Here is a 55,515-nt window from a genome sequence, read left to right as displayed (position 1 = left end):
TCTTCCCGCCGCCGGAAGGCACCATCAGTCCGTGGGGCTTGCCGCTGGTGAACACGATCTTGCTGGTCAGCTCCAGCGTGACCATCACCATTGCCCATCACGCGTTGCGTAAAGGTCATCGTGGTGCGCTGAAATTGTGGCTGGCGCTCACCGTGCTACTGGGTTGGGCGTTCCTGGGCTTCCAGGCCGAGGAGTACATGCATGCCTATAAGGAGCTGGGCCTGACCCTGGGTTCGGGGGTGTATGGAGCAACTTTCTTCATGCTCACAGGCTTTCATGGCGCTCACGTGACCATCGGCACGCTGATTCTGTTTGTGATGCTGATGCGCATCTTGCGTGGGCATTTCAATGCTGAGCACCAGTTCGGCTTCGAGGCGGCCAGTTGGTATTGGCATTTCGTGGATGTGGTGTGGATCGGCCTTTTTTTCTTCGTTTATGTGCTGTGAGGTGCCTTACCACGGTGCATGAGAAACCAGCTGGCCGCTGAAAAAGCCCCAGGCGATCAAGCCCACGGTGATTGCGGCCAGGACGACACGCACGGTCAGGGCAGTGACGAGGCGGTTGGAGTGGCCCTCGTCCTTGACCAGAAAGAACAAGCCACTGAATAGGCTCACGACAGTCGCTATCAGCATCAGGGCAATGGCGGCTTTGAGCATGGTCTGGCTCCAGGGCGTTTATAGGGAGGGGCGATGAAAACCAGTATAGCCAGTGCCATCGCGCGCTTTCGCCCCGGTATCGCTCCCACGTTGGTGGTGCTGGTGTTGCTGCCGTTGATGGTGGGCCTGGGGTTCTGGCAGTTGGCTCGCGGACATGAAAAACAGCTGCTGGTGGACCGGTATGCCGAGTGGCGTGTGGCCGACCCGATCAGCGGCGCGCAACTCGGTGACATGGCCGATCCCGCCTTCCACCGCGTGCGCTTGCGTGGTCAGTTCGACGGCGAACATAGCGTGCTGCTCGACAACCGCATGCGTGACGGCCGTGCGGGGGTGGAACTGCTGCAGCCGTTTCACGACCAGGCCAGCGGCCTGTGGTTGCTGCTCAATCGTGGTTGGCTGCCCTGGCCGGACCGACGCACGCCGCCGGTCTTCACGACACCTGAACACCCTGTGAATCTGGACGCCTGGGTGTACGTCGCCCCTGGCGAAACCTTCCAGTTGCAGGCCGACCCGGCAACTCGGCAATGGCCGCGCCTGCTCACCGCCCTGCACCCCGCAGCGTTGTGGGCCGAGTTGGGCCGTAGCGGGTTCGCCTACGAGCTGCGCGCCGAGCCCGGCCCTGGTACGTACGACACCACCTGGGCAGTGGTCGCCATGGGCCCGGAAAAACACTTGGGATATGCCGTGCAGTGGTTCGCCATGGCACTGGCGTTGCTGGCGCTTTACCTCTACCTCGGATGGCACAACAAGAAGGAGAAGTCCCATGGGAGCGGCCATGAATCCACCCAGCATGTCTGAGGCCCCTGCCCGGCGCAAAGGCCGCTGGCAGCTGATTTTGATCCTGATGATGGTCATCGGGCCAATGGTGCTGGCTACCTTCATGTACAAGTTGCAGTTCTGGGTGCCGGACAGTCGCAGCTACCACGGTGAAATGATCGGCAACGGCCAGACCCGCGCCGACATCGGCGTGCAGGCGGACGAAGAGCGCTGGCAACTGCTGGTCACCGCGCCCACCCCCTGCGCCGACGATTGCCGGCAACTGGTGTACCTGGCGCGCCAGCTGCAAATCAGCCTGGGCCGCGATGCTTCCCGGGCCAGCCACGCACTGGCCAGTGCCCAGCCGGTGAGCGCTGAGTACGAGGCCAGGCTCAAGGCCGAGTACCCGCAACTGCAGCGCTACGCGCTGGACCTGTCGACCTTCACCAAAGACGCTGCCGCACCGGGTGAGGCGCAACTGTGGATCGTCGATCCTCACGGCAACCTGGTGTTGCGCTACGACGCCAAGGTCAAGGGCAAGGACCTGCTCAACGACCTGCGCCTGCTGCTGAAACTGTCGAACATCGGATAAGGGCATCGTCATGGCCAAACCTGGATTTCGCCTCGCGTTGTTTGCCACCTTGCTGGCGCTGCTGGTCGTGCTGTTGGGTGCCTACACCCGCCTGACCCACGCCGGCCTGGGTTGCCCGGACTGGCCCGGTTGCTACGGCTTTATCAGCGTGCCCAAGACCGAAGCCCAGTTGGCCCATGCCGAGCTGCATTTTCCCGACTCGCCGGTGGAGGCGGACAAAGGCTGGGCCGAAATGACTCATCGCTACTTTGCCGGCACCTTGGGCGTACTGATCGTGCTGTTGGCGGCGCGTTCGTGGAGCCATCGGCGTGACCCCGGCCAGCCGGTAAAATTGCCGCTGTTCTTGCTGACGGTGGTGTTCGCCCAAGCGGCATTCGGTATGTGGACAGTGACATTGAAGCTGTGGCCGCAGGTGGTCACCGGCCATCTGCTGGGCGGCTTTGCGACCCTGAGCCTGCTGTTCCTGCTGACCCTGCGCTTGTCCGGCGTGTTGCCCGCGTTGATCGTGCCCAAGCGCCTGCAATATTGGGCAACGGCAGGGTTGGTGCTGGTGATAGGGCAGATTGCGCTGGGCGGCTGGGTCAGTTCCAACTATGCGGCGGTGGCCTGTATCGACCTGCCGACGTGCCACGGCCAGTGGTGGCCGGCGGCGGACTTTGCCAATGGTTTTCACCTGGCCCAGCACATCGGTCCCAACTACCTGGGCGGGCAGCTTGATAGCGATGCGCGCACGGCCATCCACCTGACCCACCGTATCGGCGCGGTTATCGTCGCGGTGGTGTTATTCGGCCTGGTCTGGCAGTTGCGCGCCGTGGGTATGACCCGGCTGGCGGGCTTGCTGCTGATCGCCCTGGCGGCGCAAATCGGCCTGGGCCTGAGCAATGTGTATTTCCATCTGCCGTTGCCGGTGGCCGTCGCGCATAACGCAGGGGGCGCGGCGTTGTTGCTGACGCTGGTGCTGGTCAATTACCACGCGCGTACCAGCCTGGTCCAGGTGCGCAATCAGTTGCCGTTCGGTTGGCGCTTCATTGCGCGCAAACAGGTGGCGGGCCTCATTACGCTCAAGGGAGAAATGCCATGGCGGCCTTGATCGGCGCACGTCACGATCAGGCGATCTGGCGTGACTACCTGGAGCTGACCAAGCCTAAGGTAGTGGTGCTGATGCTCATCACGTCTCTGGTGGGCATGTTCCTCGCCACCCGGGCGGGTGTGCCATGGACGGTGCTGGTGTTCGGTAACCTGGGCATTGCCCTGTGTGCCGGTGGCGCGGCGGCGGTCAACCATGTGGTTGATCGACGGATCGATGCGGTGATGGCGCGCACCCACAAAAGGCCATTAGCCGAGGGGCGGGTCTCTCCAGTGGCCGCGTTGGCCTTTGCATTGTTTCTGGCGGTTGCTGGCCTGGTTCTGTTGCTGGTGTTTACCAACCCACTGGCGGCGTGGCTGACGTTGGCCTCGTTGCTCGGTTACGCGGTGATCTACACCGGTTTTCTCAAGCGTGCGACCCCGCAAAACATTGTTATCGGCGGCCTGGCCGGTGCAGCTCCGCCGCTGCTGGGCTGGGTTGCCGTCACCGGGCACGTCAGCGCCGAACCGCTGTTGCTGGTGTTGATTATCTTCGCCTGGACCCCGCCACACTTCTGGGCCCTGGCCATTCACCGCAAGGAGGAATACGCCAAGGCCGATATCCCGATGCTGCCGGTTACCCACGGCGAGCATTACACCAAGGTGCATATCTTGCTCTATACCTTTGCCTTGCTGGCGGTGAGCTTGATGCCGTTTGTGATTCACATGAGCGGCCTGCTGTACCTGGCCTGTGCGCTGGTATTGGGCGGGCGCTTTCTGCAATGGGCCTGGGTGCTGTACCGTGGCAGCAAGCCGCACGCGGCGATCAGCACCTTCAAGTACTCTATCGGGTACCTGTTTTTGCTGTTTATCGCCCTGCTCGTAGACCACTACTTACTGTTGAACCTATGACCCGAACTCAAAAAACCGTGTTTATCCTGGTGGCCATCGTCGCGTTGATCATGGGCCTGACCGTCAATAAAGTGCTTTCGGGCAAGGGTCAGGGTGATCCTACCGCGCTGATCGACGCCGGCATCATCTTGCTGCCCCAGAGTCGCCAGTTGCCGCCGGTGACCATGACCAATCAGGACGGCCAGCCCGTGCTGGTCAACGAATTGAAAGGCAAGTGGAGCCTGCTGTTCTTCGGCTACACCTTCTGCCCGGACATCTGCCCGACGACGCTTGCGCAGCTGCGTCAGATCAAGAGCGAACTGCCCAAGGAGGCGCTGGACAAGCTGCAGGTGATCCTGGTCAGTGTCGATCCGAACCGCGATACGCCGACCCAGCTCAAACAGTACCTGGGCTATTTCGACCCGCAGTTCCAAGGTTTGACCGGCGCAAATGTCGAGGAGGTGCAGAAGGTCTCGAATGCCGTGAGCATTCCGTTCATTCCGGCTGATACCAGCAAGCCAAACTACACCGTCGACCACAGCGGCAACCTGGCGCTGATCGGGCCGGATGGAACGCAGCGTGGGTTTATTCGCGCGCCGTTGAACAACCAGAAGTTGGTGGCGCAGTTGCCGGTTTTGCTACAGCGCAAATGAAGCGGGACGCAGAGCGTCCCGGGCTGCTTTCCCACGCGGAGCGTGGGAACGATCACTAGGTTGGATCAGAACGCCGGCAGAATCGCGCCCTTGTACTTCTCCAGAATGAACGCTTTCACTTCAGGCGTGTGCAGGGCTGCCACCAGCTTCTTCACCGCATCCGAGTCCTTGTTGTCTTCACGGGTCACCAGGATGTTCACGTAAGGCGAGTCGTTGCCTTCGATCACCAGCGCATCCTTGGAAGGGTCCAGCTTGGCTTCCAGGGCGTAGTTGGTGTTGATCAGCGCCAGGTCGACCTGGGTCAGCACGCGCGGCAAGGTGGCGGCTTCCAGTTCGCGGAATTTCAGGTGCTTGGGGTTGGCGGTGATGTCCTTGATGGTCGACAGGATGTTGGCCGGGTCCTTCAGGGTGATCAGGTTGTGCTTGGCCAGCAGCAACAGTGCGCGGCCGCCGTTGGTGGCGTCGTTCGGGATTACCACGTTGGCACCGTCCGGCAGGTCTTCCAGCTTTTTGTACTTGCTGGAGTAGGCGCCCAGGGGTTCCAGGTGCACCGCGCCGACGCTCACCAGGTGAGTGCCCTTGGCCTTGTTGAACTCGTCCAGGTACGGCTGGTGCTGGAAGAAGTTGGCATCCAGGCGCTTTTCAGCCACTTGTACGTTCGGCTGTACATAGTCGGTGAAGACCTTGACGTTCAGGTCCACGCCTTCCTTGGCCAGGGCCGGCTTCACGAATTCGAGGATCTCTGCGTGTGGCACCGGCGATGCGGCGACCGTGAGGGTCTCGGCAGCATGGGCGGAAAACGCGGCAACGGCGGCGAAAGCAACCAGTAGTTTTTTCATCCAGCAAGCTCCTTGTTCGGGCATGTGCCGGCAGGGCCGGCAATGGCCGTTATTTTCGAGAAAAGTGCACCACCAGCTTGTCGCCGACGGTTTGCAGAATTTGCACCAGGATCAACAGCAGCACCACGGTGACCACCATCACATCGGTCTGGAAACGCTGGTAGCCGAAGCGGATCGCCAGGTCACCCAAACCACCGGCGCCGACCACGCCGGCCATGGCGGTGTAGGAAACCAGTGTAATTGCTGTCACCGTAATTGCCGCGAAAATGCCGGGGCGTGCTTCGGGCAGCAACGCGTTGGTGATGATCTGGCGGGTGCTGGCGCCCATGGATTGGGTGGCTTCGATGATGCCGCGGTCCACTTCACGCAAGGCGGTTTCCACCAGGCGTGCGAAGAACGGCGTAGCACCTACCACCAGTGGCGGAATCGCGCCGGCCACACCCAGCGAAGTGCCGGTGATCAGGACCGTGAACGGGATCATCACGATCAGCAGGATGATGAATGGCAACGAGCGCAGGATGTTCACGATCAGCGACAGCAACGCGTACAGGCCCTTCTGTTCGAACAGTTGGCGCGGGCTGCACAGGAACAGCAGCACGCCCAGCGGCAGGCCGAGCAGTACGGTGAAGAACAGCGAGCCGAACAGCATGGTCATGGTGTCGCCGGTGGCGAGCCAGATTTCGGACCAGTCGATATTGGCGAAGAAACTCAACAGGACTTCCATTAGCGCAGAACCTCCATGTGGACGTCTGCCGCAGTAAAGCGGGCGAAAGCGGCTTCCATGTCCCCGCCGGTAACGGCGAGGGTCAGTTGGCCATAGGGAATATCTTTGATGCGGTCGATACGACCGGCAAGGATGCTGTAGTCCACACCGGTTTCACGAGCGACGGTGCCCAGCAGCGGCGCGTAGGTCGCTTCGCCCTGGAACGTCAGGCGAATGATTCGACCCGGTACATGGGCAAAGTCATCCCGTTGCTCGCTTTCATCGATCTGATCGGCTTCCTGCACGAAACGCTTGGTGGTCGGGTGCTGAGGGTGCAGGAACACTTCGGCGACCGAGCCTTGCTCGACGATCACACCGGCGTCCATCACGGCCACCTGGTCGCAGACGCGGCGGATCACGTCCATTTCATGGGTGATCAGCACGATGGTCAGCTTCAGCTCGCGGTTGATCTCGGCCAGCAGTTGCAGCACCGAAGCGGTGGTCTGTGGGTCGAGGGCACTGGTGGCTTCGTCGCACAGCAGGATTTTCGGTTTGGTCGCCAAGGCACGGGCGATGCCGACGCGTTGCTTCTGGCCGCCGGACAACTGCGCCGGGTACTTCCTGGCGTGGTCCGACAGGCCGACGCGGGCGAGCAGTTCGGCCACGCGCAGGTCGATGTCCTTGCGTGACAATTCGCCGGCCAGGGTCAGCGGCAGCGCCACGTTGTCGGCGACGGTCTTGGAGGCCAGCAGGTTGAAGTGCTGGAAGATCATCCCGACTTGCTGGCGGAAACGACGCAGGCCGTTGGCATCCAGCGCGGTGACTTCTTCACCGTCGACAGTAATTTGGCCGCCGCTGGGTTGCTCCAGGCGGTTGATCAGGCGAAGCAGTGTGCTTTTACCCGCCCCGGAGTGGCCAATCAGGCCGAATACCTGGCCGTTTTCGACGCGCAGGTTGGTGGGGTGCAGGGCGGGGATTTCCTTACCGGCGACGCGGTAGGTTTTATGGACGTTATGAAACTCGATCACGTAGCGAACCTTGTGGGGCGCATGGAAAAGGGAGCAGCGGTTAGCCGGGCGCGCATTTTAGCCTGTCCGTATAGCGTTTCTTAGCATTTATTTCGCATTCAACCAGCGATTTGGCAATAACGCGATCAAAGGTCATAAAAAAGGAACGGTGCATAAAGGGATCAGTCACTACTTAGGCAATTCGAAATCCCCAGGTGCCGTGCCTGGGGGTTGTTCTAGAAGAGCCGGGGATCGCTCTGGCCACTTAAGAAGGAGTTTTTGCCCGATGAGTACTAAAAAGCCAGTCACCCCGCCAAAGAGTGAACTTGCGGGGACCGACACCCTGGACCGTGGCAATACCAACGCCAAGCTGCAAGCGCTGGAGGAGTTTCGCTCCGATGCTACCGGCCAGGCCCTGCGCACCAACCAGGGTGTGAAGATTGCCGACAACCAGAACACCCTGAAAGTTGGCGCCCGTGGCCCCTCGTTGCTGGAAGACTTCATCATGCGTGAAAAGATCACGCATTTTGACCATGAACGCATCCCGGAGCGCATCGTGCATGCCCGGGGTACCGCGGCCCATGGTTATTTCCAGACTTATGAGAACCACTCGGCGCTGAGCAAGGCCGGGTTTTTGCGCAATCCTGAGCATAAAACCCCGGTATTTGTGCGCTTCTCCACTGTGCAAGGCCCTCGGGGTTCGGGCGACACCGTGCGCGATGTGCGCGGCTTCGCCGTGAAGTTCTTTACCGACGAAGGCAACTTCGATTTGGTTGGCAACAACATGCCGGTATTTTTCATACAGGACGCCATCAAGTTTCCTGACTTCGTACACGCGGTGAAGCCTGAGCCGCACAACGAGATTCCTACCGGTGGCTCGGCTCACGATACATTCTGGGATTTCGTTTCGCTGCAGCCGGAGTCGGCGCACATGGTGCTGTGGGCCATGTCCGACCGCGCCATCCCGAAAAGCCTACGCGCCATGCAGGGGTTTGGCGTTCATACTTTCCGCATGATCAACACCGAAGGTCAATCGAGCTTTGTGAAGTTCCACTGGCACCCGAAAGTCGGCACCTGCTCGCTGGTGTGGGACGAGGCGCAAAAGCTTGCCGGTAAAGATACCGATTACCACCGTCGCGACCTGTGGGAAGCGATTGAGAGTGGCGACTACCCGGAATGGGAATTGGGCGTGCAGATCGTAGCCGAAGAGGACGAGCACAAGTTTGACTTCGACCTGCTCGACCCGACCAAGATCATCCCCGAAGAACTGGTGCCGGTGACACCGCTGGGCAAGATGGTGCTCAACCGCAACCCGGACAACTTCTTTGCCGAAGTCGAGCAGGTCGCCTTTTGCCCAGGCCATATCGTGCCGGGTATCGACTTCACCAATGATCCGTTGCTGCAAGGCCGTCTGTTTTCTTACACGGATACTCAGATCAGCCGACTCGGTGGCCCGAACTTTCACGAATTGCCGATCAATCGTCCGGTCGTGCCTTTCCATAACGGCCAGCGCGATGCCCAACACCGTACGGTGATCGACAAGGGGCGTGCCGCATACGAACCGAATTCGATTGACGGAGGTTGGCCGAAAGAAACGCCTCCGGCTGCCGAGAATGGTGGTTTCGAAAGCTATTACGAGCGCGTCGACGCCAACAAGGTACGTGAGCGCAGCGAGTCGTTTGGTGACCACTTCTCGCAAGCCACGCTGTTTTTCAACAGCATGAGCCATCACGAGAAAGAGCACATCATCGCGGCCTACAGCTTCGAGTTGGGCAAGGTGGAGCGCGAGTTTATCCGCGCTCGCCAGGTGAATGAGATCCTGGCCAATATCGACCTGGAACTGGCCAAGCGCGTTGCACAGAACCTGGGCTTGCCGGCGCCGACCAAAGGTACGGTGCCGCCACGTAAGGCGTCGTTGAAAGTGTCGCCGGCCTTGAGCCAGGTGAACCTGCTGTCGGGCGATATCAAGACGCGAAAAGTCGCGATTCTGGCGGCTAACGGTGTGGATGGTGCGGCGATTGCGGCGTTGAAGGCAGCGCTGGAAGCCGAAGGTGCGCACGCCAAGTTGCTGGGGCCGACTTCAGCACCGGTGAAGACCGCAGATGGCAAGAGCCTGGCGGTAGATGCGTCGATGGAAGGCATGCCGTCCATTGCGTTTGATGCGGTGTTTGTACCGGGCGGTAAGGAGTCGATCAAGGCGCTGAGCGGGGATGGCGTGGCGTTGCACTACCTGTTGGAAGCGTACAAGCACCTGAAGGCGATTGCCGTTGCCGGTGATGCCAAACCCTTGCTGGAGCTGCTCAAGCTTGAGGTGGACGCGGGGTTGATCGTGGGTGCGGATGCAAAAGCGTTCAAGGCGTTTTTTGCCGCGATTGCCCAGCATCGGGTGTGGGAGCGTGAGCCGAAGGCCAAGGCTATTCCGGCTTAAGTGATCGCAGAACGCTATCGGGAGCAAGCCCCCTCCCACACTTGAATGATGAAGTTTTCAAGTGTGGGAGGGGGCTTGCTCCCGATGCTTTTACTGGGTTTTGCGCGGAATCAGCACAACCTGCGCCGGGATCTTTTTCAGAATCTGCCGGTGGATCTTCAGGTCATATCCCGAATCAATTCGCTTCACCCGTTTGCTCAGCAAGGTGGACAGCCATGGGTAGTCCTGGGTGCGCGGCACTTGAATGCTCACGTCGCACTGGTAATTCACCACGTCGGTGGCAATCGCATCCAGTTGATGGCGAAGTTCTTCTATGTCGGTGAGGTTCAGCGCCACGGTCGTGCTTTCGGCTGCCGGGTCGATGACTTTGGCGACAGGCTTGGTTTCGGCGGCTTTCAACGCGGCTTCGGCTTTATCCAGCTCGGCTTTGCGGGCGTGGCTGATGGCGTTGTTGACGCCGCCGGTCAGCGCAGGCGCCTTGGGCATCAATGCGCGTGCACGGCTCAGCGCCGTGGCGGCGGCGTTGACGTCACCCTTTTGCAAGACGATCTGGCTGCGTTGCAGGTAGGCTTCGGCCAGCTGGCGTTGGTAAGTTTCCAGGGCCGGGTCGTCAGGCGACTGGGCCTGCAATGCGGCGAGTTGATCTTCAGCGGTGGCCAGCTCGCTGCTGGCCAGGTTTTGCTCCAGTTGCGCGATGGCCACGGCACGCGCATCCGGGGCTGCGGGAGCGGCCGGCGGTGTGCTTTGGCAGGCGCCCAGCAGCAGGGAAAATGCGGCAAGGAGCAGATAACGGGCGTTGAACGGCTTCATTCCTGCGACTCTCTAATTGCGCAAAAAGCGAGCAAGTCTACACCCCTCGACGGGGCAGGACAAAACTCAGCAGAAACAGGGCGGCCGCCGTTACCACAATCGACGGTCCTGCGGGCGTGTCCTTGAACCAGGACAGCGCCAGGCCCCCGCACACTGCCAGCATCCCCAGCAGGCTGGCGCCGATGGCCATCTGCTCGGGGGAGCGGGCATGGCGCTGGGCGGCTGCGGCGGGAATGATCAGCAGCGACGTGATCAACAATACGCCGACTATCTTCATCGCAACAGCAATCACCACCGCGATCAACAGCATCAGGGCCATGCGCAGGGCTGGCACCGGCAAACCTTCCACCGTGGCCAGTTCTTCATGCACTGTGATCGCCAGTAACGGGCGCCACAGGGTTACCAGCAAAACCAGTACGACGGCGCTGCCGCCGAGTATCCAGGCAAGGTCGCCGGGGCTGATCGCCAGCAGATCGCCAAACAGGTAGGCCATCAGGTCGATGCGTACTTCGTGCATGAAGCTCAGTACCACCAGGCCCAGGGATAGGGTGCTTGGCGCCAGGATGCCCAGTAGCGTGTCGGAGGCCAGTGGCTGGCGTTGTTGCAGCGTCACCAGCAGGACCGCCAGCAGCAGGCAGCCCACGGTGACGGCGAGGGTCGGGCTCACATCCAGCAAAAAGCCCAAGGCGACGCCCAGCAGGGCGGCGTGGGACAGGGTGTCGCCGAAATAGGCCATGCGCCGCCAGACCACGAACGAGCCCAATGGGCCCGCCACCAATGCCAAAGCCAAGCCTGCCAGCAGGGCGTAGAGCAGAAAATCAGCCATGCTTGCAGCTATCTCCATGAACGTGGGTATGAGGTTTGGCCGGATCAGTCACGACGGCGCCATGCAAATCATGGGCATGATCGTGATGGTGGTGGTAGATCGCCAGGCTCTGCGCGTTCTTGCCGAACAACTCGACGAAGGCCGGGTCACCGCTGACCTGTTCCGGGTGGCCGGAGCAGCACACATGGCGGTTGAGGCACACCACTTGGTCGGTGGTGCTCATCACCAGGTGCAGGTCGTGGGAGACCATCAGCACGCCGCAGCCATGGCGGTCGCGCAGGCGGGTGATCAGGCTGTACAGCTCGGCCTGGCCTGCGACGTCGACGCCTTGTACAGGTTCGTCCAGTACCAGCAGTTCGGGCTCGCGCAACAGGGCGCGGGCCAGCAAGACGCGCTGCATTTCGCCGCCGGAGATGCTTTGCACCGGGCTGTCGATGACCTGCTCGGCGCCGACCTCCTTGAGCGCGGCCAGCGCGCGGGTACGGTCGACACCGGGCACCAGGCGCAGAAAGCGCAGTACCGACAGGGGCAGCGTCGGATCGACGTGCAGCTTCTGCGGCATGTAGCCGACACGCAGCTTGGGTTTGCGCCATACACGGCCGCTGTCGGGCTTGAGCAAACCGAGCACGGCACGCACCAGGGTGGTCTTGCCCGCGCCATTGGGGCCGATCAGCGTGACGATCTGCCCGGGCTCGACGCTCAGCGGGATGTTATCCAGTACGTTTTGCCCGGCGAACGTGACCGTGACCTGTTCCAGGCGGATTAACGCGTTGCTCATCAAGCCCCCTGGCAACCCGAGCAGAGCCCGACCACTTCGACCGTTTGCCCTTCAACCTTGAAGCCGACGTCGGCGGAGCTCTGGATGATGGCATCGCTGATGCTTTTCTGTTCAAGCTCGATGGCGGCGTGGCACTCCCGGCAGATCAGGAACTGGCCTTGATGCGCGTGCTCCGGATGGCTGCAGCCGACAAAGGCGTTGAGGGAGGCGATGCGATGCACCAAGCCGTTTTCCAGCAGGAAGTCCAGCGCGCGGTATACGGTCGGCGGCGCGGCGCGGCGGCCGTCCTGCTCGCTGAGCACGCCAAGAATGTCGTAGGCGCCCAGCGGCTTGTGGCTTTGCCACACCAGTTCCAGTACCCGACGGCGCAATGCGGTCAGGCGCAGGCCCTTCTGCGTACACAGGGTGTCGGCTTCCGACAGCGCGGTATGCACGCAGTGGGAGTGGTCGTGGGGACGGCTGGCAAGCGGTGTTTTAGGCATGAGCGGCGACAGACATTTGATAGAGACGTTATTATGTTACCCGTTCCTACGCCATCGAGTGGTCATCGTGTTCCGACTTTTTCCCGTTTTTGTCGTATTTGTCACCAGTTTGTTCGTTACCGCAGCCGCTCAGGCTGAGGTCAAGGTGTTGACCAGCATCAAGCCGTTGCAGCTGATTGCCGCTGCCGTGCAGGATGGCGTGGCGATCCCGGAGGTCTTGTTGCCACCTGGCGCGTCGCCGCATAACTATGCCTTGCGCCCATCCGACGTACGGCGCGTGCAGTCGGTGGACCTGCTGTATTGGATCGGCCCGGACATGGAGAGCTTCCTGCCGCGTGTGCTCAAGGGGCGTAGCCTGCCGACCGTCGCGGTACAGGATCTTCCAGGCATGAAGCTGCGTCGTTTCGCCGAAGATAGCCACTCCCACGCTGACGAAGCCGACGAACATGACCACGATCATCGCCCGGGCAGCCTGGATGCGCACCTGTGGCTATCGACGGTCAACGCGCGCGTGATCGCGGCACGCATGGCTGCTGATCTCAGCGCTGCCGACCCGGCCAATGCCGCGCGTTATCAGAGTAACGTGAAGGCTTTCGATGAGCGTCTGGATGCGTTGGACGCACGGTTGAAGGCTCGCCTGGCGACCATCGGCGACAAACCCTACTTCGTGTTCCATGAAGCTTTTGATTACTTCGAAGACGCCTATGGGCTCAAGCACACCGGTGTGTTCAGCGTGGCTGCCGAAGTACAGCCGGGTGCCCAGCACGTCGCGGCGATGCGCACGCGCCTGCAGGAAGTGGGCAAGACATGTGTGTTCAGTGAACCGCCATTGCGTCCGCGTTTGGCTGAGACGCTGGTGGCCGGCCTGCCGGTGAAGTTGGCGGAGCTGGATGCATTGGGCGGCTACACACCGGCCACGGCTCAAGGGTACGAGCAGGTGCTGGAGAAGCTGGGCAACGATTTGGCCGGGTGCCTGGAGTCGCTCTGACGGTTGACGCAAAACCCATGTGGGAGCTGGCTTGCTCCCACATTTTTGACCGAGTGGGTCCTTTAAAGGGCGAACGGCAGTTGGATCGTGACCTGCTGGCGCTGCGCCAAACGGTGCTCGAACTCGGCGGGGTCGTGAATCAGCACATCCTGCCCGGCAAACGACTCAGCGGCGATCAGCCGTGACAGCCAGAACCGCACACAAGCCACCCGTAACATCGTCGGCCACAATTCGGCCTCCTTCGCAGTGAACGGCCGCAGGCTCGCGTAGGCGCCCAGCAGTGCGCGGGCACGCGGCCCATCAATCACGCCTTGCGCATCCGAGCACCAGTCATTCAGGGCGATCGCCACGTCGTACAGCATCGGGCCGGAGCAGGCGTTGTAGAAGTCGATCAATCCTGTGAGATGCGTGCCTTCAAACATCGCATTGTCGCGGAACAGGTCGGCATGCACGTTGGCGCGTGGCAAGGCCAGGATCTCGGCCTTGTGGGCGTCGATCTCGGTCAATGCCGCTTGCAGTAAACGTTGCTGCGCTTCGTTCAAGTGCGAAATCAGCTGTGCCCCTTCACTGAGCATCCACTCCAGCCCGCGATCGGTCTTGCGTTCCAGCACCTTCTCGCCTTGGGTGGCCAGGTGCAGGTGGCCCAGCAAGTCACCGACCTGGGCGCAATGCTGGGCGTTGGCGTCCTTGATGTGCTTGCCGGCCAGGCGCGGTTGCAGCAGCGCCGGTTTGCCGGCCAGCGTGCGCAGGGCGACGCCGTCGGTGGTGCGCAGCGCATAGGGCACTGGCAGGTCAGCGTCGTGGAGCACGTCGAGCAACTCGATGAAGAACGGCATCTCCGCGACGGGGCCGCGCTCAACCAGGGTCAGGACGAATTCGCCCTGTTCCAGGCTGATAAAGAAATTGGTGTTTTCGCTGCCAGCGGCAATCCCCTGGAAATCAAGCAGGCGGCCGAGCCCATAAGGGGCGAGAAAGGTTTCCAGCTCGGGCCGAGCCAGGGGGGTAAACACAGACATGGTTAAAACTGCCAGTACGGGCGCCGCGATGTGCGGCGCCAATTGAAGTTAAGAAATCATTTCCATTCGAAGATCTTCCATGACGGGATCAGCATATCCGGCTGGTCAGAGCGGATGAAGTTCGCGTCGGTTCCGTCCGCGCGCACCAGGAAATACGGTGGGGCACCCTTTACAGTGACCTTGATTGCGTACAGGAAACCGTTTTGGCGGTACTCCTGGATGGTTCTGTCGCCTTCCGTGCGAATGGTAACTTCCGGATCGCCCGAAGGGGCGCTGTCTGCCGCCATGGCAGCCATCGGAGCGAGTGCAATCAAGCCAGTGAGGAGCAGGCGATTGAATGTACGCATGATAACCTTGTCCCTTTGTCGTCATTGGTCCGGCTATTCTAGCGCCTGACCCGCCGAAAAGGTTGATCCTGCTCATGAGCCAAGCCCCCCTCGTCCTGGTGGACGGTTCTTCTTATCTGTATCGCGCTTTCCATGCGCTGCCACCGCTCACCACTTCCAAAGGCCTGCCGACCGGTGCGGTCAAGGGCGTGTTGAACATGCTCAAAAGCCTGCGCAAGCAGTACCCGGACAGCCCTTTCGCCGTGGTGTTTGACGCCAAGGGTGGGACTTTTCGCGATGACATGTACGCCGAATACAAGGCCAATCGCCCGAGCATGCCCGATGACATGCGCCTGCAGATCGAGCCGCTGCACCAGAGCGTGATTGCCCTGGGCTTCCCGCTGTTGTGCGTCGAAGGCGTCGAGGCCGATGATGTGATCGGTACCCTGGCCCGCAGTAGCGCTGCGGCCAACCGACCGGTGGTGATTTCCACCGGTGACAAAGACATGGCGCAGCTGGTCGATGGGCACATTACCTTGGTCAATACCATGACCGGTAGTTCGATGGACATCGAAGGCGTAAAGGAGAAATTTGGCGTCGCTCCGGAGCAGATCATCGACTATCTGGCGTTGATGGGGGATTCGTCTGACAACATTCCGGGCGTTCCGGGTATTGGTCCGAAGACCGCTTCCGGCTTGCTGGTGGGCGTGAATGGTGGGATCAAAGAGCTGTATGAGCAGTTGGATATCGTGCCGACCCTGCCGATCCGTGGGGCCAAGACCCTGCCGGCCAAGTTGGAAGAGCATAAGGAGATGGCGTTCCTTTCTTACCAACTGGCGACGATCAAGTGTGATGTGCCGCTGCACGTCGGCCTGGAAGACCTGCACCTGATCGAACCGGATCGTGAAAAGCTGCTGGAGCTGTACACGCTGCTGGAGTTCAAGAGCTGGTTCGACGAGATCCAGCGTGATGCCAAGCGCGTGGAACTCAACACGGCGCCCGTTGCTGAAGCCGTTGTGGAGGCGGTGGTGGTTGCGCCTGTCGAGGCGCGTTACACCACAATCCTTGACCAGGCGACCTTCGATGTCTGGCTGAAGAAGCTCAATGACGCGAAGTTGTTCGCGTTCGATACCGAAACCACCGGCATCGACGCCCAGCAGGCGCAGTTGGTCGGGGTTTCATTCGCGATGCAGCCCCATGAAGCTGCGTACATTCCGTTGACGCACTCCTACATCGGCGCGCCGCCGCAGCTGGATCGCGACAGCGTGTTGCTCGCGTTAAAACCATTGCTGGAGGATCCGACCAAGCTCAAGGTCGGCCAGCACGCCAAGTTCGACATGAACATCCTGGCCAACTGCGCCATCGGCGGCGACCCGGCGCAGGGCATTACCGTACGTGGTATCGCCTTCGACACCATGCTCGAATCCTATGTGCTCAACTCCACGGCAACCCGGCACGACATGGACAGCCTGGCCAAGAAGTACCTGGACTACGACACCGTCAGTTTCCAGGACATCGCCGGCAAGGGCGCCAAGCAGCTGACATTCGACCAGATCCCGCTTGAACAAGCCGGTCCTTACGCGGCGGAAGATGCCGATGTGACCTTGCGTCTGCATCAGGCGCTGCATGCGCAACTGGCGGCCATTCCAAGCCTGGCCGGCGTATTGACCGACATCGAGATTCCACTGGTGCCGGTGTTGGCGCGGATCGAGCGTCAGGGGGCCTTGGTGGATAAGGATCTGCTGGGCGTTCAGAGCATCGAGCTGGGCAACAAGATGGTCGAGCTGGAGCGTCAGGCGTTCGAGATCGCCGGTGAGGCGTTCAATCTGGGCTCGCCCAAGCAGCTAGGGGCGATTCTCTACGAGAAACTGGGCCTGCCGGTACTGAAGAAGACCGGCAAAGGCCAGGCGTCGACTGCTGAAGAAGTACTGGCCAAGCTGGCCGAAGATGACTTCCTGTTGCCCAAGGTGCTGATGCAGTACCGCAGCATGAGCAAGCTCAAAAGCACCTATACCGACCGGCTGCCGGAGCAGATCAACCCACGCACCGGGCGCATTCACACGTCTTATCACCAGGCGGTGGCGGCAACCGGGCGTTTGTCTTCCAGCGATCCGAACCTGCAGAACATACCGGTGCGCACCGCCGAAGGGCGGCGGATTCGCCAGGCATTTGTCGCGCCCAAGGGCTACAAACTGCTGGCGGCGGATTATTCCCAGATCGAATTGCGGATCATGGCGCACCTGTCCAAGGACGAGGGCCTGATGAACGCCTTCCGCAACAACCTGGACGTGCATACGGCGACGGCCGCCGAGGTGTTCAAGGTCGAGTTGGCCGAGGTCACGTCCGACCAGCGTCGCAGTGCCAAGGCGATCAACTTTGGCCTGATCTATGGGATGGGGGCGCAGAAGCTCGGCAAGGATATTGGAGTCGATACCAAGACCGCCAAGGCCTACATCGATGTGTACTTCGCACGTTACCCGGGCGTTCGCGAATATATGGAGCGCACCCGCGCCCAGGCTGCCGACCAGGGCTATGTAGAAACCTTCTTCGGGCGCCGGCTGTATTTGCCCGACATCAACTCCAATAAACCCCAGGACCGCGCAGCCGCCGAGCGCACGGCGATCAACGCGCCGATGCAAGGCACCGCGGCGGACATCATCAAGAAAGCCATGGTACGGGTGGATGACTGGCTGACGGAGTCGGGTCTGGATGCCAAGGTTATCCTCCAGGTGCACGACGAACTGGTGCTTGAGGTGCGTGAAGACCTGGTGGCGCAAGTCAGCGAAAAGATCCGCGAACACATGAGTGCGGCGGCGCAATTGGATGTGCCGTTGGTGGTGGATGTGGGAGTGGGCAATAACTGGGACGAGGCGCACTGATTTGGCGGCTCTGCCATCACCAACCGTGATGGCAGGGCGCTTTAGATCAGAAATCGATACTGGTTATTTCCAATAGTTTTTTGGATCTGCCGGAACTTAACCCGTGAACTGCCACTCAGAGTTACTGAATGGGTGGTGAAGCCCTTCAATGCTCCTATGTTGTGTTAAGTGTTGGCAGATATCTGGACCCCGCCCTAGCGGTCCGGAACTTGAACCCCGAACTTCCCCTCCCCATACGAAGTCCGGGGTTTTTTTTGCCCGCAGAAAAGTTATTCCGCGATTTCAGCGCCCTTGTCCGCCAATTCCATCCAGCCGGCCAGCACGGTGTAAGCCTCTTCCAGGCCCATGCGCTTGGGTGCCGAGAACAGTTGGATGGTGATCGCATCACCCCAACCTTTGCGGATTTCCGATTGGACCTTGAGCAGCGTGTTCTTGGCTGCGCCGTAGGTCAACTTGTCGGCCTTGGTCAGCAGGATATGCATCGGCATGCCGCTGGCTACGGCCCAGTCGAGCATCAACAAGTCGAAGTCGGTCATTGGATGACGGATGTCCATCATCAGGATCAAGCCCTTCAAACTCTCGCGGCCACCCAGGTAAGCCTCCAGGTGACGCTGCCAGTGCAGCTTCAGCGGGATAGGTACTTTTGCGTAACCGTAGCCCGGCAGGTCGACCAGACGCCGATCATCGTCTAGCTTGAAGAAATTGAGCAGCTGCGTGCGGCCCGGGGTTTTCGAGGTGCGCGCCAGGCTGGCATGGGTCAGGGTGTTCAGTGCGCTGGATTTGCCGGCGTTGGAACGACCGGCAAAGGCGACTTCAAAACCTTCGTCATCGGGGCATTGGTCAACTTTGGCGGCGCTGAGCATGAACGTGGACTGTTGGCACAGACCGAGGATGGGATTCTTGAGTTGCATGAGATTTCCGATGTGGGCGGTGCCGAGAAAGGGTGCGGCAAGCGGTGTCGTTTCCGTTTCAGTAGCGCCAGTATATAATGCCGCAGATTTTGTGTGTGCTTTGTCCCAGCGAAGGATGAAGTTCACGGGAGCGAAAGACCTTCATTGCGCATTAGAACGCAAAACGCTCTCAAACCCTGAAAAGGTCGATGTATGACCCGCAGGTTGCTCGCTTTTGGTGTCCTGATTCCGCTTTATGGCGCTCAGGCTACACAGGAACCGGAAGCGGTGTACAACCGAGTTTGCGTGGCTTGCCATGCCGGCCAACTGCCCAACGCCCCTGAACGGGGTGATCAGGCAGCGTGGGCGCCCAGACTGGCGCAGGGCATGGATACGCTGGTGCAACACGTAACCCAGGGTTTCAAGGCAATGCCGCCGCGTGGTTTGTGCATGGACTGCAGTACTGAGGATTACCAGGCCGTCATTGAATTGATGGCGAGTAAACCCGGTAGATAACTCTTAAACCCTTAGCCGTAGTTGGATTAGCTGATGAACAAACTGATCGTGAGTCTGCTGTTGACCTTGGGCATCACCGGTGTTGCCCATGCTGCAGGCGACGCTACAGCGGGCCAGGCGAAAGCCGCCGTGTGTGGTGCTTGCCATGGACCGGATGGCAACAGCCCGGCGCCGAACTTCCCCAAACTGGCCGGCCAGGGTGAGCGTTACCTGACCAAGCAGATGCACGACATCAAGGATGGCAAGCGCACGGTGCTGGAAATGACCGGCTTGCTGACCAACCTCAGTGATCAGGACCTGGCAGATATCGCAGCGTATTTTGCCAGCCAGAAAGGCAGTGTGGGAGCTGCCGATCCGAAACTGGTCGAAAAAGGCCAGGCATTATTCCAAGGTGGCAAGCTCGCTGAAGACCAGCCTATTGGCGGCATGCCCGCCTGCAAGGCGTGCCACATCCCGGACGGCGGTGGTCTCGCCGCTGCAGGCTTCCCTCATCTGAGTGGCCAGCACGCCCAATACACCGCCAAGCAATTGAAGGACTTCCGCGAGAAAGTTCGTTATATCGATGGCGATGCGGGTAACAAAATGATGAGCGACATTGCTGCCAAGCTTTCGGATAAAGATATCGACGCAGTGTCCAGCTACATCCAAGGGCTGCACTGACAGGGCCGGCGACGTTAACGCTCGATTAATCCATCGATGCAAGCATAAAAAGGGTGGCTTAGGCCGCCCTTTTTTGTGGCCGCTGCCGTTACACTAACGAAATCATGTCCGCGTAGACCTGTCATAACAAAGGTCGCGTGAGGCGACTTTATTTGTCCAGGAGTAAAGCATGCGTAATCTGATCCTCAGCGCCGCTCTCGTTACCGCCAGCCTCTTCGGCATGACGGCACAAGCTGCCGATGTGCCGCTTGAAGCCGGTAAAACCTATGTTGAATTGACTAACCCTGTACCGGTTTCGGTGCCTGGCAAGATCGAAGTCGTGGAGCTGTTCTGGTACGGTTGCCCGCATTGCTACGCTTTTGAGCCAACCATCAACCCTTGGGTTGAAAAACTTCCGTCCGACGTGAACTTCAAGCGCATCCCGGCCATGTTCGGCGGCCCATGGGATGCCCACGGCCAATTGTTCCTGACCCTGGAAGCCATGGGTGTTGAGCACAAGGTCCATAACGCCGTATTCGACGCGATCCAGAAACAAGGCAAGCGCCTGACCAAGCCGGAAGAAATGGCCGACTTCGTCGCCACCCAGGGTGTCGACAAGGACAAGTTCCTCGCCACCTTCAACTCTTTCGCTATCCAGGGCCAGATCAAGCAGGCCAAGGAACTCGCGCAGAAGTATGGCGTGCAAGGCGTACCGACCATGATCGTCAACGGTAAATACCGTTTCGACCTCGGCACTGCCGGTGGTCCGGAAGCTGTTCTCAACGTTGCAGACCAATTGATCGCCAAAGAGCGCGCCGCCAAGTAAGGGGGCTCACCATGCGCCGCCGGGGTACCGAACGTGTCGTAGGCCTGCATGAGCCGCGGGTCAACGAGCATCATCTGGAGTCCACAGGCTTGCCGGCTGACAGTCGCTTGCGCCTGCTCAGCTTCAATATTCAGGTGGGCATCAGTACCGAGAAGTACCGCCACTACCTTACCCGTGGCTGGCAGCATCTGCTGCCGCATAACGGGCGGGCCGGCAACCTGCAAAAAATCGGCAACCTGCTCAACGACTTCGATCTGGTCGCGTTGCAGGAAGTCGATGGCGGCAGCATTCGCTCCGGCTACATCAATCAGGTGGAGCACCTGGCTCAGTTGGGGGCCTTCCCCTACTGGTATCAGCAACTCAATCGCAACCTCGGGCGCCTGGCACAGCACAGTAATGGTGTGCTCAGCCGCCTGAAGCCAACTGCCATCGAAGACCATCCATTGCCAGGCCCCAAAGGGCGCGGGGCGATTCTGGTGCGCTTCGGCGAAGGCCCCGAAGCCCTGGTGGTGGTGATGATGCACCTGGCGCTCGGAGGGCGTACGCGCAACCTCCAGCTTGCCTACGTGCGTGAGCTGATTGGCAACTACAAGCATCAGGTGCTGATGGGTGACATGAACACCCATGCCAATGACCTGTTGCAGAATTCCCCGTTGCGTGACCTTGGGTTACTGGCGCCGCAAGTCGAAGCCACGTTCCCCAGTTGGCGCCCGCAACGCTGTCTGGATCATATCCTGCTGAGCCCGACCCTCACGCTCGAAAGGGTGCAGGTTTTGGCGCAGCCCATCTCCGACCACCTGCCGGTCGCGGTCGAGATTCGTCTGCCGGGTTCGCTCACGGCTGATGCATTGCCCGCGTTGAGCCCAGGCACCAGCGGACCCCTTGCATGAGCGACGACGCCCAGCGCTGGAAAGAGAAATACCTCAAGAGCATCGAGCAACAAGACAAGCTCGAACGCCGCTGGGCTGCCCGCCTCGACCTGCTGCGCCGTGGGCTGGTACGCAGCACGCTGGCCGCTGAAGGAACGGATCGCGCAGTCGATCAATGCATGAAGGAAATGCGCGACATCGTGCGCAGCGACGACATGGATGCCGCCCTCGCCGCCTTGCTGCCGCGTCTGGAAAAAGCCGTGCTGGATTCGGAGCAGCGCCGCGAAACCCGGGTTGACCAGATCAGCACTGCGCTCACGGCCCTGGTCGCGCAGTTGCAGAAGTTACCGCTGCCCCGTGAAGTGGCCCGCCCGCTGAAAACCTTCGCCAAGCAACTCGATGGTCGTGTCGGGCAGGCGCGGGAGATACCGTTGCTCCTGAGTGAGCTCAGTAGCCTGCAAGGGCAGGCACTGGACAACCTTGAGCCGGACAGCGAAAGCCCCCGTTCAGGGCTGGGCCTGCTGCAGCGCCTGTTCGGCAGTAAAGATGCTGCAACCGAAGCCGGCGAACCGGTTCCTACAGCTACGCCGCAGCCGGTGGCGCCAAAGTCTGCGCCCGAGCCTCAGGAGCCGGCGCAGTCCGAGGTGCTGGCCGAAGCGTTGCGGGCATTCGAGCCAGCGCCATCAGCGCCGGCGGCGTCGCCGCCTGAACCCGGTGTGCCCGTTGCGCAGGCCCAGGTCGCCAGCGAAACGTTTGTCTTCGAAGCCCCTGCGCAGTCGGTGGCCGCTGCCCCACCTGTCGAAGCCCCTGACGTTGAGGAGCCGGAGCCAACTCTGGAGGCGCCGGCATCCGAGAGTGCGCTCGCCGCTTTTATCGAAGCGCCCGAGGTGCAGGTCGACAGGGTGGAGGCGACGACCATCGGCAGCCTGTCGCTCCCGCCTGTGCTGGACAGCGCCGAACCCGACCCTGATGCGTTGCAAGCGGACGGCGTCTACGCCCTGCCCGACTCGCCCGAGCCGTCCTACAGCTCGGTCGCCAAACATATCGAAAGCACTTTGCTCGGCTTGTTGGAAGACCTCGACCTGCCCGAACGCCACCGGCCCCAGGCCGAGGCCATGCGCGAGCGTCTGGCCAATGGTTTGAACTGGTACGAGCTGCTTCCGATCCTGGATGACCTGGCGGTGTTGATGCTGGCGATCACCGACAGCGGCCAGCATGAGTTCGAGGCTTATCTCAAGCAGCTCAACGAGCGTCTCGAAGCGTTTCAAGGCCATTTGCAGGTTGCCAGTGACGGCCACGCCGATAGCCGTTCGGCCGCGCGCGAATTGGATACGCAGATTCGTGAACAGGTCGATGGCTTGCAAAGCAGCGTACAGGAAGCGTCCGACCTGAACAGTCTCAAGCAGGTGCTGGAAAGCCATCTTGAAGGTTTGCTCGGCACCATGGATGAGCATCAGCAGCAGCGCGACCAGCGTGAACAGGAAGTGGCGGCGCGTTTGAAGGGCTTGGCTGAGCGGGTTGCGAGCATGGAGCAGGAAGCTCAAGGCTATCGCGAACACCTGGAGGTGCAGCGTCAGAAAGCCTTGATTGACCCGCTCACCGGCCTGCCTAACCGCGCCGCCTGGAGTGAGCGCCTGGACCAGGAGGTCAATGCCTGGCACCAGCGCGGCAACAGCTTGTCGCTGGCGATACTGGACCTGGACCATTTCAAGCGCATCAACGACGGTTATGGGCACCTGGCCGGTGACAAAGTCTTGAAGATCATCGCCAACGTGCTGAGCAAGCGCCTGCGGCCAAGCGATTTTATTGCGCGTTTTGGTGGCGAGGAGTTTGTGTTGCTGATGCCCGACTCATTGCTGGCCGATGCCTTGGCCGTGGGTGAGGTGCTGCGTGCGGCGATTGAAGCGTGTCCGTTCCACTTCAAAGGCGAGCCGGTGACGATCACGGTGTCCATGGGCGTGGCGCAGTTTCTGCCGGGTGAGCGTAGTGATCTGGCGCTCAAGCGTGCCGACGAGGCGTTGTACCGAGCCAAGGCGGCAGGACGTAACAAGGTGCTGGCAGCTTAAAAGATGTTCCATTTTGTGATTTGACCGCCGCGCTACCCTTCATACGTTACACTGTTGCATTATCGTCTTCAGTGTAACGTGATCTGCCATGAAATCCCTGTACATCGCTTTTGTGTTTCTTCTACTCGCCGGCTGTGCAAGCGGCCCCCGTCTCGATACCAGCCACCCTTCGGCGAACCACGACAACCGCATACAGTTCGTCATCGTCCATTACACCTCCGCCAACCTTGAGCGTTCCTTGGCCCTGTTGACCCACGGCCAGGTCAGCAGCCATTACCTGATTGGTAACGATGCCTCGGGCACTATCTACAAGTTGGTGGATGAGAGCCAGCGGGCCTGGCATGCAGGCGAGAGCGAGTGGTTGGGGCGCACCTGGCTCAACTCCAGTTCCATCGGTATCGAAATCGTCAACCCGGGGTATCGCGACACCCCGACAGGCCGCGTCTGGTACCCGTACTCCGAGGCGCAGGTACAGTCACTCATCGTGCTGTTGAAAGACATCAGCAAGCGCAACGGAATTGACCCTAAGCACATCATCGGTCACAGCGATATCGCGCCGCTGCGCAAGCTTGATCCAGGCCCACTGTTTCCGTGGAAACGGTTGGCGGCTGAAGGGTTGGGAGCCTGGCCGGACGCGCAGGCAGTCGCTCGTTTCCAGGCGCAGTATGTAGCGCAGTTGCCGAGCGTGGCCTGGTTCCAGGAAGAGCTGGCGCGCCTGGGCTACCAGACACCTCAAACCGGCGAGCTGGATGTCGCCACGCGCCATGTAATAGCGGCTTTCCAGATGCATTTCAGGCCATCGCTGTTTGACGGCACGCCGGATGCCGAAAGTGCCGCGATCCTGAGTGCGTTGAATCATCGCTAATCGCTGGCGCGGGTAGACGTTCGCCTACAAGGGCAGTGCCATGTAGAACTGCGTGCCCTGCCCTGGCCGTGAGTACACACCCATGCGGCCCCCGTGCAATTGCACGATCTCCTTGCACAGCGCCAGCCCAAGGCCGGCGCCGCCTTTCTTGCGGCCCACTTGTACGAAAGGTTCGAAGATGCGTCCCTGTTGGCCGTACGCGATACCTTCGCCGTTATCCTCCACGCTGATAATCACTCGTTCGCCATGGCGACGGGCCTGCAGGCGAATCTGCCCGCCTTCGGCGGTATGGCGCAGGGCATTGGCCAGCAGATTGTCGAGCACGCGCTCCAGTTGGGCCTGGTCAGCGTGCAGTCGCGGCAAATCGGCTTGGGCTTCAACCAGCAACTCGATGTGTTGTGCATTCGCCGGTTCCGCAAACCGCGCTTGGGCGTGCTCCAGCAAGTCCGTGATATCGCACGGCGCCAGAGTGAGTTTCTGCAGGCCATTCTGGTAACGCGAAAAATTCAGCAAGTCGTTGATCAACTGCATCAGGCGCTGCATTTCTTCGTTGACCGTATCCAGCAAGTCCGCTTCCCGGGACTCTTCAGGAAACTTTGCGCGCTCGCGAAACAAGCCGAAGGCCATGTGCATGCCGGTCACCGGCGTGCGTAACTCATGGGAGGCGCGCAAGACGAACTCGCTGCGCACCCGCTCAAAGGCGCGCTGCTCCGTAACGTCGTGCAGCACCATCACCGCTCCGAGAATATGCCCCTGGGTATGGCTCACCGGGGTCAGGCTGTAGGTCAGCAGGCGCAACTCGCCTTCGACTTCCACCTCCAGGTCTTCCGGTGCTCGCTCCAGATTGCCGCCGCGCAACACCAGTTGCAGTTGTTCATCCATTTCCGGGCGTGCGAGAGCCTCACCCAGGCCCTGGCCGAGGCGTTCCTCGTCCCATCCCAACTGGCGCTGTGCCACGGGGTTGAGGTGTTCCAGGCAGCCTTGGCGGTCAATCATCAGCAGGCCGTCATCAATACTGTCGAGCACCGCTTGCAGGCGTTGCTGGCCGGCCAGCAGCTCGTCGACATTGGTCGCCTGATGCTGGCGCAATGCTTCGGCCATGATGCCGAAGCGGCGCGTCAGCTGGTTCATCTCTGCTGCCGAGGAGATGGGCAGGGTGACTTCAAAGTCGCCCTGCCCGATCCTGTCGGCGGCTTTAGCCAGCGCTTCGATGGGCCCGCCGAAGCGTCGAGCGATGCCATGTGCCGTGATGAAACCGATGATCAACACCGCAAGCCCGACCAGTCCGAGCAGGCCGGAGATCACCAGCGCGCGTTCGCGGGACTCGTGCTCACTGTTGCTGATGTTTTCCAGAGCCTGCTTATGATCGACAATCAGGCCGTTGCGCAACACGTTGAAGGCTTCGGTGAGTTGTTCTCTGCTGCCGGGCGGCGGCGATGGCTGCTGGGATTTGTCAAACGCTTCCAGCAGGTTCTGGTAGTCGATGCGCGCCTGGCTGAAGCCATTGCCGCGACCGTTTTGCTGTTCATGGGCGATGCCCTGGTCCAGCAGTTCGAAATAGTGTTGCTTGGAGGCTTGCAACGCCTGCGTGTCAGGCGGCTTTTCCAGCATCATGATCAACTGGTCGCCCAGGCTCTGGCGCAGCTTGAGCCCCAGTTCCAGGTTGATGAAGCTGCTGCGGATCAATGACTCCTGGGTCTTGGCCATTTGCATGACGCTGACCAGGCCCAGGATCAACCCCAGCAGGGCGACGCTGATCAGCGCTGAGATACTCAGGAACAACCGAGTACGCAGTTTCATCGCAAGCTTCATAGGGTGTGGTTCACAGGTTGTACTGTTTGCGTTTGCGGTACAGGGTCGACGCGTCGATGCCCAGCGTGCGTGCCGCCTGGTCCAGGGTGTCGCTGGTGGCGAGCACAGCGCCGATATGCGCTTTCTCCAGCTCGTCCAGGCTCAGCGCCGCGCCGATGCGTGGCGCATTGTTGGTCGGCTGTTCAGCCATGCCGAGATGGCTGATCTCGACCTTCTCTTGAGGGCAGATGATGCTGGCCCGCTCCACCACGTTGCGCAGCTCACGGATATTGCCCGGCCAGCGATAGTTGAGCAGCGCTTCGCGTGCCTGATCACTGAACCCTCGGGCGGGCCGTGCGTACTCCTTCACGAACCGCGCCAGGAAGCGGTCGGCCAGGGTCAGGATGTCTTCACTGCGTTCGCGCAGCGGCGGCAGGTGCAGGGTGATGACGTTGAGGCGGTAGAGCAAGTCTTCCCGGAAGCGGCCGTCGCGCACCATGTCTTCCAGGTTCAAGTTGGTGGCTGCGAGGATGCGCACATCGGCCCGTCGGGTCACCGGGTCGCCGACACGCTCGTACTCTTTGTCCTGGATAAAGCGCAGTAACTTGGGTTGCAACGTGAGTGGAAAGTCGCCGATCTCGTCGAGAAAAAGCGTGCCGCCATCGGCCTGGTTGACTCGGCCCAATGTGCTCTCGCTGGCACCGGTAAACGCGCCGCGGCTGTGGCCGAACAGCTCGCTTTCCATCAACTCCGCTGTCAACGACGGGCAATTGATGGTGACGCAGGATTTTTTCGCGCGCTTGCTCCAACCATGAATGGCACGGGCCAATTCACCTTTACCGGTACCGGACTCGCCCAGGATCAGGATATTGGCGTCGGTACCCGCCACTTGGCGTGCGGTTTCCAGCACCACCATCATGGAGGGGCTGTGGGAGTCGAGGCCGTCCTTGGGTTGGCGCACTTCGCCTTCCAGCGCCTCCAGGCGTGCCGACAATTGGCGCACTTCCAACTGCTTGGCCGTGGCCAAGCGCAATTGGTCAGGACTGCATGGCTTGACCAGATAATCGGCGGCACCGGCCTGGATGGCGTCCACGGCGGTATCCACGGCCGAATGCGCGGTGACGATCACCACACGCATCCACGGTGCCTGGATGCGCATCTGGGCCAGTACGTCTAGGCCGTTATCCTCGCCCAGACGCAGGTCGAGGAAACACAGGTCGAACACTTGGCGTTGCATCAAGGCATCGGCTTGGGCGGCGCTGTTGGCTGTGGCTACGGTGTAGCCCTCGTCTTCCAGGCAGTATCTGAACGTGCGCAGGATTGCGGATTCGTCATCCACTAAAAGAATGCGGCCTTGAAGTTCCTTGGCTGATTCCATCTGTCCCGCGCTCCTTAACTATGAATGATGGTGGTTAGTCCCGGAATAATCGGGCAAGTTGCATGGTTCATTCTGATTCATAAAAAGCATCTTCGTGCAGCTATCTGCGCGCCTTCCTACAAACCCGCTGATTGGTGGCGTATTCATGCCTTCGTGCCACTTCGGCAACTCGATGAAGGCTTTCGATCCCTTTACCCGACCATTGGCTATCGTGCAATTCGCACGGCCCTGGGCAGGGCATCGTGCAGGATGCTGGGCGGCGCCTTCAAAGCAAAGTCATAACATTCTGATTTTATTGAGTTTTTTTGTTTAAAAAAACTGGCATGCACTCTGCAATAACTCTCCCAACAGTGTCATGAACGAATAATCAGAATGCGGGAGAAATACAGCATGACTCGTCAACACCTCAGCCAACTGCGTATTTCGTCCCTGCGTTTGCAGCAAGGTCTTTTTGCCAGCCTGGCGCTGATGGTCACGTTGATTGTCGGGCAGCAAATGCAGGCTTGGCAGCAGAGTCATCAGCAGCAAGTCCCTCAGTTTGAACGTCCGATCATGACCCAGACCCATTTCTCTTCTCTTGAGAGCCGTTCTCTTGGCAACGTGACGGCTCCGCAATTGAGAGTGGTCGATCAGGATTCCACCCTGGGCGAACTGCCCGTCCAAGAACGTTGGGTGTTCTAGGCAAGAAAAGGTCGTTCTGGTTGAGCGGCTGCACGGTAATACCCCTGTTACCCCTATAGAAGCGTAAGGAGAATCACCATGTTGAGTTGGGCTATCACATTTCTGATCATCGCCATTGTGGCTGCCGTCTTGGGCTTCGGTGGTATCGCGGGCACCGCTACGGGTATCGCCAAGATCCTGTTCGTGGTTTTCCTGGTGATGTTTATCGCTTCGTTCTTCTTTGGTCGTCGCGGCCGAGGCTGACTATGACCACTTCGTCCTTTAAAACCTTGGCTGCCGTCCTGCTTCTGGGCGGCAGTAGCTGGGCAATGGCCGCCAATGACGGCCAATCCCGGGCCAACGAGTTGCTGAGTTCCGATTCGCAGTTTCGTGAGACCTGGCAAGGCGTGGTGAAGAAAGAAGAACGCCTGCCGGAATGGGTCATGAACTTGTCGGGCGCGGCGGAGCAGATGAATGCCGTCGAAGAGGATGGCGACAAGTACTTGGTAGGGCCGCTCTGCGAGACGGCAGACACCTGTCGCAGCAAACGTCTGATCGTCGCGTTCAGTTATGACAAGAAGCACGCCTACGCCATGTTGGTACAGGTACCGGCCGGGTTGCCGGCGGACAAGTCGCCGACACGCCACGCGGACTACCGTTTCCTTGGCAAGCCGGACGAAGGCATGCAAAAGCTGCTGATGGAGCAGCTCAAGAAAGATCCGAATTGGTACTAGGTTGCGTCTGACGTTTGCAGCGTCTACGAAACCTTCATCCATAGAAAGAAGCCACTGCGCTTCTTTCTGTCTGCATCGCTCGCCAAGGGCGATGCATGACCAGGGGGCCGGGTTGCTCTGATCGATCGAGATCGGCGTGACCTACGGGCACAGGGAGTGCCTGCGCGAGGGCCGGGTCAGGCGAAAAGCTGCGACGCAAGTTCACAAGTGTTTTTTTGCTTGCTGAACTTGCGGCGAGCTTATGACTCTCATCATCCGCCTCGCATGCCGCTCTTCGCATACCGCGCATAGCAACTATTTTCTCTTTCGCTGCTGACTAACCATTACTGGGTATGTCGGCGTGACCATCTATCGAGAAATTTTTTGCCGCACCATAGGACACTTCTGGCGCTAGGTCATGGATTTTCCGGGCAATTGCGCCACCGCCTGAAAGTCGTCCAGCATCTCTGAGCGAGCCGGGTTTGGCAGGTTCACGGCATATTTGCCAGACAATATGTCGCATTTGAACTGACCATTCGGACAGTTATTATCAAAAAAACTCATGCCGATTCGGCATAGGGTAGGCGTTTACGGCATTAGACGTCGCTCCCTTGCATCGGAATAGTTGCGCCTTTTTTCGCCTGCCAGTAAGCCATTTCGGCCACGCTGCGGTGACCTTCCATGGAGGCCGATGCTCACACTTTTTCGCTTTCGAGCGTTCCAGCTGGCGCATTCGCCTTAAGTCCACTTGAAGTAAGGGTAATGACATGAAGAAGGCAAAGCTAAGCCTCGCCTGGCAGATCCTCATCGGTTTGGTGCTGGGGATCGCAATCGGTGCAGTGCTCAACCATTTCAGTGCTGAAAAAGCCTGGTGGATCAGCAATGTGTTGCAGCCGGCGGGCGATATCTTTATCCGCCTGATCAAGATGATCGTGATCCCGATTGTGATTTCCTCGCTGATCGTCGGCATTGCCGGGGTCGGTGACGCGAAAAAGCTCGGCCGGATTGGTGTCAAGACCATCCTTTACTTCGAAATCGTCACCACCATTGCCATCGTGGTCGGCCTGCTGTTGGCCAACCTGTTCCACCCGGGCGCGGGTATCGACATGAGCACCCTGGGCACTGTCGATATCTCCAAGTACACCGCCACGGCTGCTGAAGTGCAGCATGAGCATGCGTTCATCGAGACCATTCTCAACCTGATTCCATCGAACATCTTTGCCGCCGTAGCCCGTGGCGAAATGCTGCCGATCATTTTCTTCTCGGTGCTGTTCGGCCTGGGCTTGTCGAGCCTCAAGCCTGAGCTGCGCGAGCCGCTGGTGACAATGTTCCAGGGCGTCTCCGAGAGCATGTTCAAAGTCACCCACATGATCATGAAGTACGCCCCGATCGGCGTCTTTGCACTGATCGCGGTGACGGTCGCCAACTTCGGCTTCGCTTCCTTGCTGCCGCTGGCCAAGCTGGTGATCCTGGTCTACGTCGCCATCCTGTTCTTCGCCTTTGCGGTGCTGGGCCTGATCGCTCGTCTGTTTGGCTTCTCGATCCTCAAGCTGATCCGCATCTTCAAGGATGAGCTGGTACTGGCCTACTCCACTGCCAGTTCCGAGACCGTGCTGCCGCGCGTGATCGAAAAGATGGAAGCCTACGGCGCGCCGAAAGCTATCTGCAGCTTTGTGGTGCCGACCGGCTACTCGTTCAACCTCGACGGTTCGACGCTGTACCAGAGCATCGCGGCGATCTTTATCGCCCAGCTGTACGGCATCGACCTGTCGGTCGGCCAGCAACTGATGCTGGTGCTGACCCTGATGGTCACCTCCAAAGGTATCGCCGGCGTGCCGGGTGTGTCCTTCGTCGTGCTGTTGGCCACCCTGGGCAGTGTGGGTATTCCGCTGGAAGGCCTGGCGTTCATCGCCGGTGTCGACCGCATAATGGACATGGCGCGTACCGCACTCAACGTCATTGGCAACGCCTTGGCCGTATTGGTCATCTCCCGTTGGGAAGGCATGTACGACGACGCCAAGGGTGAGCGCTACTGGAACTCCCTGCCGCACTGGCGCAGCAAGACAGCCTCGGTGATCGGCGAGACCAGCCGTAGCTGATAGCAATGTGATCTGAACCAACCCCGGGAAATCCGGGGTTTGTCGTTTCTGTCAGCCCCGCTATCATTCGCCCCATCTTTCGGGGGATTCATCTGATGCTCAATGGCCTGTGGCTTGGCTTCTTTGTCGTGGCAATGGTGTCGGCACTGGCGCAATGGCTGGTCGGCGGTAACGCCGGGATTTTCGCGGCGATGGTGGAAAGCATTTTCGCCATGGCCAAACTGTCGGTGGAAGTGATGGTGCTGCTGTTCGGCACCTTGACGCTGTGGTTGGGTTTTTTGCGCATCGCTGAAAAAGCCGGCATCGTCGACTGGCTGGCCAAGGCCCTCGGCCCGCTGTTTCGGCGCCTGATGCCCGAGGTGCCCGCCGGCCATCCGGCCATTGGCTTGATCACCCTGAACTTCGCCGCCAACGGCCTGGGCCTGGACAACGCCGCCACGCCGATTGGCCTCAAGGCGATGAAGGCACTGCAAGAACTCAACCCCCTCCCCAACACCGCAAGTAACGCACAGATCCTGTTCCTGGTGCTCAACGCTTCGTCGCTGACGCTGCTGCCGGTGACCATCTTCATGTACCGCGCGCAGCAAGGCGCCGCCGACCCGACGCTGGTGTTCCTGCCGATCCTGCTGGCCACCAGCGCTTCGACCCTCGTCGGCCTGCTGTCGGTGGCGATCATGCAGCGCTTGCGGCTGTGGGACCCGGTGGTGCTGGCCTACCTGATTCCCGGCGCCTTGGTGTTGGGTGGTTTCATGGCGTTGCTGGCGACCTTGTCTGCCACGGCGTTGGCAAGCTTGTCTTCGATCCTCGGCAACCTGACGCTGTTTGGCCTGATCATGCTGTTCCTGGTAATCGGTGCGTTGCGCAAGGTCAAGGTGTACGAAGCGTTTGTCGAGGGCGCCAAGGAAGGCTTCGACGTGGCCAAGAACCTGCTGCCGTACCTGGTGGCGATGCTTTGCGCCGTGGGTGTGCTGCGCGCCTCCGGAGCGTTGGACTTCGGCCTGGAAGGCATTCGTCATGTGGTGGCCTGGACGGGCATGGACACGCGCTTTGTCGACGCGTTGCCGACCGCAATGGTCAAGCCGTTTTCCGGCAGCGCGGCGCGGGCGCTGTTGATCGAGACCATGCAGACCAAGGGTGTGGACAGCTTCCCGGCGCTGGTGGCGGCGACGATCCAGGGCAGTACGGAAACCACCTTTTATGTGTTGGCGGTGTACTTCGGCTCGGTGGGCATCCAGCGAGCCAGGCATGCGGTGGGGTGTGCATTGCTGGCGGAGTTTGCCGGTGTGGTGGCGGCTATTGCGGTGTGCTACTGGTTCTTTGGCTAACCCTTAGACCGCTATCGGGAGCAAGCCCCCTCCCACCGTTTGATTGTATTCACAGATCAAAATGTGTGGGGGCTTGCTCCCGATGAGACCCTCAGCGTTTCGCAGTAGCATTGCCCTGCGCCACCACCCAATCCACCACCTGTCTGTTCAACTGGTCTCCCGCCAGCCCGAATGCGGCAACCACCGCAGGCACCTTGGTATCACTTACCGGCTGGTGCACCTCAAATCGCCGACTGGCGATGATCCGCTGATCACTGCCGCGCACCAGCCGCGCATCCAGGCGGATCACCACTTCCACCGCCCCGCCCCGGTATTCGCTCTGAAACGCCTGCAACTGCCCGCCCAGCTCATAGTCGGCTTGCAAGTTGGTCTCATCGGTACTCAGCAGCGTCACCCGTCCATCACGTTGGAAGCCGTCCATGAACCGATTGCGCAGCAAGACGGGCGATGGGTCGCTCCAGCGTGAATTGGCATAGCTGCTGATCAGGTTGCCATCAGGCACCACGGCAATGCGTGGGCTGTCGAGAAATTCGCTGGTTTGCGGCTTGGCGATACGCAGCGACCAACTGACCGCTGCACCTTGGGTCGCTGTCTGGGTCGAGGCCAGACGGTACACGTCCGAAGGGTCGGCCTTGGGCAGGATCGAGCACGCGCCGACCAGCACCAGTGCCAGAGGGGCGATCATTTGGTAAGCACGCTTCATGGCGTGAACTCCTTGTTCTTGTCGCTGCCCAGCAAGTAGCCACTGGGGTTGGCTTCCAGGCGACGGGAGATGGCGCGCAGCGAACCCAGGGTTTCGCGCAGTTCACGCACCGCCGGTGCCAGTTCGTTGAGGCCCTGCATGCCGCTGTTCACCGAGTCCTTGTTGTCGGTCAGCAAGGTGTTGAGGGTCGCGGTGCTTTGTTCGAGGGATTTCATCGCCTGCTCAGCGCTGCCGAAAGCTTGCTTGCCTTGCTCATTGAGCAGCCCGTTGGCGCTACGCATCAGCGTGGTGGTTTGCTCCAGCGCGGCGCCGGCCTGCTTGCTCACCTGCAGCAACTGTTGCATCACCACTTTGATATCGCCGCGCTGGTCGGCGATGGCACCGGTGGTTTGCTGCAAGTTGTCCAGGGTTTTGCTCAAACGCTCGACGTTCTCGCCGGAGAAGACGCGATTAGCGTTGTGCAGCAACAGGTTGACGCTGGTCATCAGGTCGTTGCTGTTGTTCAGCAGGCGCGCGATGGGCGACGGTGAGGCGATGATTTCCGGCAGGTTACCGTCCTTGCCCTTGAGTACCGGGCTTTGCGGTGTACCGCCGCTGAGCTGGATGATCGAGGTGCCGGTGATACCGGTCAGGGCCAGTTTGGCCTGGGTGTCTTCCTTGATCGGCGTCTGCCCGGCCAGGCGGATGCGGGCGAGGACGCGGCGGGGGTCTTTGGGGTCCAGGCGCAGGCTGGTGACATCCCCTACCTTGATCCCGCTGTACTGCACCGAGCTGCCCTGGGACAGGCCGCTGACCGCCTCGTTGAACACGACCTCGTAATCCTGGAAGGCGCTGTCGACGCTGGACTTGGCCAGCCACAGGCCAAATAGCATCGCGCCGACCACCACGATTACGCTGAACAGACCGATCATCACATGATGGGCTCGGGTTTCCATGTCATACCTCGTTGAGCGATTGAGCGGCATCCAACGCCGCGCGGCCACGGGGGCCGTGGAAATATTCGTGAATCCAGGCGTCGTCCGTTTCCGAGACGATATCGATGGCGTCCGCCACCAGCACTTTTTTCTGAGCCAGCACCGCGACGCGGTCGGTGATGGTGTATAGCGTGTCGAGGTCGTGGGTGACCAGGAACACGCTCAAGCCCAGGGCATCGCGCAGGGTCAGGATCAACTGGTCGAATTGCGCCGCGCCGATCGGATCGAGGCCGGCGGTGGGTTCATCGAGAAACAGGATGTCCGGGTCCAGCGCCAGCGCTCGGGCCAGGGCTGCGCGTTTGATCATGCCGCCGGACAGCGACGCCGGGTACTTGTCGGCCGCCGACAGCGGCAGCCCGGCCAGCGCCAGTTTGACCGCCGCCAGATGCTCGGCGTCGGCGCGGCTGAGGCCGGCGTGTTCGATCAATGGCAGGGCGACATTTTCGGTGACGGTCAGCGAAGAAAACAGCGCGCCCTTCTGGAACAGCACGCCAAAGCGCCGTTCCACCAGCGAGCGTTCATGTTCCGACAGGTTCGGCAGGTTCTTGCCGAACACGCGCACCTCGCCTTCGTTGGGCCGGCGCAGGCCGACGATGCTGCGCAACAGCACCGACTTACCGCTGCCGGAGCCACCGACCACCGCAAGGATCTCGCCTTTATACAGATCCAGATCGAGGTTCTCGTGCACGCTCTGGCTGCCGAAGCGGTTGCACAGCCCGCGTACTTCAATGACCGCCTCAGTGGGCGCACGGTGTAGACGACTCACCAGCCCATCTCCATGAAGAACATCGCCGCGACCGCATCCAGCACGATCACTACAAAAATCGATTGCACCACGCTGGAGGTGGTGTGGGCGCCGACCGACTCGGCGCTGCCACTGACCTTGAAGCCTTCCAGGCAACCGATGGCGGCGATCAGGAAGGCGAAGATCGGTGCCTTCACCATGCCCACCAGAAAGTGCTGCACACCGATGTCCGATTGCAGCAGCGAGAGAAACATCGCCGGCGAGATATCCAGCGCCACCGCACACACGACGCCGCCACCAATGATCCCCGAGAGCATCGCCAGAAAGGTCAGCATCGGCAGCGCCACCAAGAGCGCCAACACACGAGGCAGGACCAGCAGTTCCATCGGGTCCAGGCCCAGGGTGCGGATGGCGTCGATTTCTTCGTTGGCCTTCATCGAGCCGATTTGCGCGGTGAAGGCGCTGGCGGTGCGGCCGGCGATCAGGATCGCGGTGAGCAGTACGCCGAATTCGCGCAGAAATGAGAAGGCTACCAGGTCCACGGTAAATATCGTCGCGCCGAAACTTTTGAGCACCGTGGCCCCAAGGAACGCCACCACGGCACCCACCAGAAACGTCAGCAGGGCCACGATGGGCGCGGCGTCGAGGCCGGTTTGTTCGATATGCGCCACCATGGGCGTCAGGCGCCAGCGTTTGGGGCGCAAAATGCCACGGGCGAAGGTTTCGAGGATCAGGCCGATAAAACCCAGCAGTTTCATCGCGTCCTGCCACACCGTGTCTACCGCTCGGCCGATGCGGGCCAGCAGTTGAATGCCGGTGGCTTCTTCGGGTTCCTTGAGCGGCACGCAGAAATCATTCAACGAGTGGTAGACGGTCTTGAGCAAGGCGCGGTCGGCGGCGGACAGGCTGCAATCGGCTCGCTCGGCGGAGTGCTCGATACGGTCCGGGCCCAGCAGTTCCACCAGCAGCGATGCGCCGGCGGTATCCAAAGTGCCGAGGCCATTGAGGTCGATGTGGGCACCGGCGTCGTATTGGCCGTCGAGCGTGTTCGACAGCTTTTTCAGGTGGGCGTAGTGGGCAAGCGTCCAGTCCCCCGTAATCCTGAGTAACGGCGGAGTGGTGGACGTATCGAGGTGGGCTGCGCCGGCCGTCGTACTGGTGGTCATAAGCTCCGAGCTTGTCTGGTTATCCACAATTGCTACGTAATAGCACGATCCGCCTACTTCGGGTTGTCCGTTTGTGCGGTGTCAGTGACTTTGAAGCGCAACACGCCGATGACTTGCCCGTCTTCGGTCAGCACGCGCACTTGCCAGCGGCCCACCGAATCCGCTGGGAAGTTCTGCTTATGGGTCCAGGCGCGATAGCCTTCCTTGCGCCCGCCGTGGATATCCAGGGCAATGCGATCAACCTCTTTGCCATTGAATTTCCACACATGATAGATCCGCTCATCCAAGCCGCGCGGCGCGTTGATCGCGGTATAGGCGTACAGCCCGTCGCTGCGCAGTTGGGCGGCGTTGACCTCCTTGAGGTCATCGCCGGGCGTGCGATCTTGCAGTTGGGTGCTGATAGCCACCTCGGTCATCCACAACGTGGCCGGCGGCACCCAGGTGCGCAGGAACCAGCCGGCGCAACCAATGGCCGCCGTCACCCCCAGCAGCATCGCCCAGCCTTTGACGCTGCGCAGCGGCAGGCTTGCGGCCAGGCTTGGGATCGACAGTGCCATGGCCACGCCCAGGGCCAATTTGTAACTTTCGGCGGTGGTCAGGTGCAGGATGATCGGCAGCGCAGTGAGCAGCGCGGCGAACAGGGTCAAGGTGTGCAGTGCGAGGAACAGCGAGCGCTTGGGCGCCAGCCACTTGTAGTACAGCGGGTCGGTGATCGACACCAGTGCCGCTGCGCCGAGTAAACCGGTGAAGATCGATTGGCCGCTGTTCCAGGTGGTGGTGACAAAGAAAAACGGCAACACAAAAAACAGACTCTCCTGATGGATCATCTGGGTGGCGTAGCGCAACAGGGGCTCGGGGATTTCCCGGTTGAAGACTTTGGCAAACAGTTGGGTAAAGCTGTTCTCCAGCATCAGCCACAGCCAGCTCACTAGCATGATCACCGCGATCCAACTGGCCATGCCTTGCTGGCGATCCACCAGAATGAAGCTGCACACGCCCGAGATAAAACCGCCGAGTGCGATCACCCCGGGGTAGCGCTTGATCAGCTCCAGGATTCGCTGGATAAGGGGCGGCAGGTTTGGCATGGGCGGTTCACAGTCGGAGTAGGAAAAATCGCCGGACAGAATAACGTCTTAGCCTGGTGTGCGGTGCTTCATTGCGTGATCCGTTTGCGATAAAGCCTGAGGCCAATCAATAGCATGGCGATCAGTCCCAGCACGCCGGCACCGATCCACGTCAGGGCGTCATAGCTCAATAGCGGCTTTTCGATGCGCCAATAGCCCGGCTGGTTGAAGACTTGGCGCATGGCCTGGTTGGTTTGCTCAAGGTTAACCGCCTTGATGCGTTTGACCGGGTCGCTGAAGTGTCCGTCGGCGTAGTCGCCCGATGCGCGCCAGTAATAGTCGGCCAACTCGCTGTTGCCCTGCACGGCCCAGGCTTGGCGCGCGATGGCGGCTTGTTGCAGGCGGCTGAAAGTGGCGGGGTCGAGGCCGTCCTTGAGCAATTGCGTCTTGAGGTCTTGCAGTACCTGTTCCGCTTCGCCGAGGTCGCCCCGTTCAAGGTCGGCATTCAGGCTCAGGAAACCTACGCCGCCGAGCACTTCGCGCTCACTCCAGGGGCCATAGGACAAACCGTGCTTGAGGCGCAGTTGGCGGTACAACGCCCAGTCGAGGTAGTCCTTGAGCAGGTCGTAGGTTTCATCATGCTGGTCGTCCAGCACCGGTTCCGGGAACAGCCAGTGCAACTTGGCGCCGTTACCGAGCCAGCCGTGGATCAAGTCACGGTGGCTGGCGGCGGCGTGCTGGATCTCCGGCAGCGGCCGATGCTCGCTCGGCTCCACCGGCTCAAGTTGGCCATAGGTGCGTTCCAGATAGGCCGGCAGCACCTTGTCGAGTTCGCCGACGATGATCAGGGTCATGTTGTTGGGGGCGTACCAATTTTTGCGCAGCGCCTCCAACTGATTGCGGGTCAGGTGGTTGACCTGAGCCCGTTCGGCGCATTTGAGTCCCAGTTCGACAGCCAGTTGATTGCTGGCGCTGTGGCCCAGGTCCTGGCGGTCGAGCAAGCGTTGCAGGTGCGAGTAATGGCCTCCGTCTTCGCGTTCGACCACTTGCTTGGCCGCATTGATGTGCGCGTCGGTGAGTTCGGTGCGGGTAATGATGGCCAGCAGCAGGTCCAGCACCTTGCGCTGGTTTTGTGCCGGCGCCTCGATCACAAAGGTGGTGTCGGCGTTGCTGGTGTAGGCATTCCATTCGCCGCCCAAGGCTTGCATACGGTCTTCGAGGTCACCCTCGCCTGCGCCGTCGATGCCGCTGAAGAGCACATGTTCTAGCAGGTGCGGCAGTTCTTTGTCCTCACAACTGAAGTCATCCAGGCCGACACCGACCACCAGGCGGATGGCCACGTGCCCGCGTTCGGTGCCCGGCTTGAGCAGCACTTGCAGGCCGTTGGGCAAGGTGTAGCCCTCGACGTGCAGGCGGTCAAAGGCAAAGGTATATGCCGAACCCATGAGCAGGCAGGCGAATAACAGGCGACGCATAACAAACTTCCCGGCGGGTGAGGTCCACTGTTAACTGACTTCACGCGCCATCGTACGTTCAGGGCGAATGGGTGATGTCGGCAATATCTTCAGTGGAGAGCGCACCGGTGTCAGAGGTTTCCAGCACCACATAAGCGCTGCTGCAAAACAGCGAGTTGAGGCGCTTCATGTCGGCAATCAGTTCCAGGTGCAGGGAACTGGTCTCCAGGCTTTGTACGATCTTGCGTTGCAGGCGGCTCACATGGGCGTGAGCCAAGCGCCGTTCCTGGGCACGAAAGCGGCGCTTCTCGCGCAGCAATTGCCGGGCACTTTCCGGGTCGGCGCTGAGGAATACCGACAGCCCCAGGCGCAGGTTGGCGATCAACTGGCCGTGCAGGCCGGTGAGTTCTTCCAGGCCCACTTCGGAAAACTGCCGGCGCTGGGAGGTTTTCTGCTGCTGGACTTTGCGCAGCATGCGTTCGATCAGGTCGCCGGCCAGTTTCAAGTTGATCGACAACTCGATGATCTCGGCCCAGCGGCGGCTGTCGTGTTCACTGAGGTCTTCGCGGGGCATTTGCGCGAGGTACAGCTTGATCGCGCTGTAGAGCGCCTCGACGTCATCGCTGAGACTGCGCATTTCCTGGGTGATGGCGGTCTGCTTGCCGCGTAGCACCTCTTGCATGGCGGTGAGCATGTTGTCGATCAGGTCGCCCAGGCGCAGGGTTTCGCGGGCGGCGTTGGCCAGGGCCAGGCTGGGTGTATCCAGGGCGGCCGGGTCCAGATGGCGAGGCTTGGCTTTGCCATTGGTCTCCGGCTGTTCCGGCAGCAGCCAGGCGCAGAGACGGGCCATCGGGCCGATGCTGGGCAGCAGGATCAAGCAGCGGCTGACGTTGTAGAGCAGATGGAAGGTGATGACCATGCCCTGGGTGCTGAAGTCCAAACCATCCATCCAGCGTACGAGGGGGTCGAGTATCGGAATGATCAGCAACAGGCCGATGAGTTTGTACAACAGGCTGCCCAGGGCCACCTGGCGTCCGGCGGCGTTCTGCATGTTGGTGCTGAGGAAGGCCAGCACGCCGCTGCCGATGTTGGCACCGATCACCAGGCCGATGGCCACGTGCAGGCCGATCACGCCGGCACCGGCCAGGGTCGCGGTCAGCAGCACAGCGGCCAGGCTGGAGTATGAAATCATCGCGAACAGGGCGCCGACCAGGGCATCGAGCAAGATATCGCCGGTCAGCGAGGCAAAGATGACTTTGACGCCCTGGGCATGGGTAATCGGCCCGGCGGCTTCGACAATCAATTGCAGCGCCAGAATGATCAGGCCCAGGCCGATGCCGACACGGCCCATCTGCCCTGCCCGCGTCTGTTTGCGCGACAGGAAGAAAATCACCCCGAGAAAAATCAACAGCGGCGAAAGCCAGGACAAATCGAACGTCAGCACCCGCGCCATCAATGCTGTACCGACGTCGGCGCCGAGCATGGTTGCCAGGGCGGGCATCAACCCCATCAAGCCCTGGCCGACAAACGAAGTCACCAGCATGGCCGTGGCGTTACTGCTCTGCACCATGGCCGTCACCAGGATCCCGGCGACAAACGCCAACCAGCGTTTGGACATGTTCTGCCCGATGACTTGGCGCAAGTTGGAACCGTAGACCCGCAAGATGCCGGTACGGACGATGTGCGTGCCCCAGATCAGCAGGGTCACGGCGGAAAGCAGATTGAGCAAGGTCAGCATGCTCGGCCCCCCGTATAGGTGCGCTCCAAAAAGAGCGAAGGAAAGTTGCCGCGTGCCGTTCTACGTCTTGTAGTTAAGCTGTAGTTGGCGAATGGGCTCTGCGCCAGCATCGCATAGCTAAAGTGAGGTTTGAAATAAAACTGTCATGAAATCGACTTTTCGTGGATGAAAAAAAAGAGGCTTAAAAAGCCTCTTTTTTTGTCTGGCTCGGGTTATTGACCCGGAATGTCCTTGCGCAGTTTCACCGGCTCCTGCTGTTTCTTCTTTTTCGCAATGGCGGTGCGCATCTTGATGTTGATCGCTTCCACCGCCAGCGAGAACGCCATGGCGAAGTAGACGTAGCCTTTTGGCACGTGCACGTCGAAGGATTCGGCGATCAGCACTGTACCCACCACCAGCAGGAACGACAGCGCCAGCATTTTCAGCGACGGGTGCTTGTCGATGAATTCGCTGATGGTGCCGGCGGCCATCATCATCACCAGTACGGCGACGATGATCGCGGCCACCATGACCGGAACATGGGACACCATGCCGACGGCGGTGATCACCGAGTCCAGGGAGAACACGATGTCGATGATCGCGATCTGGATAATGGTGTAGATGAACTTGCCACCGGCACCCTTGGGCTCGTCGTGAGTTTCGTCTTCGCCTTCGAGCGCGTGGTACATCTCCTGGGAGCTTTTCCACAACAGGAACAAGCCACCGAAGAACAGGATCAGGTCGCGCCCGGAAATGCCTTGGCCAAACACCACGAACAGATCGGCGGTGAGTTGCATCACCCAGGTGATCGACAGCAGCAACAGAATTCGCGTGACCATGGCCAGGGCCAGGCCGAAGATCCGGGTGCGGGCCTGCATATGCTTGGGCATGCGGCTGACCAGGATCGAAATCATGATGATGTTATCGATACCCAGGACGATCTCGAGGGCCGTCAGGGTGAAGAAGGCAATCCAGATTTCCGGATTGGTCAGCCATTCCATGTGTATTCCTTTGAGCGAGTGTTAAACCGCGCGGCTGTCGCGCCGCGCGGTGGGGTTGTTACGGTTATAGAGTGCTGAACAGCGGAAAAATCCCCATCAGCAACGCGGCGAACATTATGCACAGGCACACCAGCACTGCCCACTTGAGGGTGAAGCGCTGGTGATCGCCAAACTCGATGCCGGCCAGGGCCACCAGCAGGTAGGTCGAGGGTACCAACGGGCTCAGCAAGTGCACGGGCTGGCCAACGATGGAGGCGCGGGCCATTTCCACGGCGGTGATGCCGTAGTGGCTGGCGGCTTCGGCGAGTACTGGCAGTACGCCGTAGTAGAACGCATCGTTGGACATGAAGAAGGTGAACGGCATGCTCACCAACGCGGTGATCACCGCCAGGTAAGGGCCCAGCGCATCCGGGATGACCGCCAGCAGGCTCTTGGACATGGCGTCGACCATGCCGGTGCCTGACAGGATGCCGGTGAAGATACCGGCGGCGAAGATCAGCCCGACGACCGCCAGCACGCTCCCTGCGTGGGCCGCGACGCGGTCCTTCTGCTGTTGCAGGCACGGGTAGTTGACGATCATGGCGATACTGAACGCCACCATGAACAGCACCGGCAGCGGCAGCAGGCCTGCGATCAGGGTGCACATCAGGGCGAAGGTCAGCGCGCCGTTGAACCAGATCAACTTTGGACGACGGGCGTCCGGGTATTGCGAGACGCTGATCTCGCTGTGGTCGATCTCGTCGCCCTGCAGGTGCAGCTCACCCAAGCGGGCACGCTCACGCTTGCCGTACAGGTAGGCAATCACCAGGATGGCAACCACACCAGCGGCCATGGCCGGGATCATCGGTACGAAGATGTCCGAGGGGTCCACATGCAGTGCGCTGGCGGCGCGTGCGGTCGGACCGCCCCAAGGCGTCATGTTCATCACGCCACCGGCGAGGATGATCAAGCCGGCCATGATTCGCGGGCTCATGCCGATGCGCTGGTACAACGGCAGCATGGCGGCCACGCAAATCATGTAAGTGGTGGCGCCGTCACCATCGAGGGACACCACCAGGGCCAGGACGGCGGTGCCGACCGAGACTTTCAGTGGGTCGCCCTTGACCATCTTGAGGATCTTGCGCACGGCCGGGTCGAACAGGCCGGAGTCGATCATCAGGGCAAAATAGAGAATGGCGAACATCAGCATCACGCCGGTCGGCGCAAGCTTGGTGATGCCCGCGAGCATCATCGGGCCTATCTCCGGTGCAAAGCCACCAAACAAGGCGAACAGGATCGGTACGATGATCAAGGCGATCAGCGCGGACAGGCGCTTGGTCATGATCAGGAACATGAACGTAATGACCATGGCAAAGCCAAGGAAAGTCAGCATAGGGAAACTCCAGGCGTAGCGCGGCTAGGGAATGGCGAACCGGGTGGGGTCAGCGCAGAACGAAAAGCACGAGGCGTACGGGGGGAGTAGGGCTGAACAGGCGGGTACGGACGGACATCGGGAATCACCATTGTTGTTGTTAACAGTCGGTCTGTTGCCGACAGTGGGGCGATCCTAGACTTGAAACCTTTCAACCAGCTTTCGCTGAGTAAACAGGTGGTGGTGGACAGATGCGCGGTCTATGAATTTATGTAGATCCCACATTTGGACGGTGTTTGGCAGTGATTTTTCAGGGCAGTTCGAGGCCGCCGGCGGCCTTGTGCAGCTGGCGCAGATGCTCGCCCATTTGCTTGAGGTTGGCTTCGCAGGCGGCAATCTCGTCGGCACGGGAAGGGTCCAGCAGCGCCCTGACCTCTTTATCCAGATCGCCGGTCAACGACTGCAATTGCTTTTGGCGCTCGGCGCTTTCCGATTCCAGGCGTTTGGACTCCGACGGCTGCGGCAGGCCGTAGCCACCGCTGCCCAGCAGTTCAGCCGGACGGCTGAGGAAGCCACTGTTGGCGAGGATTTGCTGCAGGGTGTTGTTGGCTTGTTCCATGCCACCGTTTTTCAGCTCGCGGGCGCTGAGGTAGCGTTGCTTGACTTCGTCCTGAGCCAGCATCAGTTGCCTGCGATAGCTGGCTTGTTCCAGCAGTAGCAGTGCGGCGCTGGTGCGTAAGTCGGCCTGGCTGAACCACTGTCGTCGCTCGGCCGCACTCAGGGACAGCCAATCTTCAACCTGGGTCTGCTGGATTGGCAGGCGTTTGCGCAGCACATCAAACATTGCCTGATAGCGTTCGCGGAACGAGTCGAAGTGATAGCCCAGGCGCAATGCCTCGCGCTTGTCGTCAAGTACGCTGGTATCGGCCAGGCCGCGTGCGCTGAGTACTTCCAGCAAGCCGTTGGGGGTGATGTTATCCAGGCCGGTCAGTTGTGGATTGGCGCTGCCGCTGCGCAACAGTTTCAGGCTTTCCACCGCGCAGTTGTTGGAAATGAAGAAGTAGTTGCCGTCGTAGCTCCAGTGCATTTCGGCGGCGTGCTCGACGGTGTCGGTGATCTCCTGGCGGTTGAGCTTCAGTGGCACCGAGGCCAGGCCGCGCAGTTCCGTCTTGGTGTACTCATCGATCACTTGGGCCAGCGGCAGTACGAACAATCGCGACGGGTATTTGCCGACCAGGCCATCCCAGCTCGACAGTTGCACGTCACCCACGAAAGCGCGGTACGACAGCACCAGGTGTTGGTCGAGGTCCAGGCGACAGTCCGGGCCGCGCGGGCGGCCCGGTGCGCAGATCACCAGGCGCAACATGCTGTGGCCCCAGCGGCTCACCAGGTTCTGGTTGGCTTCGGCCAGCAGGTAGTCGATTTCGTAGACGCGCTCGGGGTCGACCTGACCCAGCGGCGTCTTGGCAAAGTCGTTGCCGGCATTCAGGAACGCGTAGGTCTTGGCGCAGGTGTCCTGCTCAGGTGGTGCCCAGCCGAAGTGTTCCTTGTAGTAGCGAAACAGCGCAGGGCGGCGGCAGGCGTAGCTGGGGTCGAGGAGAAAATACTCCATGTTGACCGCTACGAACTCCAGTGGGCTGGTGGTTTCGTAGAGATCCGGGCTGCGCGCAACTTGATGGTTGTGTTGCTCGCGCTCACCGCGACGGCCGACGTATTGCGGCCAGCCGGCTAGGTCGAGCAGGCGGGGGTCGTCGCTGAGGGTAAAGCGGCGGTCATTCTGACCCCGGCATTGATCGGGCAGGCCGATCAGGCCGGTGATGTTGTTCTGGCGGCTGCAGCGATTGATCAGAGCGCGGTCGTCTTTGGACCATAGGCGTGCACGATCGTAGATATGGGTCAGTTCATGCAGCACAGTGGCGAGCATTTCCCGGCGCACGGTGCCGTGGGGGCGATTGGTTTTCTGGGTGGCGGCGCTGCCATCGGTCAGGCTGGCGAGCAGGTTCCGGTTGAGGTCCAACTCGGACACCAGAGAAGCCTGGCCGTAGGCGTTTTCCGGCATCTTGTCGGTCCAGCCGACATCGATGCGCCGGTCCAACTGCTCGATAAAGCGCGGCGGCAAAGAGCGCATCGCTTCATCGAGCAACGCCTGGCTGGCCTGCTGTTCGGCCGGGCTCAAACCCTCGGTTATGAGCCTCAGTTGCAGGCTGGCCTGGGCGGTACCTGCACACAGCAGCACAGCCCAGGCCAGTAGCCAGGCGGCGACGCGCCTCACAGTGCGAGGATGGCTTCAGCGAGAGTCTGGTCACTGGCATCGCGGGCTTCAGGTACGCGAGTTCGCAGGGTGTCGAAAGCAGCTTCCAGTTGGGCGCCGCGGATCTCGCCATTGGAGGCGACGAAACTGGCTGCATCATCGTGGGCTTCACGCACGATTTTGGAATCGCGGATGGAGGTGGTGGTGTCCGAAGTGAAATCAATCGTGCGGGCCGAAGCTCGTACGATGATGTTACTGGTGGCTTTCAGGGTTTGCGCGTGGGCGACATCGGCCAACAACAGCAGGCCGAGAGCGGCGGCGATCAGCGGGCTACGCATGGACTAACTCCAGAATACAAAGATGACTATTGGACGAGAATTGCTTGCGCCAGTTCAAGGTCGCTGGCGTTAAGTTTTGGCTGGGTACGGCGCAGGTAATCCAGTGCGGATTCCAGTCGGGCGCCCCGCCATTGGCCGTCTGTGGCTATATACGCGGCAGCGTCATCCCGGGCGGCCAGTATTCTTTTTCTGTCAAAGGGCGCTGATGTCACCTTGCTGGTGGCATAGGCACTGATGACGGTGCTCTGGGTGGACACATCAAAGGCTGATGCCAGTGGTGACCAGCAGGCGCAAATCAATACAGGAACAAACAACAGGCGGTATGAAAATGCCATGGGTCTCGACAACTGAAAGCGAGCGCCAAGGCTAGCGCAATGCCCGGGCGAGAGCCAGCGGCGATGCGTCCGGGAGCGGCGGCGCTCCCGGAATTTCATCTGCGATCAGATTGCCAGGATTGCCTGGGCCAACTGCGCATCAGTCGCGGTATTCAACTGTGGCGCTTGTTGGCGGATGTGAGCCAGGGCGCTTTCCAGTTTCACGCCACGGATGGCGCCTTCGCTGGCGACGAAGCTGGCGGCGTCGTCACGGGCGGCTTGTACCACCTTGTGGTCACGCAAGGAGGAGGTTGCATCGGAGCTGGCATCGGAAGTGGCTTTGAGCGCACCGACGATCGAGTCAGTGGTCACGATGAGGCTGCTCGCGTTGGCGTTGGCAGTGATGGCCAACAGGGCAGCAGCACTCAGCAGGCGGAGACGGGACATGGGTTAACTCCTGTAGATAGACAAATAATGCGGCGCAGAGCGGCCACTGTGAAACGGACATGGGTGCTATTGGGCATCAGACGTCTGTTCTACAAAGTTCGCCACGTGGTGGTGGATATTAAGCCGTCTTCTGTCCGTTCGGAAGCCTGCAATTTAATTGTACTGGTAGTTTTTAGATTTTATAAAACTGTACTAGTCCACGTAAACCAGGCCGCTGATTCGGCGCCCATAAACAGCAAAGCCCGCCTCCGGTTTCCCGGGGCGGGCTTTGCTTTGACAAATCAGGGTGCTGGCGGTGGACCCGGCGGGTCAGGGCCAGCGGGCGCCAATTAGCGCCAGAACGGCTTGCTCAGCTCTTCGTAGCGTTGAGCTTCGCTGATACCGGCGTCAGCCAGCAGACGCGAATCCAGACGAGCCAGTTGGTGGCGGCTGGAGATGCGGCGCTGCCACAACATCAGGTTGGCGAGAACGCGCAAAGGCAGGGAAGCCTGGGAGTTTACAGCTTTTTCTTCGAAGAACAGTTCGGAACTGAGTGTACGTTCCATGATGACATCCTTCCGCTTGTGGCGGGATTAGGTAGTGGTTTAACTGATGCCAATGATCCTCCTCTCGCGCAAGACTCTCTAGATACAGTTCACCTGTATTGTGAGAGGCCAGTTAACTGTTTATAGGTGCTGTACTGTACGGAAATGGGGCAACTGTACCTGTCCGCACTGAAACAGTGCGAAATAGGCATTTTCGGTGAAGGGAGTAGGATAATTCGGTAGGAAAAGACCGGTACAGCAGTACAGTTTTTTACGGATGTGTGGTTTGACCTGCCGAGCTGATGAAACTGTATTTGCATCAGCCCGGATCTGTACCAATCAAGCCTTGAGCATATGCCCGGTTTCTTCCAGATTGATGTGCCAACTCAGTGCTTCGCGCAGGATGTGTGGAGTATGCCCACCGATTGCACAGGCCGCGTCGAAGTAGCGGTTGAGCGCATCGCGGTAGGCCGGGTGCACGCAGTTGTCGATGATCACGCGGGCCCGTTCCCGCGGCGCGAGGCCGCGCAGGTCGGCCAGGCCGACTTCGGTTACCAGGATGTCGACATCATGTTCGGTGTGGTCCACATGGCTGACCATCGGTACCACGCTGGAAATCGCGCCGCCCTTGGCTATCGACTTGGTCACAAAGATCGCCAGGTGTGCGTTGCGGGCGAAATCCCCGGAGCCGCCGATGCCGTTCATCATCCGCGTACCGCAGACGTGGGTGGAGTTGACGTTGCCGTAGATGTCGAATTCCAGCGCGGTATTGATACCGATAATGCCCAGGCGGCGCACCACCTCCGGATGGTTGGAGATCTCCTGCGGGCGCAGTACCAGCTTGTCTTTATAGTGTTCCAGGTTGCCGAATACATCGGCATTGCGCCGTTCCGACAGCGTGATCGAGCTGCCGGATGCAAAACTCAGCTTGCCGGCGTCGATCAGGTCGAACGTCGAATCCTGCAACACTTCCGAGTACATGGTCAGTTCTTCGAACGGCGATTCGATCAGGCCGCACATCACTGCGTTGGCGATATTGCCGATACCGGCCTGCAGCGGACCCAGTTTGTTGGTCATGCGCCCAGCGTCCACTTCCTGCTTGAGGAAGTTGATCAGGTGATTGGCGATGCCCTGCGTGTCGCTGTCGGGCGGCGTCACGGTTGAGGCTGAGTCGGCCTGGTTGGTGATCACAATGGCGACGATTTTTTCCGGTGGGATCGGAATTGCAGTGCTGCCGATGCGGTCGTCGACTTTGACCAGCGGAATCGGTGTGCGCGTCGGCCGATAAGTCGGGATATAGATGTCGTGCAGCCCTTCCAAGTTCGGGTTGTGCGCCAGGTTGATCTCGACGATGACCTGCTTGGCGAATATCGCAAAGCTGGCCGAGTTGCCCACGGAGGTGGTCGGTACGATGTGCCCTTGTTCGGTAATCGCCACGGCTTCGATCACCGCGATGTCCGGCAACTTGAGTTGGTTGTTGCGCAGTTGCTCGACCGTTTCCGACAAATGCTGGTCGATAAACATCACTTCGCCGGCGTTAATCGCCTTGCGTAGGGTGCTGTCGACCTGGAATGGCATGCGACGGGACAGCACGCCGGCTTCGGTCAGCTGTTTGTCCAGGTCGTTGCCCAGGCTGGCGCCGGTCATCAGGGTGATTTTCAGTGGAGAGGTCTTGGCGCGTTCCGCCAGTGCATGCGGAACGGCCTTGGCTTCACCGGCACGGGTGAAGCCGCTCATGCCGACGGTCATGCCGTCCTCGATCAGTGCGGCGGCGTCGGCCGGGCTCATGACCTTATTCAACAGCGAAGGCAAGCGGATACGATCACGGTACATGAATGGTTATCTCAGGCTACGGAAGCAAGGTGCGCAGTTTAGTGATTTCAAAAAAATTCGGCCCGCTACCATGGTCGAATGCCGGGCAGCGATTTAGAGCCTTTGGTCGGGTTTCATCAGGCCAATAAAAAACCCCAGCCTACCGGAGGCCAGGGTTTTGGGTATTGCGCTGGCGCAGTGTTATTCGACGGCCTTGACCATATCTTCGATGACCTTCTTGGCGTCGCCGAAGACCATCATGGTCTTGTCCAGGTAGAACAACTCGTTATCCAGGCCGGCATAACCGCTGGCCATCGAACGTTTGTTGACGATGATCGTCTTGGCCTTGAACGCTTCGAGGATCGGCATGCCGGCGATCGGTGAGTTCGGGTCGTTCTTGGCGGCTGGGTTGACCACGTCGTTGGCGCCCAACACCAGCACCACATCGGCCTGGCCGAATTCAGAGTTGATGTCTTCCATCTCGAACACTTGGTCGTAAGGCACTTCGGCCTCGGCGAGCAGCACGTTCATGTGCCCTGGCATCCGACCTGCCACGGGGTGGATCGCGTACTTCACGGTGACGCCGTGGTGGGTCAGCTTCTCGGTCAGCTCCTTGAGCGCGTGTTGCGCCCGAGCCACCGCGAGGCCATAGCCCGGCACGATGATCACGGTGTCGGCGTTGGTCAGCAGGAACGTCGCGTCGTCGGCCGAGCCCGACTTCACTGGGCGCGCTTCCTTGGAACCGGTCGCCGCGCCGGCGTCCGAGGTATTGCCGAAACCCCCCAGCAATACATTAAAGAAGGAGCGGTTCATTGCCTTGCACATGATGTACGAGAGGATCGCGCCGCTGGAGCCTACCAGGGAGCCGGCGATGATCAGCATCGAGTTGTTCAGCGAGAAGCCGATACCCGCCGCTGCCCAGCCGGAGTAGCTGTTGAGCATCGATACGACGACGGGCATGTCGGCGCCGCCAATCGGGATGATGATCAGCACGCCGAGCACGAAGGCCAGGGCCAGCATCAGCGCGAACGCTGTGAGGTTGCCCGTGAACATGAACGCCAGGCCCAGGCCCAATGTTGCGAGGCCGAGCACCAGGTTCAGCTTGTGCTGGCCGCCGAACTGTACGGGTGCGCCCTGGAACAGGCGGAACTTGTACTTGCCCGACAGTTTGCCGAACGCGATCACTGAGCCTGAGAAGGTAATCGCACCGATGGCGGCACCGAGGAACAGCTCCAGGCGGTTGCCGGCAGGGATCGAGTCGCCCAGGTGTTTGACGATACCCAGGGATTGCGGCTCGACCACGGCGGCAATCGCGATGAACACGGCTGCCAGGCCGATCATGCTGTGCATGAAGGCTACCAGCTCCGGCATCTTGGTCATTTCTACGCGCTTGGCCATGATCGAGCCGGCCGTGCCGCCGATCAGCAGGCCGACAATCACGTAGCCGATACCGGCGGTGGCCAGCTCCGCGCCGAGCTTATAGATGAGGCCTACGGTGGTGAGTACAGCCAGCGCCATGCCGAGCATGCCGAACAGGTTGCCACGTCGCGAGGTGGTGGGGTGCGACAGGCCTTTGAGGGCCTGGATGAAGCAGATCGACGCGATCAGGTAGAGCGTCGTTACCAGGTTCATACTCATTACTTCTGCACCTCTTCTTTAACTTTGGGCGCTTTCTTCTTGAACATCTCCAGCATCCTGCGAGTGACCAGGAAGCCGCCGAATACGTTGACCGCCGCCAGGGCGACAGCCAGGGTGCCCATGGTCTTGCCCAGTGGCGTCACGGTGAGTGCCGCGGCCAGCATGGCGCCGACGATGACAATTGCGGAAATAGCGTTGGTCACGGCCATCAATGGCGTGTGCAGTGCGGGGGTAACGTTCCAGACCACGTGATAACCGACATAAATGGCCAGCACAAAGATGATCAGGTTGTAGATACCGGGGGAGATAAGCTCTTCCATCGTCTGAGTCCCTGCTTAGGCGTTTTTGCGGATGACTTGGCCGTCGCGGCACATCAGGCACGCGGCGACGATGTCGTCTTCGAGGTTGATTTCAAACTGCCCTTCCTTGGTGAAGACCAGCTTCAGGAAGTCCAGCAGGTTGCGCGCATACAAGGCAGACGCGTCCGCGGCGACGGCACCGGCCAGGTTGGTTGGGCCGCAAATGATGACGCCGTTTTCCACCACCACCTGGTCAGCCACGGTCAGCGGGCAGTTGCCGCCTTGGGCGGCCGCGAGGTCGATGACCACTGACCCAGGCTTCATTTGTGCAACCGTTTCTGCGCTCAGCAGAGTCGGTGCCTTGCGGCCTGGAATCAACGCCGTGGTGATGATGATGTCAGCCTGCTTGGCGCGTTCGTGCACTGCCAGGGCCTGGCGCTGCATCCAGCTGCTCGGCATCGGGCGTGCGTAACCACCGACACCGACGGCGCATTCGCGCTCTTCATCGGTTTCGTACGGAACGTCGACGAACTTGGCGCCGAGGGATTCGATCTGCTCTTTGACGGCCGGGCGCACGTCGGAAGCTTCGATCACTGCACCCAGACGTTTCGCTGTCGCGATAGCCTGGAGACCGGCAACCCCGGCACCCAGGATCAGTACACGGGCAGCCTTAACGGTGCCTGCGGCGGTCATCAGCATCGGCATGAAGCGTGGGTAGTGGTGAGCGGCGAGCAACACGGCTTTATAGCCGGCAATGTTGGCCTGGGAGGACAGCACATCCAGGCTCTGGGCCCGCGACGTGCGTGGAGCGGCTTCGAGTGCGAATGCAGTGATGCCGTGCTCGGCCAGCTTGGCGATGGTTTCGTTGCTGAACGGATTGAGCATGCCCACCAATACGGTACCGCTTTTGATCAGCGCCAGTTCGCTGTCGCTGGGGGCAACCACCTTGAGAATCAGCTCGGCACCCAATGCATCGTTGGCACTGCCAATGGTTGCGCCTGCCGTTTCATAGGCACTGTCGACGATGCTGGCTTTGACGCCCGCTCCGCTTTGCACAGTGACCTTATGGCCCTGGCCGATCAGCTTCTTGATGGTTTCCGGGGTGGCAGCCACCCGCGTTTCACCGGTCTGGGTTTCGAGAGGAACACCAATGTGCACGTCAAATCTCCTGCATGATCTTTTTGCTTTTGATCTTTTTGTAAAAAGGCCAGTGCACCGCGAGTGGCGCATCTGGGGCGGCCGATCAGCACGATCCCGCTGAAATGACAGCGGGGCGCGGCATTTTGCAGGCGAACTTTACGGCCTTCAAGAGATTATGACGGGTGACGAAAAATTAACTACAAGTCACCCTGTGACTGATTGTCGCAATGCCCTGGAATAACCTCTTTAAATACAGGTGTTTAAAGGTATTCAGGTGTTTTTTTGGTTTTTTTGCATCGTTGCTGTGAATGGTCGCGTATTGGCCGTTTTAAGTCGCTACAGGCCATGTAGATTGTGGCTTTTGGCCTCATTTTTTATCAATCAGTACAGTCTGCTTAAATGCGACATATACGTATATCTGTAGGATTAAAATTTATTTGACTACACGGTCAATAATCCCTGATCTCCCCTTTAAATGCTTGGGATGTAGCGTTGTGATTGATCGATCAGCCAATCCCTGAATGCGTGCAATGACGCTGATTCGACTTTTCGATCGGGAATCATCAGGTAGTAAGCCTTCGAGCTGCTCAGTGCCTTGGCGTTGGCAATCACCAACTGCCTCTCATCCAGTTCGCGTTGGATGAGAAAGGGTGGAATCAGGGCGATGCCCATGTCATGCATGGCTGCCTGGGACAACATCGAGAATAGCTCGTAACGGGGGCCTGTCATGTCGCGGGGTATGTTCAAGTGTTGCGCGTTGAACCATTGGCGCCAGGCATAGGGTCGAGTGGTTTGCTGCAGCAGCGGCAGTTCTGCGATCTGCTGGGGGCTGAAGTGAGTGTGGGTACCCAGCAAGCGCGGGCTGCACACGGGAACCGGGTTTTCACCCATCAGTCGATGGGATTCGGTGCCGGACCAGTCGGCATCGCCAAAGTAGATTGCGGCATCGAACTCGGTGTCGGCAAACAGAAAGGGGCGCGTGCGATTGGTCAGGTTGACCGTGACTTCCGGGTGCTGGCGTTGAAAATCCTTGAGCCGTGGGATCAGCCATTGAGTGCCGAAAGTAGGGACTACGGCCAGTTCGATGACATTAGTGCCCTGCTGCCCCATGACCGACAAGGTGTCGCGTTCCACGGCATCCAATTGCATGGCGACGCGACGGCTATAGGACAGCCCTGCTTCCGTCAGCTTTACCCCGCGCCGCGAGCGCCGAAACAGCTCGACACTTAAAAACTCTTCAAGACTGGCGATCTGTCGACAGATGGCGCCCTGGGTAATGGAAAGCTCATGCGCCGCCTTGGTAAAGCTCTCGTGGCGGGCCGCCGCTTCGAAACTGACGAGGGCGGTGGTACTGGGGATTTTTCTGCGCATGTACGGTGTACTCACTTATAAAACGCGTGTGTGTGGTTCTTGGCGTTTTCGAAGTGAGAAATTAGCACAACCCTATGAGGAAACCTCGTTTGCCCTCTGCGTTTGCTCGGCCTAGGCTCCATCCACGACTTCTGATTCTTTGCGCGAGGACTTATTCATGGCTGGCAAGGCAAGCTTCAACTGGATCGATCCGCTGTTGTTGGATCAACAGCTCACCGAAGAAGAGCGCATGGTGCGTGACAGCGCTGAGCAATTTGCCCAGGACAAGCTGGCGCCGCGTGTCCTCGAAGCTTTCCGCCATGAAAAAACCGACCCTGCGATCTTCCGTGAAATGGGGGAAACCGGCCTGCTGGGGGCGATGATTCCCGAGCAGTACGGTGGCAGTGGTTTGAACTACGTCAGCTATGGGCTGATTGCGCGTGAAGTAGAGCGCGTAGATTCCGGCTATCGTTCGATGATGAGTGTGCAGTCGTCATTGGTCATGGTGCCGATCAATGAATTTGGTACTGAGGCGCAGAAGCAGAAGTACCTGCCGAAATTGGCCTCTGGCGAATGGATTGGCTGTTTTGGCCTGACCGAACCCAATCATGGGTCTGACCCGGGCGCAATGATTACCCGCGCGCGCAAGGTGGAGGGTGGCTACAGCCTGACGGGCGCCAAAATGTGGATCACCAATAGCCCCATCGCCGATGTGTTTGTGGTGTGGGGCAAGGACGATGCCGGTGATATCCGTGGTTTTGTCTTGGAGAAAGGCTGGAAAGGTCTGAGCGCTCCGGCGATTCATGGCAAGGTTGGGTTGCGTGCTTCCATCACTGGCGAGATTGTCATGGATAACGTGTTTGTGCCGGAAGAGAACATTTTTCCGGATGTACGAGGTTTGAAAGGGCCGTTCACCTGCCTCAACTCTGCACGTTACGGTATTTCCTGGGGGGCGTTGGGTGCGGCTGAATTTTGCTGGCATACCGCCCGTCAATACACCCTCGATCGTCAGCAGTTCGGCCGTCCTTTGGCGGCGACCCAGCTGATCCAGAAGAAGCTGGCCGACATGCAAACCGAGATCACTCTCGCCCTTCAAGGCTGCCTGCGTCTGGGGCGTATGAAGGATGAGGGTACGGCCGCGGTTGAGATTACCTCGATCATGAAGCGCAACTCGTGTGGCAAGTCCCTGGATATCGCGCGTATGGCGCGGGACATGCTGGGGGGGAACGGTATCTCCGATGAGTTCGGCGTCGCGCGTCACTTGGTCAACCTGGAGGTGGTGAATACCTACGAAGGTACTCATGACGTGCATGCCCTGATCCTGGGGCGTGCACAAACCGGTCTTCAGGCCTTCTATTAATAGGAGCACGGCATGGGCGCGCTTTCGCACCTGAGGGTGCTGGATTTATCGCGAGTGTTGGCGGGGCCATGGTCCGGGCAGATTCTCGCGGACCTTGGGGCGGAAGTCATCAAGGTCGAGCGGCCAGGTGTGGGCGACGATACGCGAGCATGGGGTCCGCCGTTCCTCAAGGACGCTGATGGCGAGAGCACCAGCGAGGCGGCGTATTATCTGTCGGCGAATCGTAACAAGGAGTCGGTGACCATCGATTTCACGCGGCCAGAGGGGCAGAAACTGGTACGCGACCTGGCGGCCAAGTCCGACATCCTGATCGAGAACTTCAAGGTGGGTGGGCTGGCAGCCTATGGGCTGGATTATGAGTCGCTCAAGGAGCTCAATCCGGAGCTGATCTATTGCTCGATAACGGGCTTCGGCCAGACGGGGCCTTATGCGACGCGTCCCGGTTACGACTTTATGATTCAGGGGCTGGGCGGACTCATGAGTCTGACCGGTCGACCCGAGGGTGATGATGGGGCTGGGCCGGTGAAGGTTGGCGTGGCGTTGACCGACATCCTAACGGGGCTTTACTCGACCGTGGCGATCCTCGCCGCGCTGGCTCATCGGGATCATGATGGTGGTGGCCAGCATATCGATATGGCTCTGTTGGATGTGCAGGTGGCATGTCTGGCTAACCAAGCCATGAATTACCTGACGACGGGAGTGCCGCCAAAGCGTCTTGGTAATGCGCATCCGAATATCGTGCCCTATCAGGATTTCCCCACGGCTGATGGTGACTTCATATTGACGGTGGGTAACGACGGTCAATTTCGTAAGTTCGCTGAAGTGGCCGGCCGGCCGATGTGGGCAGATGACCCGCGCTTTGCAACCAATAAGGCGCGAGTGGCCAACCGTGCAGAGCTGATTCCGTTGATTCGCCAGGCTACGGTCTTCAAGACGACGGCTGAGTGGGTGTCACAGTTGGAGCAAGTGGGCGTGCCGTGTGGGCCGATCAATGATTTGGCGCAGGTGTTCGCCGACCCTCAGGTCAGGGCGCGTGGCTTGGCGATGACGCTACCCCATGGCTTGGCGGGGGTGGTACCTCAGGTTGCCAGCCCGATCAGGTTGTCCAAGACTCCAGTGGAGTATCGGAGTGCGCCTCCTCTATTAGGTGAGCATACCGTCAAGGTGCTGCAAGACGTTCTGGGATTGATGCCGGCCAGTGTCGCTGCTTTAAGAGAGGCAGGAGTAATCTGAAAGCGGTCTTCTATATAGAAGGCGCTGGAGCGGCTTGGTTGTTTTTTGAACAAAGGCAACTGTTTGATAGGAAAGAAGAATTAATGGTTGACGGCGAATTATATCTGTCTATAATTCGCCCCACTTCCGGCGCTGTCGAAACTGAAAACTCCTTGATAAACAAGAAGTTACGAAGATTCTGACAGCGAATAGCTTCAGTTCATCGAAGCCCAGAAGGAGTTGATCGGGCGGTGTTGTTTGGCTCTATCAACGGTTCGATCTTCTCGGTCGAAAGCGGAGAAAAAGAGGTGTTGACAGCAGCG

General features: G+C 60.0%; 54 protein-coding genes (1 of these 54 only partly in view). 22 read left to right on the top strand and 32 right to left on the bottom strand.

Translation table 11 applies throughout. The features are described from left to right. A protein-coding gene (locus ACQRBV_RS08830; RefSeq protein ID WP_060756509.1) for a cytochrome c oxidase subunit 3 crosses the window boundary here: on the top strand, positions 1–446 show its 3' portion. It extends 442 nt beyond the left edge of the window; the window shows 446 of its 888 coding nt (coding positions 443–888); its start codon lies off the left edge, out of view; its stop codon occupies positions 444–446. 6 nt (positions 447–452) lie between these two features. On the opposite strand, the gene ACQRBV_RS08825 is transcribed toward ACQRBV_RS08830, so the two are convergent. After that, the gene (locus tag ACQRBV_RS08825; RefSeq protein WP_060756508.1) at positions 453–656 is read right to left on the bottom strand and encodes a twin transmembrane helix small protein; all 204 of its coding nucleotides are present in this window, start codon (positions 654–656) and stop codon (positions 453–455) included. A gap of 33 nt (positions 657–689) precedes the next feature. Between ACQRBV_RS08825 and ACQRBV_RS08820 the strand changes: the two genes are divergently transcribed. From ACQRBV_RS08820 to ACQRBV_RS08800, 5 genes are read left to right on the top strand one after another with little or no spacing between them, the layout of a single operon-like run. Beyond that, positions 690–1,454, top strand: a complete 765-nt coding sequence (locus ACQRBV_RS08820; protein WP_411985765.1) for an SURF1 family protein — start codon at positions 690–692, stop codon at positions 1,452–1,454. After that, positions 1,420–2,004, top strand: a complete 585-nt coding sequence (locus tag ACQRBV_RS08815; RefSeq protein WP_244701263.1) for a hypothetical protein — start codon at positions 1,420–1,422, stop codon at positions 2,002–2,004. The genes ACQRBV_RS08820 and ACQRBV_RS08815 overlap by 35 nt, the downstream gene beginning before the upstream one ends. A gap of 10 nt (positions 2,005–2,014) precedes the next feature. Next, the gene (locus ACQRBV_RS08810) at positions 2,015–3,094 is read left to right on the top strand and encodes a COX15/CtaA family protein (RefSeq protein ID WP_411985766.1); all 1,080 of its coding nucleotides are present in this window, start codon (positions 2,015–2,017) and stop codon (positions 3,092–3,094) included. After that, positions 3,082–3,981 (top strand): heme o synthase, encoded by a 900-nt coding sequence (gene cyoE / locus ACQRBV_RS08805; protein WP_244701268.1) that lies wholly within the window; start codon positions 3,082–3,084, stop codon positions 3,979–3,981. The genes ACQRBV_RS08810 and cyoE overlap by 13 nt, the downstream gene beginning before the upstream one ends. Beyond that, positions 3,978–4,613, top strand: a complete 636-nt coding sequence (locus ACQRBV_RS08800) for an SCO family protein (RefSeq protein WP_090367723.1) — start codon at positions 3,978–3,980, stop codon at positions 4,611–4,613. The genes cyoE and ACQRBV_RS08800 overlap by 4 nt, the downstream gene beginning before the upstream one ends. 65 nt (positions 4,614–4,678) lie before the next feature. Here the strand turns inward: ACQRBV_RS08800 and ACQRBV_RS08795 are convergent, their stop codons facing one another. The 3 genes from ACQRBV_RS08795 to ACQRBV_RS08785 are packed head-to-tail and all read right to left on the bottom strand — an operon-like array spanning position 4,679 to position 7,183. Next, positions 4,679–5,452 (bottom strand): MetQ/NlpA family ABC transporter substrate-binding protein, encoded by a 774-nt coding sequence (locus ACQRBV_RS08795; RefSeq protein WP_090367721.1) that lies wholly within the window; start codon positions 5,450–5,452, stop codon positions 4,679–4,681. A gap of 49 nt (positions 5,453–5,501) precedes the next feature. Next, positions 5,502–6,176: a methionine ABC transporter permease gene (locus ACQRBV_RS08790; protein WP_060756501.1), complete on the bottom strand. Its 675-nt coding sequence runs from the start codon at positions 6,174–6,176 to the stop codon at positions 5,502–5,504. Further along, the gene (locus tag ACQRBV_RS08785) at positions 6,176–7,183 is read right to left on the bottom strand and encodes a methionine ABC transporter ATP-binding protein (RefSeq protein WP_411985767.1); all 1,008 of its coding nucleotides are present in this window, start codon (positions 7,181–7,183) and stop codon (positions 6,176–6,178) included. The genes ACQRBV_RS08790 and ACQRBV_RS08785 overlap by 1 nt, the downstream gene beginning before the upstream one ends. Before the next feature lie 265 nt (positions 7,184–7,448). On the opposite strand from ACQRBV_RS08785, the gene katE reads away from it, so the two are divergent. Beyond that, complete coding sequence (katE, locus tag ACQRBV_RS08780; RefSeq protein ID WP_104995109.1) at positions 7,449–9,590, top strand: catalase HPII; 2,142 nt, start codon at positions 7,449–7,451, stop codon at positions 9,588–9,590. 90 nt (positions 9,591–9,680) lie between these two features. Here katE and ACQRBV_RS08775 read toward each other — a convergent pair whose 3' ends face one another. From ACQRBV_RS08775 to ACQRBV_RS08760, 4 genes are read right to left on the bottom strand one after another with little or no spacing between them, the layout of a single operon-like run. After that, positions 9,681–10,400, bottom strand: a complete 720-nt coding sequence (locus tag ACQRBV_RS08775; protein WP_060756498.1) for a PA5502 family lipoprotein — start codon at positions 10,398–10,400, stop codon at positions 9,681–9,683. A 37-nt stretch (positions 10,401–10,437) separates the two neighbouring features. Continuing rightward, positions 10,438–11,226, bottom strand: a complete 789-nt coding sequence (znuB, locus tag ACQRBV_RS08770; RefSeq protein ID WP_060756497.1) for a zinc ABC transporter permease subunit ZnuB — start codon at positions 11,224–11,226, stop codon at positions 10,438–10,440. Next, the gene (gene znuC, locus ACQRBV_RS08765; protein ID WP_161548498.1) at positions 11,219–12,004 is read right to left on the bottom strand and encodes a zinc ABC transporter ATP-binding protein ZnuC; all 786 of its coding nucleotides are present in this window, start codon (positions 12,002–12,004) and stop codon (positions 11,219–11,221) included. The genes znuB and znuC overlap by 8 nt, the downstream gene beginning before the upstream one ends. Beyond that, positions 12,004–12,486, bottom strand: coding sequence for a Fur family transcriptional regulator (locus ACQRBV_RS08760; RefSeq protein WP_060756495.1), 483 nt, complete (start codon positions 12,484–12,486; stop codon positions 12,004–12,006). Before ACQRBV_RS08760 ends, znuC begins: the two co-directional genes overlap by 1 nt. A gap of 58 nt (positions 12,487–12,544) precedes the next feature. Between ACQRBV_RS08760 and ACQRBV_RS08755 the strand changes: the two genes are divergently transcribed. Further along, complete coding sequence (locus ACQRBV_RS08755; protein ID WP_090367713.1) at positions 12,545–13,474, top strand: zinc ABC transporter substrate-binding protein ZnuA; 930 nt, start codon at positions 12,545–12,547, stop codon at positions 13,472–13,474. Between the two features lie 62 nt (positions 13,475–13,536). Here ACQRBV_RS08755 and ACQRBV_RS08750 read toward each other — a convergent pair whose 3' ends face one another. Beyond that, positions 13,537–14,490 carry a homoserine kinase gene (locus ACQRBV_RS08750; protein WP_104995112.1) on the bottom strand — a complete coding sequence of 318 codons (954 nt, stop codon included), beginning with the start codon at positions 14,488–14,490 and terminating at the stop codon, positions 13,537–13,539. A 56-nt stretch (positions 14,491–14,546) separates the two neighbouring features. Continuing rightward, on the bottom strand, positions 14,547–14,837 hold the full coding sequence (locus tag ACQRBV_RS08745; protein WP_060756492.1) for a DUF2782 domain-containing protein: 291 nt from the start codon (positions 14,835–14,837) through the stop codon (positions 14,547–14,549). Between the two features lie 74 nt (positions 14,838–14,911). Here ACQRBV_RS08745 and polA point away from each other — a divergent pair, with 74 nt between their 5' ends. Beyond that, entirely contained in the window at positions 14,912–17,695 is a 2,784-nt protein-coding gene (gene polA, locus ACQRBV_RS08740) for a DNA polymerase I (protein WP_411985768.1), read from the top strand. A gap of 269 nt (positions 17,696–17,964) precedes the next feature. Here polA and yihA read toward each other — a convergent pair whose 3' ends face one another. Next, positions 17,965–18,606 carry a ribosome biogenesis GTP-binding protein YihA/YsxC gene (gene yihA / locus ACQRBV_RS08735; RefSeq protein ID WP_025854318.1) on the bottom strand — a complete coding sequence of 214 codons (642 nt, stop codon included), beginning with the start codon at positions 18,604–18,606 and terminating at the stop codon, positions 17,965–17,967. 192 nt (positions 18,607–18,798) lie between these two features. Here yihA and ACQRBV_RS08730 point away from each other — a divergent pair, with 192 nt between their 5' ends. From ACQRBV_RS08730 to ACQRBV_RS08705, 6 genes are all read left to right on the top strand, one after another. Next, positions 18,799–19,101: a c-type cytochrome gene (locus ACQRBV_RS08730; protein ID WP_090367707.1), complete on the top strand. Its 303-nt coding sequence runs from the start codon at positions 18,799–18,801 to the stop codon at positions 19,099–19,101. Positions 19,102–19,134: 33 nt separating this feature from the next. Further along, the gene (locus ACQRBV_RS08725) at positions 19,135–19,761 is read left to right on the top strand and encodes a c-type cytochrome (protein WP_060756489.1); all 627 of its coding nucleotides are present in this window, start codon (positions 19,135–19,137) and stop codon (positions 19,759–19,761) included. A gap of 169 nt (positions 19,762–19,930) precedes the next feature. Next, positions 19,931–20,566 carry a thiol:disulfide interchange protein DsbA gene (dsbA, locus tag ACQRBV_RS08720; protein WP_198761129.1) on the top strand — a complete coding sequence of 212 codons (636 nt, stop codon included), beginning with the start codon at positions 19,931–19,933 and terminating at the stop codon, positions 20,564–20,566. A gap of 11 nt (positions 20,567–20,577) precedes the next feature. Then, complete coding sequence (locus tag ACQRBV_RS08715) at positions 20,578–21,456, top strand: endonuclease/exonuclease/phosphatase family protein (RefSeq protein WP_411985769.1); 879 nt, start codon at positions 20,578–20,580, stop codon at positions 21,454–21,456. Then, positions 21,453–23,501 carry a GGDEF domain-containing protein gene (locus ACQRBV_RS08710; RefSeq protein WP_411985770.1) on the top strand — a complete coding sequence of 683 codons (2,049 nt, stop codon included), beginning with the start codon at positions 21,453–21,455 and terminating at the stop codon, positions 23,499–23,501. The genes ACQRBV_RS08715 and ACQRBV_RS08710 overlap by 4 nt, the downstream gene beginning before the upstream one ends. Positions 23,502–23,589: 88 nt before the next feature. Next, positions 23,590–24,366 carry an N-acetylmuramoyl-L-alanine amidase gene (locus ACQRBV_RS08705; RefSeq protein WP_161548494.1) on the top strand — a complete coding sequence of 259 codons (777 nt, stop codon included), beginning with the start codon at positions 23,590–23,592 and terminating at the stop codon, positions 24,364–24,366. Between the two features lie 24 nt (positions 24,367–24,390). Here the strand turns inward: ACQRBV_RS08705 and ACQRBV_RS08700 are convergent, their stop codons facing one another. Further along, a complete protein-coding gene (locus ACQRBV_RS08700; protein ID WP_090367699.1) occupies positions 24,391–26,178 on the bottom strand; it encodes an ATP-binding protein in 1,788 nt (595 codons plus the stop codon). A 10-nt stretch (positions 26,179–26,188) separates the two neighbouring features. Further along, positions 26,189–27,535 carry a sigma-54-dependent response regulator transcription factor AlgB gene (gene algB, locus ACQRBV_RS08695; protein ID WP_060756483.1) on the bottom strand — a complete coding sequence of 449 codons (1,347 nt, stop codon included), beginning with the start codon at positions 27,533–27,535 and terminating at the stop codon, positions 26,189–26,191. A gap of 390 nt (positions 27,536–27,925) precedes the next feature. On the opposite strand from algB, the gene ACQRBV_RS08690 reads away from it, so the two are divergent. From ACQRBV_RS08690 to ACQRBV_RS08670, 5 genes are all read left to right on the top strand, one after another. Next, the gene (locus tag ACQRBV_RS08690) at positions 27,926–28,216 is read left to right on the top strand and encodes a hypothetical protein (protein WP_060756482.1); all 291 of its coding nucleotides are present in this window, start codon (positions 27,926–27,928) and stop codon (positions 28,214–28,216) included. Positions 28,217–28,294: 78 nt separating this feature from the next. Further along, a complete protein-coding gene (locus ACQRBV_RS08685; protein WP_003170804.1) occupies positions 28,295–28,459 on the top strand; it encodes a DUF1328 domain-containing protein in 165 nt (54 codons plus the stop codon). Positions 28,460–28,461: 2 nt separating this feature from the next. Beyond that, positions 28,462–28,929 carry an inhibitor of vertebrate lysozyme family protein gene (locus ACQRBV_RS08680; RefSeq protein ID WP_060756481.1) on the top strand — a complete coding sequence of 156 codons (468 nt, stop codon included), beginning with the start codon at positions 28,462–28,464 and terminating at the stop codon, positions 28,927–28,929. Between the two features lie 746 nt (positions 28,930–29,675). Beyond that, positions 29,676–31,007, top strand: a complete 1,332-nt coding sequence (gene gltP, locus ACQRBV_RS08675; protein WP_060756480.1) for a glutamate/aspartate:proton symporter GltP — start codon at positions 29,676–29,678, stop codon at positions 31,005–31,007. Between the two features lie 95 nt (positions 31,008–31,102). Beyond that, positions 31,103–32,332: a nucleoside recognition domain-containing protein gene (locus ACQRBV_RS08670; RefSeq protein WP_060756479.1), complete on the top strand. Its 1,230-nt coding sequence runs from the start codon at positions 31,103–31,105 to the stop codon at positions 32,330–32,332. Positions 32,333–32,423: 91 nt separating this feature from the next. On the opposite strand, the gene ACQRBV_RS08665 is transcribed toward ACQRBV_RS08670, so the two are convergent. From ACQRBV_RS08665 to ACQRBV_RS08575, 19 genes are all read right to left on the bottom strand, one after another. Further along, positions 32,424–33,035 (bottom strand): ABC-type transport auxiliary lipoprotein family protein, encoded by a 612-nt coding sequence (locus ACQRBV_RS08665; RefSeq protein WP_205344238.1) that lies wholly within the window; start codon positions 33,033–33,035, stop codon positions 32,424–32,426. Then, positions 33,032–33,970, bottom strand: coding sequence for an MlaD family protein (locus ACQRBV_RS08660; RefSeq protein WP_060756477.1), 939 nt, complete (start codon positions 33,968–33,970; stop codon positions 33,032–33,034). The genes ACQRBV_RS08665 and ACQRBV_RS08660 overlap by 4 nt, the downstream gene beginning before the upstream one ends. A gap of 1 nt (position 33,971) precedes the next feature. Further along, positions 33,972–34,775 carry an ABC transporter ATP-binding protein gene (locus ACQRBV_RS08655; protein ID WP_060756476.1) on the bottom strand — a complete coding sequence of 268 codons (804 nt, stop codon included), beginning with the start codon at positions 34,773–34,775 and terminating at the stop codon, positions 33,972–33,974. Beyond that, positions 34,772–35,920 (bottom strand): MlaE family ABC transporter permease, encoded by a 1,149-nt coding sequence (locus ACQRBV_RS08650; protein ID WP_060756475.1) that lies wholly within the window; start codon positions 35,918–35,920, stop codon positions 34,772–34,774. Before ACQRBV_RS08650 ends, ACQRBV_RS08655 begins: the two co-directional genes overlap by 4 nt. Positions 35,921–35,973: 53 nt before the next feature. After that, complete coding sequence (locus tag ACQRBV_RS08645; RefSeq protein ID WP_060756474.1) at positions 35,974–37,005, bottom strand: DUF5924 family protein; 1,032 nt, start codon at positions 37,003–37,005, stop codon at positions 35,974–35,976. Positions 37,006–37,073: 68 nt separating this feature from the next. Then, positions 37,074–38,459 (bottom strand): M16 family metallopeptidase, encoded by a 1,386-nt coding sequence (locus ACQRBV_RS08640; protein WP_244701298.1) that lies wholly within the window; start codon positions 38,457–38,459, stop codon positions 37,074–37,076. 58 nt (positions 38,460–38,517) lie between these two features. Then, a complete protein-coding gene (locus ACQRBV_RS08635; protein ID WP_060756472.1) occupies positions 38,518–40,176 on the bottom strand; it encodes a Na/Pi cotransporter family protein in 1,659 nt (552 codons plus the stop codon). A 212-nt stretch (positions 40,177–40,388) separates the two neighbouring features. After that, a complete protein-coding gene (locus ACQRBV_RS08630) occupies positions 40,389–41,156 on the bottom strand; it encodes a TerC family protein (protein ID WP_060756471.1) in 768 nt (255 codons plus the stop codon). Between the two features lie 64 nt (positions 41,157–41,220). Continuing rightward, positions 41,221–42,528: a CitMHS family transporter gene (locus ACQRBV_RS08625; protein WP_060756470.1), complete on the bottom strand. Its 1,308-nt coding sequence runs from the start codon at positions 42,526–42,528 to the stop codon at positions 41,221–41,223. A gap of 289 nt (positions 42,529–42,817) precedes the next feature. Then, on the bottom strand, positions 42,818–44,779 hold the full coding sequence (locus ACQRBV_RS08620; protein ID WP_411985771.1) for a DUF4105 domain-containing protein: 1,962 nt from the start codon (positions 44,777–44,779) through the stop codon (positions 42,818–42,820). Next, positions 44,776–45,096 carry a DUF2388 domain-containing protein gene (locus ACQRBV_RS08615; RefSeq protein WP_060756468.1) on the bottom strand — a complete coding sequence of 107 codons (321 nt, stop codon included), beginning with the start codon at positions 45,094–45,096 and terminating at the stop codon, positions 44,776–44,778. The genes ACQRBV_RS08620 and ACQRBV_RS08615 overlap by 4 nt, the downstream gene beginning before the upstream one ends. Positions 45,097–45,122: 26 nt before the next feature. Further along, on the bottom strand, positions 45,123–45,431 hold the full coding sequence (locus ACQRBV_RS08610) for a DUF2388 domain-containing protein (RefSeq protein WP_081087082.1): 309 nt from the start codon (positions 45,429–45,431) through the stop codon (positions 45,123–45,125). A gap of 105 nt (positions 45,432–45,536) precedes the next feature. After that, on the bottom strand, positions 45,537–45,857 hold the full coding sequence (locus tag ACQRBV_RS08605) for a DUF2388 domain-containing protein (protein ID WP_060756467.1): 321 nt from the start codon (positions 45,855–45,857) through the stop codon (positions 45,537–45,539). A 329-nt stretch (positions 45,858–46,186) separates the two neighbouring features. Next, complete coding sequence (locus tag ACQRBV_RS08600; protein ID WP_003170833.1) at positions 46,187–46,402, bottom strand: DUF1127 domain-containing protein; 216 nt, start codon at positions 46,400–46,402, stop codon at positions 46,187–46,189. A gap of 318 nt (positions 46,403–46,720) precedes the next feature. Further along, complete coding sequence (locus ACQRBV_RS08595; RefSeq protein ID WP_060756466.1) at positions 46,721–48,214, bottom strand: acetyl-CoA hydrolase/transferase family protein; 1,494 nt, start codon at positions 48,212–48,214, stop codon at positions 46,721–46,723. Between the two features lie 180 nt (positions 48,215–48,394). After that, positions 48,395–49,831, bottom strand: a complete 1,437-nt coding sequence (locus ACQRBV_RS08590; protein WP_060756465.1) for an NAD(P)(+) transhydrogenase (Re/Si-specific) subunit beta — start codon at positions 49,829–49,831, stop codon at positions 48,395–48,397. Then, on the bottom strand, positions 49,831–50,151 hold the full coding sequence (locus ACQRBV_RS08585; RefSeq protein ID WP_025854291.1) for an NAD(P) transhydrogenase subunit alpha: 321 nt from the start codon (positions 50,149–50,151) through the stop codon (positions 49,831–49,833). Before ACQRBV_RS08585 ends, ACQRBV_RS08590 begins: the two co-directional genes overlap by 1 nt. Before the next feature lie 15 nt (positions 50,152–50,166). Further along, a complete protein-coding gene (locus tag ACQRBV_RS08580; RefSeq protein WP_060756464.1) occupies positions 50,167–51,288 on the bottom strand; it encodes a Re/Si-specific NAD(P)(+) transhydrogenase subunit alpha in 1,122 nt (373 codons plus the stop codon). Positions 51,289–51,741: 453 nt separating this feature from the next. After that, positions 51,742–52,641, bottom strand: coding sequence for a LysR family transcriptional regulator (locus tag ACQRBV_RS08575; protein WP_411985772.1), 900 nt, complete (start codon positions 52,639–52,641; stop codon positions 51,742–51,744). 157 nt (positions 52,642–52,798) lie between these two features. Between ACQRBV_RS08575 and ACQRBV_RS08570 the strand changes: the two genes are divergently transcribed. Beyond that, positions 52,799–53,980 (top strand): acyl-CoA dehydrogenase, encoded by a 1,182-nt coding sequence (locus ACQRBV_RS08570; protein WP_010207882.1) that lies wholly within the window; start codon positions 52,799–52,801, stop codon positions 53,978–53,980. 12 nt (positions 53,981–53,992) lie between these two features. After that, on the top strand, positions 53,993–55,213 hold the full coding sequence (locus ACQRBV_RS08565) for a CaiB/BaiF CoA transferase family protein (protein ID WP_090367684.1): 1,221 nt from the start codon (positions 53,993–53,995) through the stop codon (positions 55,211–55,213). Positions 55,214–55,515: the final 302 nt, after the last annotated feature.

It is taken from the genome of Pseudomonas sp. R11F (assembly GCF_050312575.1).
GTDB classification, from domain to species: Bacteria; Pseudomonadota; Gammaproteobacteria; order Pseudomonadales; family Pseudomonadaceae; genus Aquipseudomonas; species Aquipseudomonas palleroniana.
The sequence above is the reverse complement of the archived record's forward strand: the minus strand, read 5'-3'. Positions and strand labels throughout refer to the sequence as shown.

Excerpts from the sequence above, each read along its gene's own strand:
- ACQRBV_RS08825 (WP_060756508.1), bottom strand. The coding sequence starts at position 656 with ATGCTCAAAGCCGCCATTGCCCTGATGCTGATAGCGACTGTCGTGAGC.
- ACQRBV_RS08820 (WP_411985765.1), top strand. The coding sequence starts at position 690 with ATGAAAACCAGTATAGCCAGTGCCATCGCGCGCTTTCGCCCCGGTATC.
- ACQRBV_RS08815 (WP_244701263.1), top strand. The coding sequence starts at position 1,420 with ATGGGAGCGGCCATGAATCCACCCAGCATGTCTGAGGCCCCTGCCCGG.
- ACQRBV_RS08810 (WP_411985766.1), top strand. The coding sequence starts at position 2,015 with ATGGCCAAACCTGGATTTCGCCTCGCGTTGTTTGCCACCTTGCTGGCG.
- cyoE (WP_244701268.1), top strand. The coding sequence starts at position 3,082 with ATGGCGGCCTTGATCGGCGCACGTCACGATCAGGCGATCTGGCGTGAC.
- ACQRBV_RS08800 (WP_090367723.1), top strand. The coding sequence starts at position 3,978 with ATGACCCGAACTCAAAAAACCGTGTTTATCCTGGTGGCCATCGTCGCG.
- ACQRBV_RS08795 (WP_090367721.1), bottom strand. The coding sequence starts at position 5,452 with ATGAAAAAACTACTGGTTGCTTTCGCCGCCGTTGCCGCGTTTTCCGCC.
- ACQRBV_RS08790 (WP_060756501.1), bottom strand. The coding sequence starts at position 6,176 with ATGGAAGTCCTGTTGAGTTTCTTCGCCAATATCGACTGGTCCGAAATC.
- katE (WP_104995109.1), top strand. The coding sequence starts at position 7,449 with ATGAGTACTAAAAAGCCAGTCACCCCGCCAAAGAGTGAACTTGCGGGG.
- ACQRBV_RS08775 (WP_060756498.1), bottom strand. The coding sequence starts at position 10,400 with ATGAAGCCGTTCAACGCCCGTTATCTGCTCCTTGCCGCATTTTCCCTG.
- znuB (WP_060756497.1), bottom strand. The coding sequence starts at position 11,226 with ATGGCTGATTTTCTGCTCTACGCCCTGCTGGCAGGCTTGGCTTTGGCA.
- znuC (WP_161548498.1), bottom strand. The coding sequence starts at position 12,004 with ATGAGCAACGCGTTAATCCGCCTGGAACAGGTCACGGTCACGTTCGCC.
- ACQRBV_RS08760 (WP_060756495.1), bottom strand. The coding sequence starts at position 12,486 with ATGCCTAAAACACCGCTTGCCAGCCGTCCCCACGACCACTCCCACTGC.
- ACQRBV_RS08750 (WP_104995112.1), bottom strand. The coding sequence starts at position 14,490 with ATGTCTGTGTTTACCCCCCTGGCTCGGCCCGAGCTGGAAACCTTTCTC.
- ACQRBV_RS08745 (WP_060756492.1), bottom strand. The coding sequence starts at position 14,837 with ATGCGTACATTCAATCGCCTGCTCCTCACTGGCTTGATTGCACTCGCT.
- polA (WP_411985768.1), top strand. The coding sequence starts at position 14,912 with ATGAGCCAAGCCCCCCTCGTCCTGGTGGACGGTTCTTCTTATCTGTAT.
- yihA (WP_025854318.1), bottom strand. The coding sequence starts at position 18,606 with ATGCAACTCAAGAATCCCATCCTCGGTCTGTGCCAACAGTCCACGTTC.
- ACQRBV_RS08730 (WP_090367707.1), top strand. The coding sequence starts at position 18,799 with ATGACCCGCAGGTTGCTCGCTTTTGGTGTCCTGATTCCGCTTTATGGC.
- ACQRBV_RS08725 (WP_060756489.1), top strand. The coding sequence starts at position 19,135 with ATGAACAAACTGATCGTGAGTCTGCTGTTGACCTTGGGCATCACCGGT.
- dsbA (WP_198761129.1), top strand. The coding sequence starts at position 19,931 with ATGCGTAATCTGATCCTCAGCGCCGCTCTCGTTACCGCCAGCCTCTTC.
- ACQRBV_RS08715 (WP_411985769.1), top strand. The coding sequence starts at position 20,578 with ATGCGCCGCCGGGGTACCGAACGTGTCGTAGGCCTGCATGAGCCGCGG.
- ACQRBV_RS08710 (WP_411985770.1), top strand. The coding sequence starts at position 21,453 with ATGAGCGACGACGCCCAGCGCTGGAAAGAGAAATACCTCAAGAGCATC.
- ACQRBV_RS08705 (WP_161548494.1), top strand. The coding sequence starts at position 23,590 with ATGAAATCCCTGTACATCGCTTTTGTGTTTCTTCTACTCGCCGGCTGT.
- ACQRBV_RS08700 (WP_090367699.1), bottom strand. The coding sequence starts at position 26,178 with ATGAAGCTTGCGATGAAACTGCGTACTCGGTTGTTCCTGAGTATCTCA.
- algB (WP_060756483.1), bottom strand. The coding sequence starts at position 27,535 with ATGGAATCAGCCAAGGAACTTCAAGGCCGCATTCTTTTAGTGGATGAC.
- ACQRBV_RS08690 (WP_060756482.1), top strand. The coding sequence starts at position 27,926 with ATGACTCGTCAACACCTCAGCCAACTGCGTATTTCGTCCCTGCGTTTG.
- ACQRBV_RS08685 (WP_003170804.1), top strand. The coding sequence starts at position 28,295 with ATGTTGAGTTGGGCTATCACATTTCTGATCATCGCCATTGTGGCTGCC.
- ACQRBV_RS08680 (WP_060756481.1), top strand. The coding sequence starts at position 28,462 with ATGACCACTTCGTCCTTTAAAACCTTGGCTGCCGTCCTGCTTCTGGGC.
- gltP (WP_060756480.1), top strand. The coding sequence starts at position 29,676 with ATGAAGAAGGCAAAGCTAAGCCTCGCCTGGCAGATCCTCATCGGTTTG.
- ACQRBV_RS08670 (WP_060756479.1), top strand. The coding sequence starts at position 31,103 with ATGCTCAATGGCCTGTGGCTTGGCTTCTTTGTCGTGGCAATGGTGTCG.
- ACQRBV_RS08665 (WP_205344238.1), bottom strand. The coding sequence starts at position 33,035 with ATGAAGCGTGCTTACCAAATGATCGCCCCTCTGGCACTGGTGCTGGTC.
- ACQRBV_RS08660 (WP_060756477.1), bottom strand. The coding sequence starts at position 33,970 with ATGGAAACCCGAGCCCATCATGTGATGATCGGTCTGTTCAGCGTAATC.
- ACQRBV_RS08650 (WP_060756475.1), bottom strand. The coding sequence starts at position 35,920 with ATGACCACCAGTACGACGGCCGGCGCAGCCCACCTCGATACGTCCACC.
- ACQRBV_RS08645 (WP_060756474.1), bottom strand. The coding sequence starts at position 37,005 with ATGCCAAACCTGCCGCCCCTTATCCAGCGAATCCTGGAGCTGATCAAG.
- ACQRBV_RS08640 (WP_244701298.1), bottom strand. The coding sequence starts at position 38,459 with ATGCGTCGCCTGTTATTCGCCTGCCTGCTCATGGGTTCGGCATATACC.
- ACQRBV_RS08635 (WP_060756472.1), bottom strand. The coding sequence starts at position 40,176 with ATGCTGACCTTGCTCAATCTGCTTTCCGCCGTGACCCTGCTGATCTGG.
- ACQRBV_RS08630 (WP_060756471.1), bottom strand. The coding sequence starts at position 41,156 with ATGGAATGGCTGACCAATCCGGAAATCTGGATTGCCTTCTTCACCCTG.
- ACQRBV_RS08625 (WP_060756470.1), bottom strand. The coding sequence starts at position 42,528 with ATGCTGACTTTCCTTGGCTTTGCCATGGTCATTACGTTCATGTTCCTG.
- ACQRBV_RS08615 (WP_060756468.1), bottom strand. The coding sequence starts at position 45,096 with ATGCGTAGCCCGCTGATCGCCGCCGCTCTCGGCCTGCTGTTGTTGGCC.
- ACQRBV_RS08610 (WP_081087082.1), bottom strand. The coding sequence starts at position 45,431 with ATGGCATTTTCATACCGCCTGTTGTTTGTTCCTGTATTGATTTGCGCC.
- ACQRBV_RS08605 (WP_060756467.1), bottom strand. The coding sequence starts at position 45,857 with ATGTCCCGTCTCCGCCTGCTGAGTGCTGCTGCCCTGTTGGCCATCACT.
- ACQRBV_RS08600 (WP_003170833.1), bottom strand. The coding sequence starts at position 46,402 with ATGGAACGTACACTCAGTTCCGAACTGTTCTTCGAAGAAAAAGCTGTA.
- ACQRBV_RS08595 (WP_060756466.1), bottom strand. The coding sequence starts at position 48,214 with ATGTACCGTGATCGTATCCGCTTGCCTTCGCTGTTGAATAAGGTCATG.
- ACQRBV_RS08590 (WP_060756465.1), bottom strand. The coding sequence starts at position 49,831 with ATGAGTATGAACCTGGTAACGACGCTCTACCTGATCGCGTCGATCTGC.
- ACQRBV_RS08585 (WP_025854291.1), bottom strand. The coding sequence starts at position 50,151 with ATGGAAGAGCTTATCTCCCCCGGTATCTACAACCTGATCATCTTTGTG.
- ACQRBV_RS08575 (WP_411985772.1), bottom strand. The coding sequence starts at position 52,641 with ATGCGCAGAAAAATCCCCAGTACCACCGCCCTCGTCAGTTTCGAAGCG.
- ACQRBV_RS08570 (WP_010207882.1), top strand. The coding sequence starts at position 52,799 with ATGGCTGGCAAGGCAAGCTTCAACTGGATCGATCCGCTGTTGTTGGAT.
- ACQRBV_RS08565 (WP_090367684.1), top strand. The coding sequence starts at position 53,993 with ATGGGCGCGCTTTCGCACCTGAGGGTGCTGGATTTATCGCGAGTGTTG.